Source organism: Pseudomonas sp. PKS (assembly GCF_051913525.1).
GTDB classification, from domain to species: Bacteria; Pseudomonadota; Gammaproteobacteria; order Pseudomonadales; family Pseudomonadaceae; genus Aquipseudomonas; species Aquipseudomonas guariconensis_D.
In genome coordinates, this window is record NZ_JBEGDO010000022.1 from 1 (window position 1) to 57,671 (window position 57,671).

The following is a 57,671-nucleotide window of genomic DNA, read 5'->3' on the forward strand; positions in this document are numbered from 1 at the left end:
CTATGGAGGCAGCGGCGTCGCTGTCGGGGTTGTTGCTGAGGAAGCTGCCGGTGCTGCTGGCCATGGCGGCGAGCTTGCGGGCCTGTTCGTCTTCGGCCTGGGCGGTGACGTCCTGGTCTGGCGAGTTGAGGTCCGGCAGTGCGTGCGCAGGGGCCGAGGGCACGGACAAACGATCGCCCGGCTTGAGGGCGTCGAGGTCGCGGCCTGGGTTGAGGGTGCGCAGGGTGGCGGTGGTGGTGGCGTAGTGGGTAGCAATCGAGGCCAGGCTATCGCCCATGGCGAAGGTGTGGAGGCGGGAAGGCGCGGGTGAATGCTTGGCCGGTTGAGTGTCGGGCACGGCACTGGCCGAAGGGGTGGCCAATGCCAGTGTCAGTGGAAGAACGGCTTGGACGCCGATATTGAGCCAGGCCACGGCCTGCGTCCCGAAGGGCGGCCTGCCGTGCAAAGTGTGCTTTTTCAATGAAGTTACCAGTCCCTGATGGCCTGAAATGTAACTTCGCGATGGCGTTGTTTTTTCGCCAAGCCAATGCCCCTCGCAAGCGATGAGCAGTTTTTTGGCACACTCAATCGGTAGTGAAAAAGAGAAAATGACCAACACCAAGGCGAAGCGATTGAAAGCAACTTCCATCTTTTCGATAGATGTCACGAGGCCGCCAAACGCAATGGATTGGAAGTGCGGTAAGTGCAAGTTCTAACAGCGTCAGGAGGCTTTCAGGGGGCGGAATCTACAAAAATAAAAAGTTTGGTTCTGTAGGGAAAATCCTGTTCTTGACTTGAATGAGCGGGTTGCCGTGTGGCGAACTCCGAAAAAAAGGGCCGCAATAATGCGGCCCTTGGATTTGATATACGCGGTGAATGAACGCAATCAACGTCAGTTATCGGTCAAGGGGTCGTCCTGGGAGAGCAGCGCGTTGGCCAGCTCCTCGTCACTGGCCTGCAGGCCAGGGTTGTCCTTGCGGGCCTGCTCCAGCGCGGACTCCACATAGGCGCCGCGGATGACCCCGCCACTGGCCACGAAGGCCGACAGCTCATCGCGGGCCGGGATGATCCGTTTGTCGTCCTTGAAGGTCGAGTACAGCGAGGCGGAGACCCCTGCCGATGTGGCGACATCGCCCGCATCCACACCGGCCAGGGCAGCCCCTGCCGGGAGCAGGAGCAAGAACGAAGGAACGAGCAGTAGATGGCGCATGGCAAGACCTCCAGGTGAAGCCCAAGGGATTTACTGCATGTTGTTAAGAGCGGTGACGGTACCCAGGAGTTCCATCGACCGCTTGTCGATCACACCCCAGCGCCATGCGCCCCTGGCCACGCAGGTAGAGGCCGTAGCCCAGACCCAGTGCCAGCCACAGGCTCCCGAACGCCAGGGTCGCGGTGCTCATCCCGCCCATTACCGTGAGCACCACGCCAATCCCCACCACGGGCACCAGCCAGTGGGCGAACCAGCGCCGGCTGCGGCCTTGGATGCCCAACTTCACCAGCACTGAAAGGTGCAGCAGCACAAATGCAGACAGCGCGCCGAAGTTGACGAACGACGCCAGACTGTCGATCCGTTCGCGCATCACGATGGCGATCACCAGCGACAGCGCGGTCGACAACAGCAGCGCCACGTGAGGCGTGCCATGGCGCCGGTGCAGACGGGCGAACAGCCCCGGCAACTGGCGATCGCGGCCCATGGCGAACAACACCCGGGACACGCCGACCTGCATCGGCAGCACATTGGTGAACCCACACATCAAGGCGATCAGCCAAGCCACCGCCACGGCGCTGAAGGGGCTGATCTGCACGGCCAGCAGTTGATAGATCGCGCCGGAGGCATCCGCGATGCGCAACCCCGGCATCAGGTTACCCAGCACCCAGGTGCTGATGACGAACAGCACGGCGCAGATCAGCAGCACCGCCAGAATGGCCCGCCCGACCAGGCGCCGGTCGCCGCCCTTGACCTCCTCGGAAAGGGTCGAGATGGCGTCGAAGCCCAGGAAGGACAGCACGCAGATCGAGGTGGCGGCGAACACCTTGCCCAGGTCGAGTTGGCTGGCGTCATACAGCGGCGCCAAGGTCAGCGCACCGGCGCCTTTGCCGTCGGCCAACGCATTTGCCGCGAGCACGATCAGCCCCAGCATGACCGCGAACTGCACGACCACCGAGACCAGGCTGATGCGGGTGGTCACCGATACGCCGAACCAGTTCACCGCCAGCGAGACCACCACCAGGCCCACCAGGCAACTGGCGCGGTCCAGGCCGGGCACCAGCGTTTGCAGGCCGACCGCCATGACCAGGAACACCAGCGCCGGAATCAGCAGGTAATCGAGCAGGATCAGCCAGCCGGCGATGAACCCCGGCAACTCGCCCAGGCTGTGCCGGGCAAAGCCGTAGACCGAGCCTGAGCAGGGCACTTCGGCCGACATGGTGGCGTAGCTCTGGGCGGTGAAGTACATGCACAGGGCGCCAAGCAGGTAGGCCAGGGCGATCAGCCCGCCCGAGGCCTCCCAGACAAAGCCGAAGGTGGTCAGAGGCGCCATCGGCGCAATGTAGGCCAGCCCGTAGGCGAGCAGGTCTTTCATGCCCAGGGTACGCCGCAGTGTCGCGCCGCCCTCAAGGCTCACAGGTTTCTCGGTGGCAAGGCCCATGGTGAGCTCCGGTTCTTGTCGTTGTTGGAGGAGGCGGTGGCGCCGCAGGTGCGGGTCAGCCGGCGAAGCGTGCGTGGCGGTGGACTTCCTGGCCTTCCAGCAGGGTGAGCAGGACCTCGGTGGCGCCGATCTCGTGGGGCGCGATGCTGTACAGGTCGCGGTCGAGCAGGATCAGGTCGGCGTACTTGCCCACGCTCAGGCTGCCGGTGCTGTCATCGCGCCAAGCGGCATGGGCGGCGTTGAGGGTGTAGCCACGGATCGCTTCGTCGATGCTGATCCGGTGCTGCGGTGTGTGCGCCGGGCTGTCGGGGCCGTGGGCAGGGTTCTGGCGGGTGACTGCGCACTGGATGATCTGGAACGGGTCGAACGTGGTCACGCCCCAATCACTGCTGACCATGCAGGTCACGCCCTGGCGGATGAATTCGCCGATCGGGTAGGTCCATTGCGCGCGAGCCTCGCCAAGCATGGCATTGACCAGCGGGTCGGCGTCGGGGTTCGGTTGTGCCCAGAGGGTCTGGTAGTTGGCCAGGATGCCCAGCTCGCGAAACCGTGGGATGTCCGCCGGATGCACCACTTGCAGGTGGGCGATCTGGTGGCGGGCGTCCCACGGGCCATTCTGGCGCCGGGCATGTTCGATACCGTCGATGGCCGCACGGGTGGCGCCATCGCCGATGCTGTGCACGTGCAACTGGAAGCGCTCGCGGTCGAAGGCGGCGAAGCAGTCGTTGATCTGCGCCTGGGTGAACATCAGTTCGGCATTGCCGCCCGTGTCGCAACGCGGTTCGAGCAACACGGCGGTGCCGTTCTCCAGCACGCCATCAAGGAAGAACTTGGCCGAATGCAGCGACACGCGCTCGCCCTGATAGGTGTTGCGCAAGTCGATCAACTCGCGCAGTTGCTCATCCAGCGGCTTGTGGGCGAACACCTTGGCGGTGGCGCGCACGCGCAGGGTGAGGTCACCGCGCTCAAGGCACGCCTGGTAGTTCTTCATGTAGTTGCGGCTGACCATCGCATCGAGCACGCCGGTGATACCGCGGCTGTTGAACACCTTGCTGTAGTGGGCCATGGCCTGGAGGTAGTCCGCCTCGCTGTAGCCTGGGGCAATGCGGCCCATGGCCCAGATGGCGTCCTCGACCAGCCAACCTTTGGGGGTGCCGTCGGCCAGGCGCAGGTAGCTGCCGTTGTCCGGCTCCGGGCTGCCGGGGCGCACGCCGGCCGCTTCGAAGGCGGCGCTGTTGGCCCAGCCGTTGTGATAGTCACTGGCGAACATCAGCGCCGGGCGGCCGTCGGTGACGCTGTCGAGCCGTTCTTTGGTCAGTTGCTCGGGGGTGAAGCGCGCCGAAGAAAAGCCCACACCACGGATCCAGGGTTTGTCCGGGTTGGCCTGGGCGAAGTCGCGGATGATCGCCAGCAGGTCCTCGACGCTGGTGGCCTCGTACAGCGCGGCGTTGTGGTAGAGGTCGGCGCTGCTGAGCTGAAAGTGCACATGGGTGTCCTGCAGCCCCGGCAGCATCAGCTTGCCTTGGGCATGGATGCGGCGGGTGGCGGCATCGGCCAGGCGTTCGATGGTGGCGTTGTCACCCACGGCCAGGATGCGCCCATCGCGCACAGCAATGGCCTCGGCCCTGGGCAGGTGCGGGTCCTGGGTGCGGATATCGGCGTGGGTGATGATCAGTTCGGCGGTCTGCATGGCAGGTCCTCAGTAGAGGTAGGTGAAATACATTTCCAGGGCGCGGAAGGTGTCGTCGCCCAACGCCTGCTTGGCTGCGCCCTGTGGTCTGACCCAGTTGTAGGCCAGCGAGGTGTGCAGGCGGGGCGTGGGGTTCCAGTCGAGAAAGACCACGTTCTCGTCGGCGAAGCGGCGATCGTCCACGGGCATGCCGTTGAAGTGCTTTTCGTCCAGGGAGAACTGGTAGTGGATGCCGCCCAGCGTCACGGTGTCGCTCAGGTGGGTCTTGAGGGTCCACTGGTTGACCCGCTCGTTGCTGTTGAACAGCAGGTAGTTGCCGACCACGTCGCCGATCAGCCAGGTACTCCAGTCGACGAAGCCCTTGCTCAGCGGGTCCCAGCTTTTCTGGGTGCGATCGCCCAGGTCGTCGTCGCCGGAGAAGCGCGCATGGCGGTAGCTGAGGATCGGTGTAAGCGGCAGGTGCGCGAACGAGTAGTCTGCCTGGGCGTACCAGGCATCGGCGTGGTAGTGCATGCCTTCGCCGCTGCCGCGTTGCACGGCGTACTCACCGTGCAGGGTCAGGGCGTCCAGGGCTGGCAGCTGGCCGTTCAGGGCACGCAGGTTGAACACGTGCATGCCATCGCGGGCGGTCAGGTTCTGGCCATGATCGGCCAGGGAGTCGACGCCCATGGCCATGGCGCCGAGGGTGACGCGGTCGGCCAGGCGGTAATCGAGGTTGATGCCGTTCAGGCGAAAGTCGCCTTGGTGATTGTCGCTGCGCAGGCTGAAAACCTGGGCTTGGAGCGCGTCGTGGGCATAGCCAAGCAGCGCCGAGTCGCGAAACGCGGTGCGCGGGGCGAGCCAGTAGGCGCCGTCATCGAACATGTCGAGGTTGCCGTCGGCGACGATGAACCCCGTGCCGACCATGAAGTTCTGCCGGCCGGCGGTCAGGCGCCAGTCGCCTACGCGCAGTCCGCCGTAGGCCTCTTCCAGGGCGAAGTGGCCATCGGCGCTGCGGGTGTAGCCACCGGCATCGCCGTCGCCTTGGGTGGTGGCGCCGATCACCGACGCACCGCCAAGTACTTCCACATCCGGTGCCAAGGCATAGCCGAGGGTAACGCCCGGCTTGATGTAGAGCTCTTGCCAGTCCACACGGGTGCCGCCGTTGCTGGCGTCGCGCAAGTCCATGCGTCCGGCGCCGAAGTTCACGCCGCGGGTCACCAGGTTGGCGGCGCCAGCGCCGACGGTGAGCTCGCCCTGCAAGCCATCGAGGTCGAAACGTTGGCCGGCCCAACCGTGCTGGCTGGCGGCGAGCCCACAGAAAAGCAGCGCCCAAGCGGGCGAGAGGGTGCGATGCATTGAGGGGGTCCTTTGTTCTTGTTGTTGTCGGCGGGGCAGTGTCCGGGCTTTGCGGCCCTGGAGTTCAAAGTGCCGGCGCCAAGGTGGCTTTGCGGGCGCTGTGCGCTGTGGCAGTCTTTCCCGTCACCTGTGGTTTGCGGCACAGGTTAAAGGCCTTCGCTGGGGCGAGTTAGTTGTCGCCTGGCATAACACTTGGGAATTTCTGGACTAGATCATGGACAAGTTCCTCAGCCTGCAACTGTTCGTCGCCAGTGCCGAGTACGGCAGTTTCAGCCGGGCCGCCGAGCAGCGGGACATGACCCCTTCGGCAGTCGCCAAGTCGATCCGCCGCCTCGAGGCAGAGGTCGGGGCGCGGTTGTTCGAGCGCACCACGCGAAGCATGGCGTTGACCGAGGCGGGCCTTTTGTACCTGGAAAACGCCCGCGACATCCTCGAGCGCATGCGCGAAACCGAAGAGGAAATCGCCCAGTTGCAGCACAGCCTCAAGGGCACCCTGCGGGTCACCGGGCCGCTGTCGTTTGGCCGGCCATTTCTCAACGCCGCCTGCGCGCGCTTTTTGCAGGCGCATCCGCAGATGTCCTTGCAGGTGGACCTGAGCGACCAGTACATCGACCTGCTCGACGGCCACTACGACATGGCCTTGCGCCTGGGCCAGAGCGACCTGCCGGGCCTGATCGCCCAGCCCATCGGTGAGAGCCGCGTGGTGCTGTGCGCAAGCCCTGGGTACCTGCGCCGTCACGGCACGCCAACGCACCCGGCGCAGTTGGCGACGCATGAGTGTCTGGTCTATCGGCACCCGGCGCTAGGCGATTCCTGGGTGCTGGAGAAGGATGGCGAGCGCCATGCCATCAAGCGCAAGGGGCGGCTGGGCAGCGACAATCTGGAACTGCTGCTCGAGGCCTGCTTGGCCGGGCAAGGGGTGATTGCCTGCCCGTATTGGAGCGTGCTGCCGTACTTGCAGGCAGGGCGGCTGCAGGCATTTCTCGGCGACTACGCGTTCGATCGCAAAGCCCTGGGGGCGCAGTTGCAGGCGGTGTACCCGAGCACCCGGCGGGCGACGCGCAAGATCGCGGCGTTCATCGAACATCTGCGCACGTACTTGAACGAGGAGGGGATGAGCGCGGTCGCTGGACAAGGGGCAAGGGAGGCAACTTTCCCATAGGTCAACTGGTAGGTGACCTACAGATCTGTGAGTTCAGGCGCCTGGGCAGCAGGAATAGCATCCATCGAAACGCCCGGCAGTGCCGTCAGACGGCGACGCACGGGATGGATCGCTCGTATGCCAAGGGAGCCCTAGATGTCTGACCACAGTGATCACGAACCCAACCTGCTCGACCAAATCCTCGAAACCGAACCCGGCATCAACAGCACCTTAGGTGCCCGTGCATTGGCCCAGGACACACTGCTGGATCTGCAGGGCAAGCCTCCTGTCACCTTGGTCCAGCGCTTTTCCGGCTTGCATGTCAAGCAAGCCCAGCGACTGAAGGATCGCGTGGACGTGGCCACGGCGGCGATGATGCGCGCGTTTCGGGAAAACCGCCTGAGCGCCGCGACCCGCCGGGCGGCGGAGGAGCTCAAAGGCCCGTTGGCGCAGAACAATGGCCCGACGTTCGAGAACCAATTTTCGCCATCCTGGGGCTACCACACCCACCCGCAAGCCGTGGATGCTACGACCTCGCCAGCCGCCTACCTGATCGACATGCTGACCTTCGTGCAGCAGCACCTGGAGCCACAGGGCAACGCGCTCAAGGCCGTGACGTTGAAAACGCGGCGTCCGGATCTGTACGACCTTTCGCTCGATGAGGACACCATGAATCGCACGGTGGCCCAAGTCGAGGTGGTCAACCATGTGATGGAAAGCGCCATCGAGCGCCAGCGAACCGTGGCCGATGACACCACCGCCACCCAGGACAAACTCCTCCAGGTGCGCTACCCGCTCAAGCAGTTCCCCTATGAGCGCTACTGGGAGCAGATCGTTACGGTGCTGGCCCACCATGAGTTGTCGGTGAGCGATGTGTCGCGGCTGTCCGATATCGATGCGCCGTATTTCATTCAGCCCGGTGCCCACTCCCACTGGTCGGACGTCGCCCTGCAACAGGACGCAGGCCTCGGCCCGGCCCTGCGCGCCATCCTGCTCGAGACGCCGTACTTCGGCACGGGCGGTGAGGTGCGCTTCAACCCCCAGACCCGGCGACTGCTGGCCCTGCCGCCCACATCCGCGGTTCGGCGCGCCGAAGACGTGGCGAACAACAGCGTTAGCTTCTTCAAGGACAACTTTGGTGTCCAGGCTTACCCGACGTTGCAGAATGTGGTGAGCTTCTGCCAGGCCCTGCACATGAGCCAGGATGAAATGGAGTCATTGTTCGCCCTGGCCGCCTACGCACCGGTTCGCTCCGACAACGTGGTCGTCGAGGCATCCCGTGCCCCCGCATCACCTGTGCAGTTCGGCGCGCGCTTCATCAACAGCGGCAGCGACACCCCGGTATCAGTGGCCAGTGACAGCACAGAGCCTATGCTGCACCACTTCGAGCACCTGAGCGAAGACCGCTGCGACCGGATCAATCGCTTGGTACGCCTGGCCACGGCGCTGAAGCTTTCCTACGCCGAAACGGACCAGCTCGTCTGCGCGGCCATCGAGGCGGAGCGGCGTGCCGCGGCCAGTCAGGAGACCGCCAGCGAGGCGCCGCTGTGGATGACGGCCAATACGATCCGGGCGCTGGGTGTATTCCAGTTTCTGCGCGAGCGCTTCTCGTGCAGTGCCGAGGACTTTTCCGCCCTGCTGTCGGACATGTCCATATTCGCCAGTGGCGATACCCTCAGCCATTTCGACCGGGTGTTCAACGCAGACACCACCACACCGCTGGTACTCGATGATCAGCCGTTCAGCCTGGGCAGCGAGGATGTCCAGAGCAAGCGCACGGTCGCTCAGCTGTGCCAGGGGCTTGGCATCAACATGGAGACCTTCCGCTACCTGTCGCGCCTGATCATGCAGGGGCAAAGCCAGCCGATGCTCAAACGCACCTTGCCGACGGTCAGTGCGTTCTACCGCATCACCTTGTTGGCTCGGCTGCTATCGATCACCACCATCGAACTGTTGTCGTTGCTCGAGGTGCTGAGCCCCGAAGGCCAATACGCCCTGCAACTGGCCGGTACCCCGCAGAACGCGATGTACAAGAGCTACACCCAGACCGACACGCTCAGCGTCATCCATGCCCTGAGCCGGTGTGTCGCCTGGTGCCAGGCGCAGCAGCTGCCCATCGCCTGGCTGGTGCAGCAGTTGTTGCCGGTCGAGACTGCCGATGTGGTGCCCGAGGAGTACCGCACGCTGCTCGGCGAGCTCAAGAGTCATCTGGTGCCGTTCCAGGATTTCGACCGCCTGCTCGCCGACGCCGGTGTGATGCCTTTGAGAACCCAAGGCTGGAAGCAGAATCTCACGGAGGTCGTCGACGCCCAGGGGCTGATCAAAGAAACCGGTCATTCCGAGGAAGATTTCGATCCTGTCCAGTACGAGTACTTCGCTGCACGGGAAATCGAGGTGGTGATCGAGCGGCTGATGCGCGCGCCAGAACCTGAGGACGGCAAGGGCGAGGGGCAGGCGCACAGCGAGGAAAGCGAGCTGCCGCTGCTTACGGCCGATGAAGCCGAACGCTTGAAGACCCTGATTCTCAGCGTCGTGTTGCGGATTCGCTCGCAGCAGTTGGGGGTGGTCCAGGAGCGCCTGTCGCACTTCTTGTCGCTCAAGGCCGACAGCGTGATCCCGGTGATCTATTGGGCACGCGGTAAAGCGCATACGTTGCTAGAGAGCGCGATGAACTTCGAACCGGACCAGCTTCAGTCCGAAGCGCTCAAAGCCATTATGCCGCTGATGCAACGCATGCAGCGCTGTGCCCGCGTCGTCATCCAGTTCGCCTTGAGCCCGGCGATGTTTTCCAGCCTGCTGGTGCGTGCCCAGCGTCCCCGCTGGAGTATCGAAAGCACGGACCTGACCCTGCAGACCTTGTACTTCCTGGAGCGCTACACGCGCACCTTACGCCAGGCCAAGCAGTCCGAAGAACAACTGCTGGGCTATTTCGACCTGATCGAGTCGTTGGGCGAGCTGACCGACAACGAGCGCCGCCTGATCAAGGACGCCGCGGCCGAGAAGATCGCCGCGTGGCTGGGTTGGGGCATTCGAGAAGTGCTCGATGTAGCGGCTCAGGTGACCCCTGACGGCATCATTCGCACCCTGGCGCAGCTGTGCGCCTTGGTCGACACCCGTCAACTGTGCGAAAAAACCGGCTTGAGCGCAGGCTCCCTGATGAAACTCAGCCGCCTCAGCGGCCACGACGACACCGAGGCCTATCGCAGCGCCGCGCACGAAATGCTGAGCAGCCTGCGCCAGGCGCCCGAACAGCGGCGTGACGAGACAGAGCTGCGCCAGAGTCTGTCCACGCGCTGCCTGCTCAGCAAATCGCGGTTGATCGCCAGGAAAAAGGATGAGGAAACCGAAGGCTACCGTCGCCGTCGGCAAGAGTGGCAGTTGCAGGCCAAGCTCGCGGGCAAGGAGCTCCAGGTTCTGGACAAGCAACTGGACGCGCAGCAGCACGCCACCTTGGCCGCCGAGCAGGCGTTGGCCCACAGCCGCAAGGCCTTGGCCCACACCCAGCAGCTGTATGCCTACTACCAGAACAAGTCCACCAGCGTATCGCTGTGCCCCAGGATAAAGTGCTGGCCCAACCGGGCTATGACCAATCCCCAGCGATCCCCGACGCCGGCCATACCTGGACGCTCACCGGCAAGGAGGTCAGCGGCACGTTTGGTCTGCAGGTGCATGTGGAGGGGTTCAAGACCCCAGCGTCGCTGGCCAGCAATGTGCTGATGTCCACGAAGTTGGCGGACGAAGCGGTGGTGACACTCGATGGCAGCGACAAGCTCTCGCCCGCGCTGTTTCGTCGCAACACTGCTGGCAAGGTCCTGCTCAAGCCACGGTCGACTAGCCCGCTGGGTACGGCGGTGACCCCTCAGGCCTGGATGGCCTTCGTCACCACTGGCGCCACTTTGACCGCAGCGCAAGTGCCTGCCGACCCGAAGTACACGAGTGAACGATCGATCACGGCTGCTGGCCTGGAGTGGCGGGTGACCGGGGTGAACGTCAGCGGGTTGTTTGGTATTGCCCTGCACGTAAAAGGCTTCGAGCCGATAACGGTGGGTAACTGTGGGTTGTTGTCGTCCACGATGAAGGATGAAATGGGCCTTCGTGCCAGCTGGCGCGACGACCTGCCCCCGGGGTTGATGTCACCCGAGCACTCGACGGTTGTCCATGCGCCGAGCAGTCCGCTGGTCAAGCTTGGGGCGCAACTGCGGCTGGACTTTTTACCGGAGGGCGCGAGCTGCATCCTCAAGGAAAGGCCGGCAAGAGGCGAGTGGGTGAAGATGTCCGATACCGGACGTGTGAAGTGGCTCCTGACCGGCTCGGTCATGGACATCGGCTGGGTGCAGGGCCGTATCACCAGTACGCTGTTCCCCGGCGATACCTTGAAGTTGCCGCCTTTTTACGTGGGCTGGAATCCTGAAGAGGCTGGGCCTGCTCCGGAGGACAAGGCGCTGGCGCAACAGGGTGCCAATCAGGAGTGTCCGCTGTAAGCGTGCGGTGGTCGACGTAATCACATTCAGCGCCTGAAACCGCCGCGCAGGTCGAACTGCGCGGCGGTTTTTTCGTCTTCGGATACCGCGCGTGGTGATTGAAGTAAGAGAGGTGTGGACCCCACAGGCACGCCGGTATGTTCGAGAGCTACCCAGAGCATGAAAAGTCTCGAGACGAAGGCAAGGCAAGGCGAAAACAGCCGAGGAACGGTCGGAATCGCGCTGGACTTTAGGGGTTGTAAATGAGCATTCCGAGGCTGTTTTCAACGCGGCATCACCGAGTATCAGGGTTTTTGCTAAGCGCTGAGTTGCCAAAGACTATGTAAACAGTCCTGGGTCATCCACGCCGCTCAGGAAGACAAAGCACAGCACCCACCGTCTCGGCGTGCCGGAAGGCAGCTGAAGCGGTGGGTGCTGATTTATTCATGTGGCAATTGGTTTGAAGGCCAATTGCGTTTCAAGTGTCATGCCATGTTGATTTGATGTCGGGTCAAGGAATTTCTGGGACTGGGAAGGGCAGAGGGCCGATGAGAATATGCTTGGCGATTCGGTTGGGCGAGCCTTCCTTCGTCTTGAGATACACCGTTTCATTAGGTGCAACAGGGCCGTTGCCGTTATATATCTGCGCGGCGGTGAATGCAGCAGGAACTAGTGCCTCGGGTATTTTGAGAAGTAGGCTGCAGTCATCTATGAGCGCACTTACGTACTCACCATTTCCGTAATGTAAGTTGATAATAATTTTCCCAGTGACTGCTATATGAGTTTCATCGCTGTTGGGTGCGTATGAGATTGAAATTTCCTTGACGAAAATATCTCCAAAGTTCATGAGTGGGTGGTAGGGGATGAGTTCTTCTTTCTTTGTGTCGCCGGCGTTTAGTGTGGATTTGTTCACGATAGGTTTCCAAATAGTGATGGGTCCAGTCTGCTGTGTAAGCAATCCGGAGTTGTCATTATTCTAACTATCGATAACTTTGGTAACTAGCAATATGGGCAGGTGTCGTGCGCCCGACAACTGAAAAACTCTATGTGATAAAGATGTGCGGCTGGAGTCAACGCTGAAGCGGAGGGGGCATAGCCTTCAATTCAAGGGTTGCCGGTGCAGCGGTGTAAGGTTCGCGCCATCCTGATATTAAGCAAAGCACAGCGCCCACAAGTTCGATATGCCGTGATGACCTTCGAATCTGTGGGCGCTGATTTATTTATGAGGGAGTAGCTGAATTAAAGGGCTGTCGGAAGCGTAAAGGGGAGCAGGCCGATGTAAATATCTGTGACCTTATCACTTGTTTGTCGAATGTATACTGTTTCATCTGGTGGGATAGGATTTCCATTGCATATTTGCGCAGCATTGAATGCGGCAGGCGCGAGGGCGTTGGGTACAGTTAATAGGTCGATGCATTCTTCGACTAGTGCACTTTCGGTGAGATCGATGATACGGGTGATTTTTTTGCCGGATACTATGATGGCGGTAGCGTCAGTGTCAGGCTTGTATGAGATTGAGATTGTTCTGGCGAATATATCGCCTACTTTCATGGGCGGTATGTAAGGTATGGTCTCTTCCGCTGTTGTGCTAAGATCGGTACGGGGCATGCTGTTATTCATGATATGATTTCCAAATAACTAATGGTGTTCCCAGAGTTTGCTTGGTAAGCTGGTGTGGGAAAGTCATTGTTTGGTTTTCAGGGTGATTTAATAACTAGCAAGATGTACAGGTGTTGTGCTTTAACTTAAGGTGTATAGCTGGTGGGGTTAAAGCTGGAACAGAGACAGCATGGCTCCCAAATCAAAGGGTTGTCAGTGCGATTGAGTGGGCTATGCGCCGTCTTTATAACTAAAACAAGGCGGCTAACTTTTGTGTGCTGTATTCACCTCGCTCACCGTGCTACCGCCTGATTAGGCCTGTAAAACAAAAAATGCGTAGTTTCGGCCGTCTTGCGATAGGCCTTGGCCCACGCCGGCCGCACCGTGCGGTCATGGAAATACAGCGCGCCGCCCGTGGGGTCCTTCAACTGCTGGTTGAGGGCCTTGCGGGCGATTTCTTTGGCCACGGCGTAGCGCTGCTCTTCCTCGACCTGATCAGGTCGCCCATCGCACCACCAGGAAAACTGGCAGGCCTTGGTTTCCACCCCTTGCTTGACCACCCCACAAATCGTGTCGGGGAAGCCTTCGTGGCCCAGGCGGTTGAGCACCACACTGGCCACGGCGCTCATGTCCTGGGCGTTGGCGCCTTTCGATTCCCAATAGATGGTGCGCGCAAGGCAGGTGATGCTGTCGTCCAACGGCGCCTGGCCGGCGGGGTCGACCGCTTTCACTTCACCGGGCGTGAGGGTTTCTTTCTTCTTGGGCGGTGGCGCGTCTTCGACCACTTTCTCTTCCAGCACTTGCGCCTTGTCCTCGGCCACGGCGGCCTTGGGGCTGTCGGCTGCGTGCAGCGGGCCTGCGAGCAGGGCCAGGGTCAGGCCGAACACCAGCGACGAGGTGCGCATGGTCGAGTTTTCCGCGAGGTGAGGTGAATCACAGTCTAGCCAAGCGGATTCAACTCAGCGCCAAGCTCAGCACCAGTGGCAGGGTGACGGCGGCAGCGACAGTCTGCAAGGCGATGATCGTGGCCATCAGCGGTGCGTTGCCGCCCATCTGCCGGGCCATCACATAGGATGACGACGCGGTCGGCAGGGCCTGGAACAGCACGGCCACCACCGCCGCCTGACCGCCCAGGCCCAACAGTCGGCACAGTCCCCAGGTGGTCAGAGGCATCACCAGGAACTTGAACGCCGAGGCCGCCACCAAGGGCCTCACCTGGTGGCCCAGGCGAGCGCCGCCCAGCGCTGCGCCCACGCACAGCAACCCCAGCGGCAGGGCTGCCTGGCCCAAGGCCTTGACCGTGGGCTCGAGCCCTGGCGGCAGGCCCAGCCCCGTCACCCGCAGCAGCAGGCCCCCGGCGCAGCCGACGATCAACGGGTTGGCGAAGATCGCCCGCAGCACCGTGATTGGCGAGCTGTGCCGGGCGCTGAAACGGGCGAACACCAGCACACACAGCAGGTTCACCAACGGCACGATGGCAGCGTTGGCCACCGCCGCCAGGGCGATGCCGGCACTGCCGTAAAGACCTGCGGCGAGGGTGGCGCCGATGTAGTTGTTGAAGCGCACGCCCCCTTGGAACACCGAGGTAAAGTCAGCGCCGTCGTGGTTGACCGCGCCCTGGTAGAGCACCAGCAGCAGCGCGCCGAGCACGGTCGAAAGCATCAGCACGCCGACCATGCCGAACACTGGCACGCCGTCCAGGTTGGCTGTGGCCAGGCCATGCAGAAACAAAGCGGGCAGCAGCACGTAGTAGCTCAGGCGCTCGGCACCGGGCCAGAACGCCTCGCCCAGAAACCCCCGCACACGCAGCACGGTGCCCAAGGCGATCAGCAAGATGATGGGGAGCAGGGTGGTCAGGAGCAGAGGGAGCATGGCGGCAGTCCGTGTCGGGTTCCGGCACAGACTAGCCGCGCCAGTCAGCATAAAAAAACGTTGTTTTCTGCAGTGACCCTTGAGGAAAACTGCACGGTCAGCGGTCACGTCTCGCGCAGTCACAGCCATGGCTACTCGATGGTCTTTGTCACCTGCTGTCTCTCCAACCCATCCAGCAGCGCCTCCACCAACGCCTTGCTGGCCTCCAATGCATGGTCATTGCCCAGCAACAGGTCATGGCAGGTGCCATCGGCCAAGGGCAAGGCTTTGAGATTGCTGGCGCAGGCGCCTTTAAGCAGGGTGCAGAGATGGACCAGGGCGTCTTCGAGTTCGACGCCAGCGCAGACGCTGAACAGGGGAGGATGGCTGTGTTCGCAGCTGCCGAACGCGGCGGGAGCCGTGGTGCTGCGGTGGGGTGGGTCCGGGATGGCTTTCGTCATTGTGTCGCTCCTTGATTCAATGGAGCCGCCACAATTCGCTACCAAACGAATGGTGACGGCTGTACGCAGGTTGGTAGACCGGGAATCAAGGAAACCGGCGCGCACGAGTGCGCCCTACGCACAGCCGCCATGACGCGAGACAGCCAGGCACTAAAAAGCGCCAGCTGAAACGCAGAGCGGGCGCTTGTGCGCCTTGATTGATCGCGGGCTACCAAACCCGGCTGCTGGATTGACAGCAGCGCGCACAGGTTACCGGCCCAGGTCAGGCGATTCAAGGCGCGATTCCGGCAGGGGGCCGCTGCGCGGCCCATCGCAGGCCTCCAACGCAGTCTTGAGCACGGCGCTCAGGTGCCGCCGCTGGCTCTTCTCATGCTCGAGCAACACCACCCGCCGCACCAGCTGCGGCTCGCCGAAGGGGAGGCGGATGGCCGGGGGCAGGCGTTCGAGGTCATCGTCGGCCATGGGGATGATCGCTACCCCAAGCCCCATCGCCGCCATGCGCGCAAGCGCCTCCTGGCTGTCCAGCTCCATCTGTTCGTGCACTTGCAAGTGCTGGCGGCGCAGCTCCTGTTCGATCTGCCGCCCGGCCCAGGCGCGCTTGTCAAAACGCAAGAAGGGCTGGCTGGCGAGCAGCTCGGGCAGGCTTTGGCCAGCAAGCTCGGGGCTGGCGATGGCCCAGAAGCGGTCTTCGAACAGCGGTGTGTGGTTCAGGCTCTGGGGGTAGGGTGGCACTGGCTCGGTGGTGATCGCCGCATCCAGTTCGCCGTCCTCCACGCGCCGGGCCAGCTCGGCTGACATGCCGGAAAAAACGCTGATGTGCAGCTGCGGGTGATGGGCCTTGATCCACACCAGCGCCTTGGGCAGGCGCCGGGCCAGGACTGTGTGGATCGCCCCGAGGCGCAGGCGCCCACGCAGGCTCGGGCCACTGGCCAAGGTATCGGCCAGCTCGTCATAGGCGGCCAGGATGCTTTCGGCGCGGGCCACCGCCAACTGCCCGGCCTCGGTCAGCATCACCTGACGCCGGCTGCGGTCGAACAGCGGGACCTGTAGTTCGTCCTCGAGGGTCTTGATGTGCAGGCTCACCGCCGAAGGCGTCAGGCTGAGCAGGTCGGCGGCGCGGGCGAAGGTGCCGTGGCGGGCGATGGTCACCAAGGTGCGCAGGGCTTTGAGGGACACGCGGGCGGCTCCGGGCTGGAATGAGCGCACGTTACAAGTTCGCAGCCGCGCACGGCAAGGGCCGGCTCAGCCTTGGCGCAACGCGGCCACCACCTGCTCGACACTAGCCTTGAGGCCACCGACGGTGTCGTCCGGGTCGCTGTCGAGCACCAGCAACCGGGCGCCTGCGGCCTTGATCGCCTCGGCCACCGGAGGGGCGGGCTGGCGGTGGTGCAGCACCAGGGCCACGTCCTGGGCCTTGAGGGTGTCGCCCAGGGCCTTGAGGTCGGCCTCGTGCCAGGTGTCCTCGCCCGGCAGCGGCAGGTCCACCACGTCCAGGTTCAGGCCGCTGGCCAGGTAACCCAGGCGGTCGGACAAACTCACCACGCTCAGGTTATCGACCTCGGCCAACTGCGTCTGGGCCTCGGCGGCCAGGGTCAGCAACTGACGCTTGAGGCTGGCGAGGTTGGCCTGGATCTTCGCTTTGTCCGCCGGCGACAGGCGCTCCAGGTCATTGGCCATCACGTCGGCCATGCGCCCGAGGTTGGTCGGGTTGAGCCATGGGTAGGCGGTGAAGGCGTCTTCACCTGTGACCGCGATGCCCGGCAGCGCACCATCGACCGGCCGCGCCGCATCGATCTCGACGATACGGATGTTGCTGCGCCGGGCCATGGGGTAGAGCGGATCGTCGCGCCAGATCGAGCGCACGCCGATCACTGCGTCCGCCTGTTGCGCCGCCTTGTGCAGGCTGGCGCCGCCCCGGCCGCTGAAGTACGACGGCTGGCGCGTGGCTGGCAAGTTGGCCGGTGCTGCGCGCTTGAGCTGCACCGACGTGCCGTCGAGCAGGGCCTGCGCCAGGTTGTGGGTGACGGGCAACGTGGTGAGCACCTCGGTGCCGTAGGAGAGCATAGGCGCGCCCGTCAGGGCGAGGGCCAGCGTCAGGTGCTTGAGGGAGAGGGTCATGCCGGGTTTCCTTGCAGGCGGGGGACGAGGGCGCGGGCCAGGGCGGCGAGGGCAAAGCACGCGCCGGCCACCAGGATGATCGCCGCGCCCGAGGGCACAGGCAGGTCGAAGACGATCGGCAGCAGGATGCCGAGCAGGGTGCTCAAGGTGGCGATGATCACCGACAGGAAGAAAAACCCCTTGAGCGACTGGCTGACCAGGCGGGCCGCCGCCGCCGGAATCACCAGCAGAGCGCCCACCAGGATCGCCCCGATCACCTTCACCGAGGCCACGGTAACCAGTGTCACCAGCACCACGAACAGGTAGTCCAGGGTCTTGACCGCCACCCCGCGCACCGCCGCCAGCTGCGGGTTGAAGCTGGCCAGCATGATGCGGTTGTACAGTGGCAGGGCCAGGGCCAGCACCAGGACCGCGACGATGCCCAGCACCACCAGGTCCTGGGCGCTGACGGTGAGCACCGAGCCGAACAACACGTTCTCCAGAATGTGTACGTTGATCTTGCCGGCCAGCATCAGCAGCAAGCTCGCGCCCAGCGCCAGGGACACCGAGAGGAACACGCCGATCAACGTGTCCGGCGAGAGCCCGGTGCGGTTGCGCAAGAAGTTGAGCAGCAGGCCAAACAGCAGGCAGTAGCCGAACAGGCTGCCGTAGGGCCCGGTGTAGGGCTCGCCAAGCAGGATGCCGATGGCCACGCCGGTGAGCGCCGCGTGGCCGACCGCCTCGGAGAAGAAAGCAAAGCGCTTGACCACCACCAAGGTGCCCAGCCCGCCCAGCACCGGGCCGATCATCAGGCCCGCGAGCAGGGCGTTGATCACGAACCCATAGGCCAGGGCCTCTGGCAGGTAGCCAGCGGTGGCCCAGGCCTGGACCAACTGGCGGAAGGCGTCAAAGCTCATCAGGCAAGGCTCCCGCTGCGAGGGTGAACGCTGAACAGGCCAAGCAGGCGCTGCGGTGTGAGGGCTTGGGCGGGTGGGGCGTCGAACAGCACCTGGCGGCTCAGACCGGTGACCCGGTCGGCCAGGCGCAGCACGGCTTCAAGGTCGTGCTCGATCCACAGCACCGTGGTACCAGCCTGGCGCCAGGCCGTGAGCAATTGCTCGAACACCTGGATACCGGCTTCGTCCAGGGCCGACATGGGTTCGTCGAGTACCAGCAACTGAGGTTCGGGGATCAGCCCTTGGGCCAGCAGCACGCGCTGGCGTTCGCCCCCGGAGAGGGCGCCCATGCGCCGGTTGCGTTTCTCGAGCATGCCGACCCGCGCCAGGGCCGCGTCGATGGCTGGCCGCACGCGACCGGCCAGGCCCAGAAAGGCCGGGCGCTGCTGGCACAGGGCGGCCATGAAATCGTCCACGGTCATCGGCAGGCCCCGGTCGAACTCCAGAGCCTGGGGCACATAGCCGATCACTTCGCGCTCGGTCGGCCAGTGCAGGGTCAGCTGGCCCTGGTGCGGCATCTGCCCAAGCAATGTCTTGATCAACGAACTCTTGCCGCCGCCATTGGGGCCGACGATGGCGTGCACGCTGCCGGCGGCGACGCTGAAGGCCACGTTTTCGAGAATGCGCGTGCGCCCCAGGGTCAGGTCGATGCCGGCGAACTCGATGCGCGGCCCGCAGGCGGCGCCGAGGTGGGCGGCTGCGGTCATGTGCGGGTCTCCTGGATGGCGCGTACCACGGTGTCCAGGTTGCGCTTCATCTCCACCTCGTACTTGTCCTGGGTGTACTCGCCGTAGGAGATGTGGGTCAGCGGGTAGATGCGCACGCCCGCTTCGCGCTGGATGGTGTCGACATAGGCTGATGGGAAGTCCATCTCCGAGAAGATCACCTGCACATCCAGGGCCTTGAGCTGGTCGATGGTTTTCTTGAGCTGCGCCGGGCTCGGCTCGATGCCATGGGCCGGCTCGACCACGGCGGTGACTTCCAGACCGAAGTCGCGCACCAGGTAGTCGTAGGCGGCGTGGATGGTGGCCACGCGCAAGGTGGCGTCCGGTGCCTGGGTGACCTGGGCCAGGGCCTCGGCGCGCAGCGTGCGCAGGCGCTTGGCGTAGGCGCGGGCGTTCTGGGTGTAGGCCTTGGCGTTGTCCGGATCGAGCTTGCCCAGCTCGCGGGCGATGTTGTTGACCTGGGCGATGGTCGCGCTGATCGACAGGAAGGTGTGCGGGTTGACCACCTTGCCCGCGCCCCGGGCGGCGATGCCGGTGGCGGCCAGCAGCGGCACGCTGGCGTTGGACTCGATGGTCTTGATGTCGGGCTTTTCGCTGGCGGCGATCATGCGGTCGGCAAAGTCATCGTGGCCCACACCGTTGAGCACGATCACATCCAGGGTGCCGATGCGCTTGATGTCTTCGGCCCGCGGCTCGTAGGCATGGGGGTTGAAGCCTGCCGGAATCAGCGGCACCACCTCGGCCTTGTCGCCGACGATATTGGTCACATAGCTGTAGTAGGGGTGCAGGGTGATGCCGATGCGTAGGGGCTTGCCGTTGTCGGCCTGGGCCAGGGCCGGCAAGGCACAGGCCAACAGCAGGGTGAGGACGAAGCGGAGCATGGGGGAATCCTTCGGTTCAGTGGCGGTGTTGGCGGGTGACCCCGGCGTCGTAGTGGCTGACCACCTGTTGCCAGCCGGCGGCGATCAACGCGGCCTGGCCCAGGTCGTCCGGGGCCAGGACGCTGCGGTCGCGGCGCAGCCAGACTTCCGGCTGCTGCTCGCCGTAGTCGTTTGCAGGCAGGATCAGCAGCAAGCTGCCCGCCACCTGGGCGTCCTCGCTGCGGCCCAGATAGGCGCCGCTGGGCAGCCGCTGCCAGTGGTGAGCGCCGCGGCGCTGGCTGCTGGCGTCGGTCACGAAGGGCGGCAGGCCTTCCTCGGCCAGGGCCGCCACGTCCGGGGGCTGGCCGCTTTCCTCGCGCAGCAGCGCAATCTCCTCGACCGCTACCCACAGGTCGGTGTACAGGCCTTGCTCGGCGGCGGTGAGGTCGCGGCGGGCATCGATCTGGTGGGCCGCGATGGCCACTTCGTCTTCGCGCTCACCGCGCAGCAGCACCACCGTGGTGGCGAGGGTGATGATCAGCAGGGCGGCGAGCAGCACGTACAAGGTCTCGTGCCCGGCGCCGGCCGGGCGTACCACCTGGGCCCGGCTCATGGCGCGCCTATGTCGGCATGGTCGACTTCCACCACATGGCCGGGACCTGCGTCGAACAGCACGTAGAACTCACCCTCGGGGCGCTTGAAGGTCAGGGTGGAGTCTTCGCCGAGCTTGCTGGCCAGCAGCACCTGTTCGTCATAGCCGATCACGTCCAGGGTCACCCCCGGTGCGCCGCTGCCGTCGGAGAACCCGCCTTTGCAGGTGATCTGGTCGGCGGATTCGGTGCATTCGCACATGGGGTTATGGGCCCGCGCAGGCAGCGCGACGCCCAGCAGCAGGGGCAGGGCGAGGGCGCCCATCCAGTGTTTCATTGCTTGCCTCCTTGTTTCTCAAGCCACGCCACGGTGGCCGGCGATGCCTTGGCCAGGGGGATCGAGGCCTGGTGCATCTGCCCGTCCCAGCCTTCGAAGGTGAGCCACAGCTCGGCGTCGGGCCGGGTCTTTTGCGGGATGTTGACCTCGCCGGTCATGCGGTAGGGCGTGCCGACGAACAGCGCACCGGCTGCCCGCAGGCTGCGCGGTTTGCCCACGCGCAGGTACACCGCCTTGACGTCGCTGCACTGCTCGCACAGGGCGATCTTGAACTGCTTGAAGTAGCCCGCCGGGCCGTCGGAGCGCGGCGCCTCGTCGAAGCGCTCGGCCAGGCGCACGCTCCACGGGCCGGCGTTCAGTTCGCCCAGTTCACGTTCGCCCAGACCGATTTCGCCACGGTCCATCGAGGCTTCATGCAAGTACTTGGGCATCAGTCCGAGGGGGATCAGCACCAGCAGGATGTTCAGGTGGAATCGCCACTTCAGCCAGAAACGTTTGACCGGCGACTGGGGTGGGGTGTGCTTGCTCATAGGCTGACCTGCGAAGGGGTTGCGGCGCGTGCCCGGGGCTGGCGCTTGAGCGCAGCGGCGGTGGCCTGGGCGGTGCGCTTGGTCCAGATCAACAGGCCGCTGAGCACCATCAAGGTCAGGACCAGGCCGAAGAAGGCCCAGATCAGCTTGACCCAGATCCCGCCGAAATCACCGGTGTGCAGCGGGCGCATGGACTCGGTGACGAACTCCAGGGTCGAGCGGTCCGCGACCATGAACGAGGCCTCGACCTTGCTGTTGTAGGGGTTGACGTTGACCGTCTCGAACATCAGTGGGTACCAGCCGCGCCCGCCCATGTAGTAATGGCTGTAGGCATTGCCCGGCAGGGTGATGAAGGTCACCTCGAAGCCTGGGAAGCGCTCGGTGGCGGCGCGCTCGGCCTTGTCCAGGCTGATCGGCGTGGGCGCCTGGCCATCGGCGGTGCGCGGCACGTCTTCGCGGGCGATGGCCGGCACAATCGGCTCGCTGGAAATCGTCACGTGGTTATCGGCCAGTGTCGCCTGGATCAGGAACCAAGTGCCGGTAATGGAAATGGTGGCGATGAACCAGATCGACCAGACCCCGCTCAGCCGGTGCAGGTCGCCCCAGAAGATCCGCGAGCCATGGCCCAGGCGTGGCAGCTTGAAAAAGCCTTTCCAGAAGCGCTTGTACACCACCAGCCCCGTGACCAGCGAGGCGAGCAGCGGCAGCCCCAGCAACGACACCAGGTACCAGCCCCAGCTGTAGCCGTTGGTGAAGGGCACCAGCCACCAGCCGTGCAGGGCCCGGGTGAAGGCCTCGAAATCGAAGGTCGGGCTCTTGCCCTGGATCGCCCCGGTGTAGGGGTTCACGTACAGGATCGGCGACGTGCCGTCGGGGTAGGTGACGCTGGCGGTGAGGGCAAAGTGCGCCTCACCCGGCTTGCTGATGTAGTTCACCGCGATGGCCGGGTCGGCCTGGTGGATCGCGTCGAGCACCTGCTGGTAGCTGAGCGGCTTGGCGTCATCGTGGGGCTTGCTGGCACGCACGTCTGGGTTGGCCAGCCAGACGATCTCCTGGCTGATCACGGCCAGGGTGCCGGTCACGCAGACGATCAACACGAAGAACCAGATGGGCAACGCCAGCCAGCTGTGCACCAGGAACCAGGTTTTGGAGCGGGACTTTTTCGACATGAGTACCGGTCTTGTTGGGCAAATGAGCCACGACATCGCGCAACGGCCCAGAAGGGCTTTTCGCGACTGAATCGCATTCGTTTCTATATGTGACGAATGAGCGCCAAAAACCTGCGGGGCAAAATGCAAAAAAATATTTCAAAGCCTCTGGGCCGCGGCATTGCGCCGAGCCTAAATCCGCCGAATTGAGTTTCGTTCCTAACTGCATGCGAGTGCCCTGGCACTACGAATGAACTTTTAGGAAGACGCCCAGCATGAAACCTGAAGACGCCGAGAAGCTTGCCCGTCGCTTTATCGCCCTGCCGTTGGACAAGCGGCGCCTGTTTCTTCAGGCCTTGGCGCGAGAAGGGGTGGAGTTCTCGCTGTTGCCCATTCCTGCGCAGGTCGAGGGCATCGCCTGCGCGCAGCCGTCCTACGCCCAGCAGCGCATGGGGCTGTTGTGGCTGCTCGACCCAGAGGGCGCAGCCTACAACCTGCCCGGAGCGGTGCGCCTACAGGGCGTGCTGGACCTGGACGCGCTGAGCGCGGCCTTCGAGGCGCTGGTGGCGCGGCATGAGCCGCTGCGCACGCTGTTCCGCCTGGAGGAGGGCATCTGGTATCCCCGCGTGCAGGCGCCTGGGCCGCTGGCGCTGGAGCGCCACGACCTCGCAGGTTGTGCCAAGCGCGAGCAGCGCTTGCAGGACATCGCCCAGCAGCAGGCGGGCCTGCCGTTCGATCTGCAGGAGGGGCCGTTGCTGCGGGTATGCCTGGTGCGCCTGGCCGAGGACGAGCACGTGCTGTTGCTCACCTTGCACCACATCGTCGCCGATGGCTGGTCGATGAATGTGCTGATCGACGAATTCAGCCGCCTGTACGCCCAGTGCGTGGCGGGCCAGGCACCCCAGTTGCCGCCGCTGCCGATCCAGTACGCCGACTACGCCCTGTGGCAGCGAAGCTGGCTGGAGGCGGGCGAGTTGCAGCGCCAGCTCGACTATTGGACGGCCCAGCTGGGCGATGAGCAGCCGGTGCTGGAATTGCCGACCGATTTTCCCCGGCCAGCCGCGCCGAGCTATCGCGGCGTGCGCCTGGAGTTCGCCATCGACCCTGCGTTGGCCATGGGCCTGCGCACACTGGCCCAGCAGCAAGGCGTGACCTTGTTCATGGTGCTGCTCGCCTCGTTCCAGGCCCTGTTGCACCGCTACACCGGCCAGCAGGACATCCGTGTCGGCGTGCCGGTCGCCGGGCGCGGCAAGGCCGAGACCGAAGGGTTGATCGGTTTGTTCGTCAACACCCAGGTGCTGCGCGCCCAGCCGCGGGGGGATCAGCCGTTCAGCGCGCTGCTGGCCGAGGTCCGTACGGCAGTGTTGGGCGCCCAGGCGCACCAGGAGCTGCCGTTCGAGCGCCTGGTCAACGCCCTTGAGCCTTCGCGCGATGCCGCCCATTCGCCTCTGTTCCAGGTGCTCTACAACCATCAGCCGGTGGTCGCCGACCTCGAGCAGTTGCACATCGCCGACGGGCTCAAGGCCTCGCGCCTGGAGCTGGGTGGGCGCACCACCCAGTTCGACCTGGCCCTGGACACGCTGGAAAAGTCTGGCGCCCTGCACGCAGCCTTGACCTACGCCTGCGACCTGTTCGAGCAGGCCAGCATCGAGCGCCTGCGTGAGCACTGGCTGACCCTGCTGCAGGGCATCGTCGAGGCGCCAGATGCGCGCCTGGGCGACCTGCCGCTGCTGGGGCGTGCCGAGCGCGAGCGTCTGCTGCACGGCTGGAACGCCACCGCCGAGCACTACGAAGGCGGCCCCTGTGTGCAGCGCCTGATCGAGGCGCAGGCCCTGCGCACGCCGGATGCCCCGGCCCTGGTGTTCGGCAGCACGCAGTTGAGCTATGCCGAACTGAACGGCTGGGCCAACCGCCTGGCCCATCGCCTGATCGAGGCTGGCGTCGGCCCTGACGTGCTGGTGGGCATCGCCGTGGCGCGTTCGCTGGAGATGGTGGTTGGTCTGCTGGCGATCCTCAAGGCCGGTGGCGCCTACGTGCCGCTGGATCCGGACTACCCGGCCGAACGCCTGGCCTACATGCTCGAAGACAGTGGCGTGAACCTGCTGTTGACCCAGACCGCGCTGCGGACACGCCTGCCGCTGAGCGCCGACCTGCGCATCCTGTGCCTGGACGATGCCGCCGCCGACTGTGCCGGGTATCCGCACAACGATCCCGCCTGCCGAGCCAGTGGCCACAACTTGGCCTATGTGATCTACACCTCCGGCTCCACCGGGCGCCCCAAAGGCGCTGGCAATAGCCATCAGGCGTTGTTCAACCGCCTGGCCTGGATGCAACAGGCCTATGGGCTGGAGGCGTGCGACAGCGTGTTGCAGAAAACGCCATTCAGCTTCGATGTGTCGGTGTGGGAGTTCTTCTGGCCACTGATGGTCGGTGCGCGCCTGGTGGTGGCCCAGCCCGGTGCCCATCGCGACCCGGCGCAACTGATCCAGGTCATCACCGAGCAGGGCATCAGCACCTTGCACTTCGTGCCCTCGATGCTCCAGGCCTTCATCCATGAGCCGGGCGTCCAGGCCTGCACCAGCCTGCGACGCATTGTCTGTAGCGGCGAGGCCCTGCCGGCCGAAGCCCAGGCCCAGGTGTTCGCCCGTTTGCCCGGGGCGGGCCTGTACAACCTCTACGGCCCGACCGAAGCCGCCATCGACGTGACCCACTGGACCTGTGTCGAGGATGGCCGTCACAGCGTGCCGATCGGCAGGCCCATCGCCAACCTGCGCACCCACATCCTCGATGCCGAACTCAACCCGGTGCCGGTTGGCGTTGCCGGTGAGCTGTACCTGGGCGGCGTGGGCCTGGCGCGTGGCTACCACCGTCGCCCGGCGCTGACCGCCGAGCGCTTCGTGGCCGACCCGTTCGGCGCCGGTGAGCGCCTGTACCGCACCGGCGATCTGGCGCGTTACCGCGAGGATGGCGTGATCGACTACCTGGGGCGCCTGGATCATCAGGTGAAGATCCGTGGCCTGCGCATCGAGCTGGGCGAGATCGAGGCCGGCCTGATGGCCCACCCGGCGGTCAAGGAAGCGGTGGTGCTGGCCCAGGACAACAAGCTGTTGGTCGCCTACCTGGTGCCGTCGGCGCCGGTGGCCGACAGCGCCGCGCTCCAGGCGCAGCTGCGGGCCCACCTGCAACTGAGCCTGCCGGTGTTCATGGTGCCGGAGTGCTTCATGCTCCTGGAGCGTCTGCCGGTCACTGCCAACGGCAAGCTCGACCGCAAGGCCTTGCCCCGCGCCGGAGCGGCGCGCCAGCAGCACGAGGCGCCGCACAGCCAACGTCAGCGCGCCCTGGCGCAGATCTGGCAGCCGTTGCTGGGCGTCGAGGCGGTCGGGCTGGACGATAACTTCTTCGCCCTGGGCGGCGATTCGATCATCGCCATCCAGGTGGTCAGCCGCGCCCGCCAGGCCGGCCTGCGCCTGAGCCCCGCCGATGTGTTCAAGCACCAGACCCTGCGCGAGCTGGCCGAAGCCGTGGAGCAGGCGCCGCTGGTGCAGATCGAGCAAGGGCCGCTGCAGGGCGAGGTGGCGTTGACGCCCATCCAGCATTGGTTCTTCGAGCAGACGGTTCCGGCGCGCGAGCATTGGAACCAGGGCCTGCTGCTGACCCCGCGCGAGCCGCTGCAGCCCGAGCGCCTGGAGGCGGCCCTGGTGCGCCTGGTCCAGCAACACGACGCCCTGCGCTTGCGCTATCGCCAGACACCGACCGGCTGGCAGCAAACCCACGCCGAAGCTGCGCCGGTACAGCTGTGGCACCGTCGGGCAGCCTCGGCCCAGGCCTTGCGTGCCCTGTGCGACCAGGCCCAGGCCAGCCTGGACCTCGCCGACGGCCCACTGCTGCGTGTGCTCCTGGCGCAGATGGCCGACGGCAGCCAACGTTTGTTGCTGGTGGCCCATCACCTGGTGGTGGATGGGGTGTCCTGGCGCGTGCTGCTGGAGGACCTGCAACAGGCCTACCGCCAGCAGCCCTTGCCGGCCAAGACCAGCGGCTACCAGCACTGGGCTGCGCGTCTGGGCGACTACCTGCCCCGGGCCCGTCAGCAATTGCCGTTCTGGCTGGCGCAGCGCGCCAGCGCGCCACTGCCGCACGACAACCCGAATGGGCGCAGGGTCAACGCCAGCGCGGCCGTGCTGACCTGGCGCCTGAGCGCCGAGCGCACCCGTCAATTGCTGAAGCACGCAGGCCAGGCCTATCGCACCCAGGTCAACGACCTGCTGTTGACCGCCCTGGCCCAGGCCGTGGCCGACTGGAGCGCTCAGGCGGACTGCCTGGTGCTGCTCGAAGGCCATGGCCGCGAGGCGCTGTTCGACGACATCGATCTGAGCCGCACCGTGGGCTGGTTCACCAGCCTGTTCCCGGTGCGCCTGAAGGCTGCGCCAACACCGGGCGAGGCGATCAAGGCGGTCAAGGAGCAGTTGCGCGCGGTGCCGGACAAGGGCATCGGCTATGGCGTGCTGCGCTACCTGGATGCCGAGGCCGGCGCACAGCTGGCCGCCCAGGCGCAGGCGGGCATCCTGTTCAACTACCTGGGCCAGTTCGATCAGCAGTTCGGTGACGACGCCCTGTTCGCCCCGGCCATCGAAGGCAGCGGTCAGGCCCAGGATCCTCAGGCGCCGCTGGCCAGCGCCTTGAGCCTGGAAGGGCAGGTGTACCAGGGCCAGCTGGTGCTGGAGTGGCGCTACTGTCGCGAAAGTTTCGCCACCGCCACCCTCGAGCGTCTGGCCGAGGGCTTCGGCCAGGCCCTCGAGGCGTTGCTTGACCATTGCCTGGCCCCCGGCACCCTCGGCGTGACGCCCTCGGACTTCCCTTTGGCGCGGCTGAGCCAGACGCAACTCGATGGCCTGGCCCTGGACTGGGCCCACGTCGAGGATGTGCTGCCGCTTTCGCCCTTGCAGCAGGGCATGCTGTTCCACAGCCTCTACGCGCCCGAGGCCGGCGCCTACATCAACCAGTTGCAGGTGTGCATCGACGGCCTGGACGTGGCGCGCTTCGCCGCCAGCTGGCAGGCCGTGCTCGCACGCCACGACGTGCTGCGAAGCCAGTATCACTGGGAGGCCCTGGCACAGCCGGTGCAGTCGATCACCCGCGAGGTGGCACTGCCACTGCAGGTGCTGCCGGGCGAAGGCGCGGATATCCAGCGCATTGCCGATCAGGAGCGCACCCGCGCCTTCGCCCTGGACCGCGCACCCTTGCTGCGCCTGGTGCTGGTGCACCTGGGCGGCGAGCGCTACCAGTTGATCTACACCAGCCACCACATCCTCATGGACGGCTGGAGCAACGCCCAACTGCTGGGCGAGGTGTTGCAACGCTATGCAGGCGGCCAACCGCCGGTGAGTGCGGGCAAGTACGCCGATTACCTGGCCTGGCTGCAACGGCGCGACCCGGGCTTGGACGAGGCCTTCTGGCGCGGCCAGCTTCAGGGGCTCGAAGCACCGACCCTGCTGGGCGAAGCACTGCCCCGCGAGGCGGGCGAGGCGGGTTTCGGCGAGTTGGTCCACGGCCTGAACGAAGCCTTCAGCAAACGCCTGGCGGCGTTCGCCCGGGCCCAACAGGTGACCGTCAGCGTGGTGTTCCAGGCGGCCTGGGCGTTGCTGCTGCAGCGCTACTGCAATCAGCCATCGGTCGCCTTCGGCGCCACCGTGGCCGGGCGCCCGGCGCAGTTGCCGGGCATCGAGCAGCAGGTCGGGCTGTTCATCAACACCTTGCCGGTGATCTGCGCGCCGCGTGCGACCCAGCGCGTGACTGCCTGGCTGGGCGAAGTGCAGGCGCTTAACCTGCAACTTCGCGAGCACGAGCACACTTCGCTGGTGGACATCCAGCGCTGGGCCGGCCAGCAGGGGGCCTTGTTCGACAGCCTGCTGGTGTTCGAGAACTTCCCGGTGGCCGAGGCGCTGCGCCAAGGGGCACCGGGCGGCTTGCGGTTCTCGCAGGTCAGTAACGTCGAGCAGACCAGCTACCCACTGACCCTGGGCATCGAGCAGCACCAGGGCCTGGTACTGACCTTCAGCCACGACCGCAGCCGCATCGGCAGTGCGCAGATAGCGCAGCTGCGCGATGCCCTGGTGCACCTGCTTGCACAGTTCGTGGCCGCGCCTGAACAGCCGCTGGCCAGCCTGGGCCTGCTCGATGCCGCGCGCCAGGGCGAGCGCCTGGCCCAGGGCGGGCAGCCGCGGCTCACGCTGGACAGCCCGTTGTTGGCGCACCAGCGCTTCGAATGCCAGGCAGCGCTCACTCCACAGGCGCTGGCCCTGATCGCCGGCGAGCAGCGCTGGACCTACGCCCAGCTCAATGCCCAGGCCAACCGCCTGGCCCATCGCCTGCGCGCATGCGGCGTGGGCCCTGGCCAGCGCGTGGGGCTGTCGGTGCGACGCGGGCCGATGATGATCGCCAGCCTCTTGGCGGTGCTCAAGGCGGGCGCCGCCTATGTGCCGCTGGACCCCGACTACCCGGCCGAACGCCTGACCTACATGATCGAGGACAGCGCCCTGAGCCTGTTGCTCATGCAACCTGGTTTGCTCAAGGCGCCGGCCGGGCTGCCTTGCCTGCTGCTGGAGGCGGGCGAAGGCTGGCTGGACGACTACAGCCCTGAAAACCCGGTCAACCTGGCCGGCGCCCAGGATCTGGCCTACCTGATCTACACCTCCGGCTCCACCGGCCAGCCCAAGGGGGTGTCGATTGCCCATGCGGCGCTGCGTGAGTTCTGTGTGATCGCCGCCGACTATTCGCAACTGGTCCCCGAAGACCGGGTGCTGCAGTTCGCCACCTTCAGCTTCGACGGCTTCGTCGAGCAGTGCTACCCGCCGCTGTGCGTGGGCGCCTGCCTGGTGCTGCGCGGCGATGAGTTGTGGGACACCACGACCCTGTACGAGCAGATCATCGCCCAGGGCATCACCCTGGCCGACCTGCCGGCGGCGTACTGGTTCCTGCTGGCCCAGGAGTGGGCCGCCAGCGCGCCGCGCGATGCCGGGCGCCTGCGCCAGGTGCATGTGGGGGGCGAGGCGATGTCCGCCGAGGGGCTTAAGCTGTGGCACGCGGCCGGGCTGGGGCATGTGCGGCTGGTCAACACCTACGGCCCCACCGAGGCCACGGTGGTGTCGAGCACGCACCTCTGCACCCTGGCCGACAGCGCGGGCGCCATACCGATCGGCCGCGCGTTGCCGGGGCGGGCGCTGCACATCCTGGACGGCCACGGCAACCTGGCCCCGGCAGGCCTGGCGGGCGAGCTGTGCATCGGCGCAGGCGCGGGCCTTGCCCGTGACTACCATGGCCGTGCGGCGCTGACCGCCGAGCGCTTCGTGCCCGACCCGTTCGCCCGCGCGGCGGGCCAGCGCCTGTACCGCAGCGGCGACCTGGCGCGGGTGCGCGCCGATGGCGTGGTCGAGTACATCGGCCGGGCCGACCATCAGGTGAAGATCCGTGGTTTCCGGGTCGAGCTGGGCGAGTTGGAAGCGCACCTGCAAGCCTTGCCGATGATCCGCGAAGCAGCGGTGCTGGTGCACGAGGGCGTAACCGGCAAGCAACTGATCGGCTACGCCGTGCCCACCGCGCCTGCGCACACCAGCGCCGAACTGACCCGCGCCGTGCGCCAGGCGCTCAAGGCCCGCCTGCCGGACTACCTGTTGCCGGCCCAGGTGGTGGCGCTGGCGGCGCTGCCGCTCAACCGCAACGGCAAGCTCGACCGCAAGGCCTTGCCCGCGCCCGAGGCCCTGGCGCTGGAGGGGGGCGAGCCGCTGCGCGAAGGCCTGGAGCAGCAGCTTGGGCAGATCTGGCAGCAGGTGCTGGGCCTCGATGGCCTGGGCCGCGAGGACAACTTCTTCGACCTGGGCGGCCACTCCCTGCTGGCCACCCAGATCGTCTCCCAGGTGCGCCGGCAACTGGGGCGCGCAGTGAGCCTGCGGGCGCTGTTCGAGCATCCGCGGCTGTGCGATTTTGCCGAGCAGGTGCACGCCAGTGTCGATCAGGCCGTGCTTGCCCGCCCGGCCATGGCGCGTGACGCAGGGCAGGGCGAGCAGCCATTGTCGTTCGCTCAGCAGCGCCTGTGGTTCCTCTGGAGCCTGGAGCCCCACAGCTCGATGTACAACATGCCCGGCGCCCTGCGCCTGCGCGGCCCGCTGGATCCGGACGCCCTGCGCCGTACCTTCGAAGCCTTGCTGGCGCGCCATGAAGTGCTGCGCAGCACCTACCACGAGGCGCGCGGAAGTACCTGGCAACAGGTGCGTGACGACCTGCCGCTGGCGCTGCGTTACCGCGACCTGCGTGGCCTGGCCGATGTCGAGGCCAGTGCCCAGGCGCTGGCCCGCGAGGAAGTCGCGCAGCCGTTCGATCTGACCAACGGCCCACTGCTGCGTGTGCAGGTGCTGCAACTGGCCGATCAGGACCATGTGTTGCTCATGACCTTGCACCACATCGTCGCCGACGACGGCTCGTTCCGTGTGCTGATCGACGAGTTCGTCAGCCTCTACAGCGCGTTCGTGGCAGGCGAGCAGCCGACCCTGCCAGGGCTGAACCTGCAATACGCCGACTTCGCCCGCTGGCAGCGCCAGTGGCTGGAGCAGGGTGGCGAACTGCAACGCCAACTCACCTGGTGGCAGGCCCATCTGGGCGAGCATCACCCGGTGCTGGAGCTGCCGCCGGACCCGACTGCCGAACCCGGCGAAGCCGGGCAGGGCGCGACCTGCCACTTCACCTTCGACCGCGCCCAGAGCGCGGCCTTGCGTCGGTTCGCACGGCAACGCCAGCAGTCGCTGTTCAGCGTGCTGCTGGCCGCGTTCAACGTGGTGCTACAACAGCGCACCGGGCAGGCTCGCCTGCGCATCGGCACCGACATCGCCAACCGCAACCATGCTGAGCTTGAGCGCATGGTCGGCTTTTTCGTCAACCAGCTGGTGCTGCAGGTGGAGCTTGTGCCGGCGATGACTGCCGATCAGCTGCTTGCCCTGTGCAGCCGAACGCTGATCGAGGCATCCGAGCACCAAGACCTGCCGTTCGAGCGCCTGGTCGAGGCCCTGCGCCTGCCCCGGCGCAACGGCCGCTCGCCGCTGTTCTCGATCAAGCTGATCCACCAGGAAGGCGTGGGGCGCCTGCCGTCGATGGGGGCGCTGCAGGTCAGTGACTTCCCGTCCGGGCGCCAGGCGGCCGAGCTGGACCTGGTGGCGGCGTTCTACAACGACGCCGAGCACCTGCACCTGAGCTTCGAGTATCCGGCCGGGCGTTTCGCTCCGGCCACGCTGGAGGCGATGTTCGAGCAGGTCCGGGCGGTGCTCGCGGCGCTGGTCGAGGGCGCTGCCACCCTGGGCGAGCTGTCGGGCCGGGCCGAGCAGGTCTGGCGTGAGCACCAGCAGCGCCAGAGCAGCGAACGCGCCGCCCGCCTCAAAGGGCTGCACCCGATCCGCAGGCGTCGCTCCAGCGCCGTCGAATGACCTGATTGTTCAACGACTTTTGCGGCGGCTCGCGACGAGCCGCCATGGCCCAGTTCCAGGAGGCGTCATGTCCGTCACTTCATTGTCCTCTCGCCCCATGCGGGGTGCGCGCAAGCGTATTTCCAGCGACACGTCCAGCCTGGTCAGCTTCCGCCCGTTGTTCGAGGCGGGCTTTCCGCTACTGTGTACGCCCACCGTGCCAGGGGTTGATCTGGTCGCCTGGGCGGCGCAGAACCGCACGCTGATCCAGCAGCAATTGCACCAGGGGGCGGCGATTCTGTTCCGCGGCTTCGACGTGGCAGGTATCGATCAATTCAACCAGTGTATCGACGCGATTTCCGGCGGCGCCCTGCAGTACCTGTTCCGTGCCTCGCCACGCACCCAGATCACGGGCCAGTTCAACATCTACAGCTCCACCGACTACCCGGCCGGCGAGCGGATCTTCCCGCACAACGAGCACTCCTATTCGCCGGTGTTTCCGCTGCACCTGTACTTCTACTGCGACACCCCCTCCCAGACCGGTGGCCAGACGCCGCTGGGCGATACCCGGCTGATCCTCGATCGCGTCGATCCGCAGGTGCGCGAAGCCTTCGCCCGCAAGGGCATTCTCTATGTGCGCAACTATGGCGATGGCATGGGCCTGCCCTGGCAGACCGTGTTCCAGAGCGAGGTGCGCAGTGAGGTGGAAGCCTACTGCGCGCAGATCGGCGTAGAGGCCGAATGGAAGCCGGGCAACCGCCTGCGCACCCGTCAGCGCGGCCCGGCCATCGTCCGCCACCCGCAGACCGGCGAGCGCATCTGGTTCAACCACGCCACCTTCTTCAATGCCCTGACCCTGCCTGACAGCATCCGCGACAACCTGCTGCGCGAGTTCGGCCCGCTGGACTTGCCGCAGAACACGTTCTTTGGCGATGGCACGCCGATCGGCGATGACGTGGTGCGCCACCTGCAACAGATCTACCGCGACGTGATGGTCGAGTTCGACTGGCAGAAGGGCGACGTGGTGCTGCTGGACAACATCCTCACCGTGCATGCGCGCAACGCCTTCACGGGCCGTCGAAAAATTCTCACCGCCATGGCGATCGCGCAGAAAAGCGCCGATCTGGCCCACGATTAAGGAGCTCCACACATGACCCTCTCCCTCCAGCCAGGCCATGACGACGTAGGCGGTGAACTGTTCCAGGCCTCTGCCCAGCAGGCGCTGGCTTTGGCCAACCAGGGCGAGCACCCAGGGCACGCCTGGGTGGTGCTCAGCGTTGCACGCCTGCCCGATGCCGGCACGCTGTCCGCGCACCTGGCTACCCTGGGTGCGCGCCACGAAATACTGCGCACCCTTTACCGCCGCCTGCCGGGCATGGCCTGGCCGCTGCAGGCCGTGCAGGCGCAAGTGCCTGGCGCCGTACATGCCGAGGCCGACCGCGACCTGGACCAGGCGCTGGCCTGGGCCAGGGCCCAGGTGGGCGCAGCCGGTGCCTGCAGCGTGGCGGTGAGCGCCCTGGCCGGTGCCCAGCCACGGTTGCTGCTGCTGGGCAGTGCGGCCAGCCTCGACCGCGCCAGCCTGCTGATGGTGGCGGGCGAGTTGGCCGCCTTGTGTGAGGGCCGCGTGCTCGCCGACAACGACGAGGCGTTGCAGTACGTCGACTTCGCCGCCTGGCAGCAGGAACTGCGCGAAGATGAGCTGGGCCGCCAGGGCGCGGCGTTCTGGCAGGCGCTGGTGCACAGCCATCAGGTCAACCACCGCCTGGCCTTCGAAACCCCAGGCCACGCCAACGCTCGCCACCAGGCCAGGCGTGCCGATGGTGCCCTTGAGGCGCTGCTGGCGAGCGACGGCGGCCAGGCGCGGGTGCTGGCGCTGTGGGGCGCCTTCCTGGCCCGTATCAGCCAGCAGGACCGTTTGCTGATCGGCCTGCACGTGGAGGGCCGCAACGAGGACCTGGCCGACGCCTGCGGCGTGTTCGCCCGGGCCCTGCCGGTGGCCTTCGACCAACGCCAGGGCGCCAGCCTCGATGGGTTGACCGACGAGATGACGACCCGCCTCGAACAGTCGCGCTCCTGGCTGGATTGCCTGAACGAGTTCGAGTTGGGGCTGTGCCGCTACGGCGTCGTGCATCGCCCGAGTGCTGCGGCGCAAGGCGTGCTGGCGCTGGAAGCCGAAGGGGCGGTCGAGCGCCTGCGCCTGGTGCTGGGCGAAGGCCAGGTGTGCTTGGATGCCGATGCCGGCGCCTTCAGCGTCGAAGCCTTGCAGACGCTGCTGGGGCAGTTCCTGCATTTTGCCGGGCAGGCCCTGGCCGCGCCGGCGCAGGACCTGGCAGCGGCCAGCCTGCTCGATGAGGCCGGTCGCCAGCAGGTGCTGCAGGGCTTCAACCCCCAGGCCGCGTCCCTGCGTCAGGCGCGGTTGCTGCCATCGTTGTTCACTGAGCAGGCCGAACGCCAACCCCAGGCCATCGCCTTGAGCGTGGGCGGTGAGCGGCTGACCTATGGCGAGCTGGAGCGCCTGTCGAACCAGGTGGCCAACACCTTGCGCGCCCAGGGTATTGGCCCGGACCAGGTGGTGGCGGTGTATGGCCAGCGCAGCCGTGAGCTGGTGGTGGCGCTGCTGGGCATCCTCAAGGCCGGTGGCGCCTACTTGCCGCTGGACCCGAACTACCCGACCGAGCGCCTGGCCTTCATGCTCGCCGATGCCGGTGCCCAGCAGGTGTTGGCCTGCCTGCCACTGCTTGAGGCCTGGCAGCAGGACCTGCGCCTGACCGTCACCTCCCTGGCCGCCGAGGCGCCCGTGTGGTCGGCCAGCGAGCAGGCCCCGGCGCCACTGGGCGATGCCGACAACCTGGCCTACGTGATCTACACCTCCGGTTCCACCGGCAAGCCCAAGGGGGTCATGGTCAGCCACGCCAACGCCGTGGCCTCGACCTTGGCCCGTGGGCACTTCTACCGCGAAGCGCTGGGCAATTTCCTGATGTTGTCGTCGTTCTCCTTCGACAGCTCCGTGGCCGGTGTCTTCTGGGCGTTGAGCCAGGGCGCGACACTGACCCTGCCGGACGAGCACCGCTACAAGGATCCGCAACAGTTGGCCACGCTGATCGCCCGGGAGGGCGTGACCCATTACCTGACGCTGCCCTCGTTCCACGGGCAGATCCTCGAATACCTCGATGCACCCAGCCTGCGCTGCGTGATCGTTGCCGGCGAGGCCTGCACCCAGGAGCTTGCGCGGCGCCACGGCGAGCGCCTGGCAGGGGTTTCGCTGGTCAACGAGTACGGACCGAGCGAAGCCACCGTGTGGTCCACCGCCACCTATTTGGACCCGGCCGACGGCCATGGCATCGCCATCGGCAAGCCGGTCCAGGGGCTGCGGGTGCATGTGCTGGATACCCAGTTCGAGCCGGTCGCGCCGGGTGTCGAGGGCGAGCTGCACGTGGCCGGCGATGGCCTGTGCCGTGGCTACCTGGCGCGGCCGTCACTGACCGCCGAGCGCTTTTTGCCGGACCCGTTCGCCCAGCAACCGGGACAACGTCTGTACCGCACAGGCGATGTGGCGCGCTACCGGGTCGACGGCACCCTGGACTGCCTCGGACGCCTGGACCACCAGGTCAAGCTGCGCGGTTTTCGCATCGAGCTGGGCGAAATCGAAAGCGCCCTGCGCGCCGGGCGCGGCGTGGACGATGCCCTGGTGATCGCCCATGACACCGCGGCGGGTAAACAATTGCTGGCCTTCGTCGTTTCTACTCAGGAAGGTCACGAGCAACTGGGCCTGGACCTGCACAGCCACCTCTCCCAGGTGCTGCCCGAGCACATGCTGCCGGCGCGCATCCGGGTGCTGGAACGCTTCCCGCAGACCCCCAATGGCAAGCTCGACCGCAATGCCTTGCTGGCCCTGGACAGCCGACGCAGCCAGTACATCGCCCCGCGCACGAACCTTGAGCGCACCCTGGCCGGTATCTGGGCCGAGGCCCTGCAGGTGGACAAGGTCGGTGTGCAGGACAGCTTCTTCGAGCTCGGCGGCCATTCGCTGCTGGCCACCGCGATCCGTACCCGGATCCAGGAAGCCCTGGGCCTGACGATCCCGCTGCGGGTGTTCTTCGAGGGCGAGACCCTCGAGCGCCTGGCGCAGGAGATCGATGCATTGCGCGAGCAAGCCGGTAATCAGCAAAACACAGTGGACTCCCTGGAGGCGCTGTTCGACGAGGTTGAAGCTCTATGAATGCGGTACCGGACAGAATGCTGGCGCTGGCGCAACGGTTTGCAGGGATGTCGGCCGAAGCTCGGCAGGCCCTGCAAGGCAAGATGCGCGAGCAGGGCCTGACCCTGGAAGCCCTGCCGATCCCGCCGCGTGCGGCGGGCCTGCAGGTGGTGCCGGCGTCCTACGCCCAGCAGCGGCTGTGGTTCATCTGGCAACTGGAGCCACAGGCCAGCGCCTACAACCTGACCGGTGCCTTCCGCCTGCGCGGCCCGCTGGACCGTGCGGCCCTGGAGCAGACCCTGGCCGCGCTGCTAGCGCGCCATGAAGTACTGCGCACCACCTTCCGCCTGGAGGAGGGGGCTGTGCAGCAAGTGATCCACGCTGCGATGGCCTGTCCGCTGGAGCAGGTCGAGGCGCACGAGGCAGACCTTAAGGCTGCCATCGCCAGCGCTGCCCGGGCACCGTTCGACCTGGCCCACGGCCCGCTGATGCGGGCCCGGTTGGTCCGGCTCGGCGCCCAGGACCATGTGCTGGTGCTCACGCTGCACCATATCGTCACCGATGGCGCCTCGTTGCCCATCCTGATCGAGGAATTCACCCGCCACTACGCGGCGTTCGCCAGCGGCCAGGCGCCGCAGGCCGAGGCCCTGCCGATCCAGTACGCCGACTTTGCCCTGTGGCAGCGGCTGTGGCTGGAGGCGGGCGAGGGCGAGCGGCAATTGCAGTATTGGCGCGAGCAGTTGGGCGATGAACACCCGCTTTTGAGCCTGCCGCTGGACCGCAAGCGCCCGAGCGTGCCCAGCCAGCAGGGCGACTGCATCAGTGTCCAGGTGCCTGCCGCGACCCTGGAAGGCCTGCGCCAGTTGGCCCGCGAGCAGGGCTGTACGCTGTTCGTGGTGCTGATGGCGTCGCTGCATGCCTTGCTGCACCGCTACAGCGGCGAGCACGACATCCGCGTCGGCGTGCCGGTGGCCAACCGCACACGCCAGGACGTGCAGACGCTGCTGGGCTTTTTCATCAACACCCAGGTGCTGCGCAGCCAGCCGCAGCCCGAGCAACCCTTCCTGAGCCTGTTGCAGGCCCTCAAGGCTGCGGCCGTGCAAGCCCAGGGCCACCAGGATGTGCCGTTCGAGCAACTGGTGGACGCGCTGCAGCCTGAGCGCAGCCTGAACCAGAGCCCGCTGTTCCAGGTGATGCTCAACCACCAGCAGGCCGCCGCCGAGGGCAGTGCCCGCTGGACGTTGCAAGGGCTGGAGGTCGAAGTGCTGGCAGTCGATGAACGCAGCACCAAGTTCGACCTGATGCTCGACACCGTCGAAGGGCCCGAGGGCCTGAGCGCGGCGTTCACCTATGCCACCGACCTGTTCGATGCCGCCACCCTCGAGCGCATGACGCGCCACTGGCTGAACCTGCTGCAAGCGATCGTGCGAAATCCGGCCACGGCCCTGGGCAAGTTGCCGATGCTCGATGCCGCTGAGCGGGCTGCCACCCTGGCCGAGTGGAATCCCAGGCCGGCCCGGCATGAGGTGCGCGAGTGCCTGCACCAGCGCATCGAGCGCCAGGCGGCCTTGCGCCCAGCGGCCACCGCGGTGGTGTGCGAGGGCGAGCGCCTGAGCTATGGCGAGCTCAACCGCCGGGCCAACCGCCTGGCCTGGCATCTGCGTGCCCAGGGCGTAGGCCCGGACGTGCGCGTGGGCATCGCCTTGCCGCGCTCGCTGGAGATGCTGGTGGGGCTGCTGGCGATCCTCAAGGCCGGCGGCGCCTATGTGCCGCTGGACCCTGAGTACCCCGAGGAGCGCCTGGCCTATCTGCTCGAAGACAGCGGCACGCGCCTGCTGATCAGCCAGGCGCCGCTTGCCGCGCGCCTGCCGAAGGTCGAGGGCCTTCAGACGCTGTTGCTCGATCAGGCCGGTGACTGGCTGAGCGAGGCGCCCGAGCACGACCTGCCCAACCTGACCGACCCCGACAACCTGGCCTACGTCATCTACACCTCAGGTTCGACCGGCAAGCCCAAGGGCACCTTGTTGCCCCATGCCAATGTGTTGCGCCTGTTCGAGGCCACCCAGCAGTGGTTCGGCTTCGACGCACACGATGTGTGGACGCTGTTCCATTCCTACGCGTTCGATTTTTCGGTGTGGGAGATTTTCGGCGCGCTGCTGCATGGCGGCAGGCTGGTGGTGGTGCCCTATGCCACCAGCCGTTCGCCCCAGGACTTCCACCGCCTGTTGCGCGAGGAGGGCGTGACCGTCCTCAACCAGACGCCGTCGGCCTTCCGCCCGCTGATCGAGGTGGCGTGCGCGGCCCGCGACCAGGGGCCGCTGGCCCTGCGCACGGTGATCTTCGGCGGTGAGGCCCTGGAGGTGGCCGACCTGCGGCCTTGGTTCGAAGCCTTCGGCGATCGCCAGCCGCAACTGGTGAACATGTACGGCATCACCGAGACCACGGTGCACGTGAGTTACCGGCCACTGGGCTGGGCCGACCTTGAATCGAGCAACAGCAGCCCGCTGGGCGAGCCGATCGGCGATTTGTCGTGGTACGTGCTCGACAGCCATTTGAACCCGGTGGCCAAGGGCTGCGTGGGAGAGCTGTACGTGGGCGGGGCGGGCCTGGCACGGGGCTACCATCAACGTGCGGATCTCACCGCCACGCGCTTTGTGGCCGACCCCTTCGCCGAGCGCCCTGGTGCGCGCCTGTACCGCACGGGCGATTTGGCCCGTTACAGCGCCGACGGCAGCCTCGAGTACATCGGCCGGATCGACCATCAGGTGAAGATCCGCGGTTTTCGCATCGAGCTGGGCGAGATCCAGCGCTGCCTGCAACAGCATCCGCAGGTCGCCCAGGCCCTGGTGCTGGTGCACGAGGCCGGTGCCAGCAAGCAACTGGTCGGCTACCTGGTGGCCAAGGCTGGTGTCGAGGCCGGCAGCAGCACCTTCGGCCAGGGCCTGCGTGACTACCTGCGCGGCGAGCTGCCCGACTACATGGTGCCCGCACACTTGATGGTGCTGGACGCCTGGCCGCTGACCAGCAACGGCAAGCTCGACCGCAAGGCGCTGCCCGCGCCGGGCCTGGCGCCGTCGCGAGGGGCCTGGCAAGCGCCGCAGGATGCGCTGCAGGCTGACCTGGTCACGCTCTGGGAAGAGGTGCTCAAGCGTGCGCCAGTCAGCATCGATGACAACTTCTTCGAGCTCGGTGGCGACTCGATCATCGCCATCCAGCTGGTCAGCCGTGCCCGTCAGAGCGGCATCCGCTTCAGCCCCAAGGACCTGTTCCAATACCAGACCGTGCAGAGCCTGGCGCGGGTCGCGGTGCGCAGCGAGGCGGCAGTCCACAGCGATGCGCCGGTGGCCGGGGAGGCGCCGCTGACACCGATCCAGCAGTGGTTCTTCGAGCAGCCCGTGGCCCATCGCGCCCACTGGAACCAGTCGGTGTTGCTGGACCTGCGCCAGCCGGTCGATGCGCAGCACCTGCGTAGGGCGCTGGCCTGCGTGATGCGCCAGCACGACGCCCTGCGCCTGCGCTTTGCGCAGCAGGCCGGCCAGTGGCGCCAATGGCATGCCGAGGCGGGCGCCGAGCAGCCGGTACTGCAACACGCCCACGCCTGTGACGAGCAGGCGTTGCTGGCGCTGTGCAACCAGGCTCAGGCTAGCCTGGACCTGGCCGAGGGACCGCTGCTGCGCGCCCTGCTGGTGGACATGGCAGAGGGCGGGCAGCGCTTGCTGTTGGTGGTCCATCACCTGGTGGTGGACGGGGTGTCCTGGCGGGTGCTGTTCGAGGACCTGCAGCAGGCCCTTCAGCAATTGGCCGTCGGCGAGCCGCCGCGCCTGCCGGGCAAGACCAGCGCCTACCAGCAGTGGGCCCGGCGGCTGGTACAGCATGCGCAGAGCCCGGCATTGCTGGCCGAGGCCGCCTACTGGCACGCCCAGTACCAGGACGTGGCGCCAGGCCTGCCGAGCCAGGCTGTGGCCCACCCGGTGGCGCAGGAGATTTGCGCCGTGCAGACCCGCCTGGACCCGAACCTCACCCGCCAATTGCTGCAGCAGGCGCCAGCGGCCTATCGCACCCAGGTCAATGACCTGTTGCTGACCGCCTTGGCCCAGGTGATCTGTGCCTGGACCGGCCAGGCCTCGACCCTGGTGCAGCTCGAAGGCCATGGCCGCGAAGACCTGTTCGAGGACATCGACCTGAGCCGCACGGTGGGGTGGTTCACCTCGATCTTCCCGGTCAAGCTGACCCCGGCGCAGGAGGCTGGCGCCAGCATCAAGGCCGTCAAGGAGCAACTGCGCGCGGTGCCGAACAAGGGCATCGGCTTTGCCATCCTGCGCTACCTGGCCGACGTGGGCCTGGGCGCGCTGCCGGCACCTGCCATCACCTTCAACTACATGGGCCAGTTCGATGCCACCTTCGATGCGCAGGCGGCCTGGCAACCGGCACGTGAGCGCGGCGGTGATGAGCAGGCGCCGGGCAACACGGTGCTCGAAGGCCTGAGCATCAATGGGCAGGTGTATGGCGGCGAGCTGTGCCTGAGCTGGTCGTTCGACCCGCGCCGCTTCGCCCAGGCCCAGGTGCAGGCCCTGGCCGACGCCTATGGCCAGGCCTTGCGTGGGCTGATCGAGCACTGCCTGGCCAGCGACGGCGGGCTGACACCGGCCGATGTGCCGCTGGCGCAACTGCGCCAGGCGCAGCTCGATGCCCTGAACCTTGCGGCGCGCGACATCGAAGACCTCTACCCGCTGTCGCCGATGCAGCAGGGCATGCTGTTCCACAGCCTCTATGACGATGAGCCGGGCGCCTACGTGCACCAGCTGCGCCTGGACGTCGAAGGCCTGGACGTCGAGGCCTTGCGGGCGGCCTGGCAGGGGGCGCTGGACGCCCATGACACCCTGCGTGCGCGCTTTCTGTGGGGCGATGAGCTGCGCCAGCCGTTGCAGGCGATCGGGCGCCAGGTGCGCCTGCCGTTGGAACGGCTGGACTACCGCGGCCAGCCGCGCAGTGCCTTGGAGGCCTTCGCCGAGGCCGACCGTCAGCGCGGTTTCGATCTGGCCCAGGCACCGCTGCTGCGGGTCAGCGTGCTGGACACCGACGAAGGCCGGCAGCACCTGATCGTCACGCACCACCACATCCTGCTCGATGGCTGGAGCACCTCGCAGTTGCTTGGCGAAGTGATGCAGCGTTATGCCGGCCAGACCCCGGCCAGCAGTGCCAGCCGCTACCGTGACTACATGGCCTGGCTCGTCGTCCAGGATGCCCAGTCCGCCCAGGACTTCTGGAGCGCCCAGCTGGCGCCGCTCGAAGAGCCGACCTTGCTGGCCAATGGTGCTCAGGCCGAGCCTGGCGCAACGGGCTTCGGTGAATACTTCCAGGTGCTCGACCCGGCGGCCAGCGCGCGCCTGGGCGCGTTTGCCCGGCAGCACAAGGTCACCCTAAACAGCCTGGTGCAGGCGGCCTGGCTGCTGCTGTTGCAGCGCTACAGCGGGCAAGCCTGCGTGGCCTTCGGCGCCACCGTGGCCGGCCGTCCGGTGGACCTGCCGGGCATCGAGCAGCAGTTGGGCCTGTTCATCAACACCTTGCCGGTGATCGCCCGCCCTGAACCCGGGCAATCGGTGGCGCAGTGGGTACAGGCGATCCAGGCGCTGAACCTGGACCTGCGCGAGTACGAGCACAGTCCGCTGGCCGAGGTGCAGCGCCTGGCAGGGCTGGGCAATCTGTTCGACACCTTGCTGGTGTTCGAGAACTACCCGCTGGCCGAGGCGCTGCAGCAGGGACCGGGCACGGGCTTGCGCATCCTCGACGTGCAAGGTCGCGAACAGACCCATTTCCCGCTGACGGTTTCGGCCGACTTCGGCGCGCGCCTGTCGCTGCGCTACAACTATGCCCGCAGCGCCTTTGGCGACGCCTTCATCGCCAGCCTGCACGAACACCTGTGCAACCTGTTGCAGGCCATGGCCGCAGCGCCTGAGCAGGCCTTGGGCCGATTGACGCTGCTGGGGGATTCGGAGCGCGATTTGCAACTGCTGGCCTGGAACGACACCCAGGTGGCTTTCGCGCCGATGCAGCCGGTGCATCGGCTGTTCGAGTCGCAGGCCGAGCGTGCGGGGCAGGCGCCGGCACTGGTGTTTGGCGATCAGCAACTGGACTACGCCGAGCTCAACCGCCAGGCCAACCGCCTGGCGCACCGCTTGCGCGCACACGGGGTGGGCCCGGAGGTGCTGGTCGGCATCGCCGCCGAGCGCTCCCTGGAACTGGTGATTGGCCTGTTGGCCGTCCTCAAGGCCGGTGGCGCCTACGTGCCGATGGACCCGGACTACCCGACCGAGCGCCTGCAGTACATGCTCGAGGACAGCGGCGTGGGCTTGCTGCTCAGCCACAGCACCCTGCTAGCGCGCCTGCCGCTGGCCGATGGCGTGCAGGTGCTGTGCCTGGATCAGCTGGACCTCACCCAAGGCCCGGACCACAACCTGGACCTGGCCCTGGACGGCGCTTCGCTGGCGTACATGATCTACACCTCGGGTTCCACCGGCCGGCCCAAGGGCGCGGGCAACCGTCACGACGCCTTGTACAACCGCCTGGCCTGGATGCAGGCGGCCTACCCGCTGGGCGCGGGGGACACGGTGTTGCAGAAGACGCCGTTCAGCTTCGACGTGTCGGTGTGGGAGTTCTTCTGGCCGCTGATGGTCGGCGCCCGCCTGGCCATCGCCGAGCCCGGGGCGCATCGTGACCCGGCGCAACTGGTGGCGCTGATCAACCGTCACCAGGTCGATACGCTGCATTTCGTGCCGTCGATGTTGCAGGCGTTCGTGCGCGACGAGGGCGCGGCCTCCTGCCACAGCCTGCGCCAGGTGATCTGCAGTGGCGAGGCGTTGCCCGCCGAGTTGCAACGCCAGGTGCTGCGCGTGCTGCCCAAGGCCGGGTTGTACAACCTGTACGGCCCCACCGAGGCGGCCATCGACGTGACTCACTGGACCTGCCGCGATGACGGTGGGCACAGCGTGCCGATCGGCCGTCCCATCGCCAACCTGCGTACCTATATCCTCGACGACAGCCTGCAACCCCAGGCCGTCGGCCGTGTCGGTGAGCTGTACTTGGGCGGCGTGGGCCTGGCGCGCGGTTACCACCAGCGCCCTGGGCTGACCGCCGAGCGCTTCGTCGCCTCGCCATTCGAGGTCGGCCAGCGGCTGTACCGCACCGGTGACCTGGCCCGCTACCGCGCCGACGGAGTGATCGAATACATCGGCCGGATCGACCATCAGGTGAAGATCCGCGGCCTGCGCATCGAACTGGGCGAAATCGAGGCCGCCCTGGTCGAACAGCCCGGCGTCGCCGAAGCCGTGGTGCTGGCGCTGGAGCTGGGCAAGAGCACGCAACTGGTGGCGTATCTGGTACCCAGTGCCGGCGCGCTCGACCCGGCGGCGCTCAAGGCTGCCCTGGCCGCGCGGCTGCCCGAGCACATGCAACCGACTCAATTGATCGAACTCGAACGCATGCCGGTGACGGCCAACGGCAAACTCGACCGGCGCCGTCTGCCGGCACCCGAGGCCCGCACGCGCCAGGGGCGCGCACCGGCCACACTTGCGGAGGCGAGCTTGCTGGCGGTCTGGCAGGCGCTGTTCGAGCGGGACGACATCAGCGTCGAAGATGACTTCTTCGCGCTCGGCGGCGACTCGATCGTGTCGATCCAGGCCGTGGCCCTGGCGCGCAAGGCGGGGCTGTCGATCACGCCCAAGGATGTGTTCAGCCACCCGACCCTGGAGGCTTTGGCCCAGGTCGCCACCGCCTTGGCACCGCCGCTCGAGACGCCGGAGGCGCGGGTGTCGGTGGGGCTTTCGGCGGCACAACTGGCGAGCCTTGGACTCACGGCAGCGCAGGTCGAGGACGCCTACCCGCTGTCGCCCATGCAGCAGGGCATGTTGTTCCATACGGTGCAGGACGGCGACGATGGCCTGTACGTCAACCAGATCGAAGTGGGCGTGGTGGGCGTCGATCCGCAGCGCATGCTCGCGGCGTGGGAGGCGGTAGCCCGCCGCCACGCGATCCTGCGCACCGCGTTCCTCTGGGAGGGCGAGCAGGAACCGCTGCAGGTGGTGCTGCGCGAAGTGCCGCCGCTGCTGACCGTGCTCGACTGGCGCAACCGCGCCGACGCCCGGCAGACCGTGCGCGTGCTGGCCGATGCCGAGCGCGAGCAGGGCTTTGCCCTGGGTAGCGCGCCGTTGCTGCGGGTGCTGTTGGTACGCATCGATGAGCAGCGGTACCGGCTGATCTGGACCTACCACCACATCCTCATGGATGGCTGGAGCGTCTCGCGGCTGATCGGTGACGTGCTGCGCCACTACAGTGGCCAGGCGCTGTCTCCGGTGGCCGAGTACCGTCATTACATCGGCTGGCTGCAGCGCCAGGATCCGCTCACCAGCGAAGCATTCTGGAAGACTGCGCTGGCAGCGCTGGAAGGGCCGACGCATCTTGCCCGTGCCGTACCGGTCAAGCAGCCGCAGGCGGGCTATCACGCGCTCTACACCCAGCTGGATGCAACGCAGACCACGCGCCTGCAGCAGTTCGTCCAAGGGCAAAGGGTGACCCTCAACACCTTGGTCCAGGCGGCCTGGCTGCTGCTGTTGCAGCGTTACAGCGGCCAACGCACGGTGACCTTCGGCGCCACCGTGTCGGGGCGTCCGGAAACCCTGGAAGGCGCCGAGCAGATGCTTGGGCTGTTCATCAACACCTTGCCGGTAGTCAGCAGCGTGCCGACCACACAGGCCGTGGGCGACTGGCTGCGTGAGCTGCAGGCCTACAACCTGCGCATCCGCGACCACCAGCACACGCCTCTGGGCGACATCCAGCGCTGGGCCGGGCAGGGCGGCCAGGCGCTGTTCGACAGCATCATCGTGTTCGAGAACCAGCCGGTCGACCGCACGCTGCGCGAGTGGGATGGTGAGTCGTTGCGCTTTGAGGAGGTATCGGACTTCGGCCTGACCAGCTTCGCCATGGACCTGATGGTCAGCGTGGAGGATGGCGGCCTGCGCATCGAGTACATGCACCAGCGTTCGCACTTTGATCTTGCGACGGTCGAGCAGATACGCGCGCACATGGAAAGCCTGCTGCGCAGGCTGTGCGACGATGCCCTCCAGCCGGTCGGCTGTCTGGGCCTGGTCGAGGGCACGCCGCGCCAGTTGCAGGCGACCGCGCCATCTATGGTCAACACCCCGGTGCATGAGCTGATTGCCCGTCGTGCCCGGGAGTTGCCGCGCCATCCGGCGTTGGTGCTGGGCGAGCAAGTGCTCGACTACGCCACCCTCGAGCGCCGCGCCACGGCCTTGGCCGTGCGTCTGCAAGCGTCGGGTGTGGGGCCGGAAACCGTGGTGGGCGTGTTCATGGAGCGTTCGCTGGAGCTGGTGGTGTCGCTGCTGGCGGTGCTCAAGAGCGGCGGCGCCTATGTGCCACTGGACCCGGAGTATCCAGCCGAGCGCCTGCGCTACATGATGGCCGACGCTGGCATGGCGGTGCTGCTGACCCAGCAGCGCCTGCAGGATCGGGTGACGCTGGCGCCATCGGTGACCTGCCTTGCGGTCGATACGCTGGCACTCGATGAAACGGTCGATGCCTCGTGCTTGCCGGCGGTTCAGGACCTGGGACTGGCCTACCTGATCTACACCTCGGGCTCTACCGGCAAGCCCAAGAGCGTCGCCGTGGCCCATGGGGCGATCAGCATGCATGTGCAGGCCATCGCCCAGCTCTACGAGATGGACCGCGACAGCCGCGAGCTGCACTTCATGTCGTTTGCCTTCGATGGTGCCCATGAGCGTTGGATCACCACGCTGATCAGCGGCGGCACCCTGGTGATCCGTGACAACAACCTGTGGACCGCCGAGCAGACCTTGCAGGTGCTCAAGGCGCAACGCATCAGCATCGCCTGCTTCCCGCCGGCCTACCTGCTGGAGCTGGCCGAGCAGGCCGAACGCCAAGGCGAGGCGCCGGCCGTGCGCATCTACTGCTTTGGCGGTGACGCAGTGCCGGACGCCAGCTTCGAGCGGGTCAAGCGCAGCCTGGCGCCACAGTACCTGGTCAACGGCTATGGCCCGACCGAGACCGTGGTCACGCCGCTGCTGTGGAAGACCCCGGCGAGCGGGCATTGCCAGGCGATGTATGCGCCGATTGGCCTGGCGGTGGGGGCGCGGACCCTGTACGTGCTCGATGGCGACCTCAATCCCTTGCCGCCGGGCCTGGTCGGTGAGCTGTTCATCGGTGGCGAGGGTGTTGCCCGCGGCTACCACCACCACCGCGGCCAGACTGCCGAGCGCTTCGTCGCCGACCCGTTTGGCGCGCCGGGTGCGCGGCTGTACCGCACGGGCGATTTGGTGCGCATGCGCGCCGATGGCGTGGTGGATTACGTGGGGCGCGTCGACCATCAGGTCAAGGTACGGGGTTTCCGGATCGAGCTGGGCGAGATCGAGGCGCGGCTGCGCGAACAGGCCGGGGTCAAGGATGCCTTGGTGGTGGTGCGCGACACCCCGCAAGGCCGCCAGCTGATCGGTTATGTGGTCGCCGCTGCCGAACAGGGGCTGAGCCAGCGCCTGCTGGCGGCCCTGCGCGAGCGCCTGCCGGACTACATGGTGCCGGCCCAGGTGGTGGTGCTGGCGCAGTTCCCGCTCACGCCAAACGGCAAGCTCGACCGCAAGGCGCTGCCGGACCCTGATTTCGGGGCCCGCGAATTCGTTGCACCGCGCACGCCCCTGCAGGCGGCGCTGGCGCAGGTCTGGCAACAGGTGCTGGGTGTCGATCAGGTGGGCATCACCGACAACTTCTTCGAGCTGGGCGGCGATTCGCTGCGCACCTTGAAGGTGATCTCCCGGGTACGGGCGATGCCGGTGCTGGGCTTCGAACTCAAGCTGCGCGACATGATGGCCAACCCGACCATCGCCGGCCTGACCGCTGGCCAGGGCCAGGCGCCGGAACCGTTGCTGCTGCTCAACCAACCGGTGACGGATGCTGCGCCGCTGTTTTGCCTGCACGCAGGGTTCGGCACGGTGTTCGACTACGAGCCCCTGGCCCGGCGCCTGGACGGGCAGCGCACGGTGTACGGCGTGCAGTGCCGGATGCTGCTGGACCGCCAGTGGCAGGACTTGTCGCTGGCGCAGATGGCCAGTGACTACGCCGCTGCCATTCGCGCTCGCCAGCCCCAGGGGCCGTATCACCTGCTTGGCTGGTCGCTCGGCGGCAGCCTGGCACTGCTGGTGGCCCAGGTCCTGGAGGGCCAAGGGCAGAGCGTGCGCTGGCTGGGCCTGGTGGACAGCTACGTGCCGCTGGACACCGGTGAGCAGGTCGAAGCGGTGTGCGAAGACCTGCAGGCCTTCCTCTGCGCCACCCTGGGGATGGACCCGGACGCGGTACAACCGGTGCTCGACGGGCGCCGAGAGATCGGGGCCCAGGAGGTGGGTGGGTTGATTGCCGAGGTGATCCAGCGTCAGCCACAACAAGGTGCGGGTTATGCCTTGCTCGGGGCCGATGAGCTGGCGCATACCTTCATGGTCAGCCAGCGGCTCAAGCAGCTGTCGCGCGAGCTGCCGGCGTTGCCGGTGGTCAAGGCCGGGCTGCGTTGCTGGTGGGCCAGTGCCAACCCGACCGGTGAGCGAGCGGCGCTCGAAGCGCAGCAACCGCGTGTTGCCCACACTGAGGTGGTGCGCGCCAGCCACTACGACATCCTGCATAGCCCCGGCTGCCTTGATGGGGTGTTGGCGACCCTCGAGCAGGTGCGGCTGACTCAAGCCTGACCGGCCAGTCTCGCGGTTTGCAGTAAATAGCCACGCCCGGCTTACGTTAGTGAGTCGAGCGTGGTTTTTTTTTGGAGACCGATCGATGCCGCTGCACCCTGATATTGAAGGCTTTCTCGAACTGGTGGAGCTTGGTCGCCTGACCGGCAAGAGCCAGCCCATGCATGAACTGTCGCCGCAACAGGCACGCGAGCAGTTCGCCCAGGCTTCACGGCTGCTGGACAGCGCCCCGGCCGGCAACCTGGAAATCACCCAGCTGGCGATCCCCAACCGCGACGGCCAGCCCCTGGCGGCGCGGGCCTATCAGCGTGCCCAGGGTGCGGAGCGACTGCGTCCGGTATTGGTGTATTTCCATGGGGGGGGCTATGTGGTGGGAAGCCTGGATTCCCACGACACCCTGTGCCGTCGCCTGGCCTTGGCGGGGGACTTCGTGGTGCTGTCGGCGGACTACCGGCTGGCGCCGGAGCACAAGTTTCCCACCGCATTCAACGATGCCGAGGACGTGGCACTGTGGCTGCTCAACGAAGGCGCCCGGCATGGCCTGGATGCCGGGCGGGTGGCGTTGGCAGGCGACAGCGTCGGCGGCAGCCTGGTGGCCGCGCTGGCGATCCGCGCCGCTTCGGCCCCGGAGCAACTGGCGTTGCGGCCGAAGGTCCAGGTGCTGCTGTACCCGGTACTGGATGCGGCGGTGGAGCGGCCCTCGTTGGAACGCTTTGCCGAGGGCTACCTGCTGGAGAAACAGTCGCTGCGCTGGTTCTACCGGCAGTACGAACGCGACACCGCAGACCGGCTGGACTGGCGCTTCTCGCCGATCCATGCCCAGCTGCCAGCGCAAATGGCGCCGACGATCCTGTGGCTGGCCGAGTTCGACCCACTGCTCGATGAAGGCCTGGCTTATGCCGAGCGGCTGTGTGGGGCTGGGCTTGAGATCGACTGCCAGGTCAAGGCAGGCCTGACCCACGACTTCGCACGCATGGGCGAGGTGGTAGGCGAAGTGCCCGGGATGCTGACGACGCTGGCGCAGGAAATCCAGCGGCGTCTCTGAGCGCCTTGGGGCCGCTGCGTGGCCCATCAGGGGCGCAGCGGTTTTGCTTGCTTTTTCCAAGAAAAAAGTAAGCCGCCGTAAGGGCGCAAGGGTGAATCAGCGTCACCCAGCTCAATGGATAAGCCCACAAACCGCAGAACCGACACAGCCCCAACGAAAAAGCCGGAGCCCACACACGTGGCTCCGGCCTCCTGGTCCTGCCTGGCGCCGATCAGTAGCGGGCGCGCAAGGTCAAGGTCAGGTTCCGCGGCTCTCCATAGAAGTTCGACCCCCAGGCACTGTCGACCCGGTCGTAGTACTTACGATCGAACAGGTTGTTGGCGGTCAGGGTTGAGCTTAGGTGCTCGCTGAACTTGTAGCCCACCTGCGCGGTGGTGACCGCGTAGCCACCCTGAACGAAGTCGACATCACCGCGTCTGTAGGAGGTTTCGCTGACCACACGGGTACCCCCGGCCACGTGGAAGCCTTTGAGCGCGCCGTCGAGGAACTCGTATTTGGTCCACAGATTGAAGTTGTGCTTGGGCGTGATGGTGCTGAACTGGCTGCCTTTGCTCACGCCGTTGGTGGTGTCGTCCTCCAGCAGCTTGGTCATGGTGAAGGCATAGCCGGTGGCGATGCTCCAGTTGTCGGTCAGGTTGCCGGTCAGCTCGGTTTCCCAGCCTTGGCTGCGCACCTTGCCGCTGGCTTCGTAGCCGTTGACGCCGTTCCACTGGGCGCGGTTCTCGTCGAAGATCTGGAACATCGCCAGGGACGCGTTCAGGCGGCCATCGAGCAGTTCCTGCTTCAGGCCCACTTCATACTGCTTGCCCTTGTGCGGGCCGACCATCTGTTTGCCGGTGGCGTCGGTTTCGCTCTGCGGCTTGAACACGCTGGTGTAGCTGGCGTAGGCCGAAAGCTCGGGGGTCAGCTTGTAGACGATGGCGCCGTAGGGAATGGCCTTGGCGTTGGTCTCGGTGGACGGGTTGCCAAAGTTGTTGAAGAAGGTGTTGGCGTTCTTCGCATCAGCCTCGAACCAGGTCACGCGGCTGCCCAGGATCACGTCCAGCTCGTCGGTGACACTGAGCTTGGTGCGGCCATAGATCCCGTACTGCTCGCTCTTGGAGTAGTTGAAGTTGGTGTGCGGCATGTCCAGGTGCGGCAGGTCGTTGGCGCCGCCGATGCCGATCGGAAAGCCGTCCGCCCAGCCATCGCCGTCCCTGTCGACGGTGCCGTAGGTGAAAGCTTTGTCCAGGTGCTGGTACTCGCCGCCGAGGGTGAACTCGTGGGTGCGCCCGGCGAAGGTGAACGGCGAGGTGACGAAGCTGTCCAGGCCCAGGGTCTTGATGCGGGTGTAGTAGGAGTACATCGACGCGATGGCGGTGTTGGTCGCCGGGTCCACGCCGTCAGTGGTCCAGCTGAACTCACGGGTAGGGGTGCGGGCGTCGCGGTAGGTCAGCGAGGTCTTCCATTGGCCGCCGTTGTCCAGGGCGTGGTCGAGCTCGGTGAAGGCTTCCCAGGTCTCTTCCTTGAGCGTGTTCCACTTGGCGTCGATGTAGGTGTGACGGCCCACATCCAGCAGCTTGCCGTTGGCATAGGCCGGCAGGCCGAAGGCCGGGGTGGAGTCGTTCTTCTGGTAGGCGCCACCGAACGACAGGGTGGTGCTCGGGTCCAGGTCCATTTCCAGGCGGCCATAGAACATCGGGCGCTCGTTCTCGACGTAGTCGACGAACGACTTGTTGTTTTCGTAGGCGGTGACCGCACGACCGCGGATCGTGCCTTCGGCATTCAGCGGGCCGGTGACGTCGACCATGGTGCGGTAGCGGTCCCAGGAACCTGCGGCCACCTCGCCGTTCAGGGCGAAGGTGTCCAGGGCGCGCTTGCGCACCACGTTGATGGTACCGGCCGGCTCGCCGGACCCTGCGTACAGGCCGCTCGGACCGCGCAGCACTTCGACGCGGTCATACATGGCCAGGTCGAAGCTGGTGGCCATGTCGCCTTGGCCGGTGATCTGCGAGACGCCATCGACCTGCACCTGGTCCACCAAAAAGCCGCGCATGTACACGTCGTTCAGGCTTGAGCCGGTGTTGTAGGTCTTGATGGTGGCGCCGGTGACCTGGCGCATCGCGTCCTGCAGGTTGTTCATGTTCTGGTCATCCATGCGCTGGCGGGTGACCACGGTCACCGACTGCGGGATGTCCTTCAGGCGCTCGGTGCCTTTGCCGATGGTGACCGCCTGGGCCGCGTAGGCGTGCGTGCCTTCGGAGGTGGCGCTCAGGGCCTGGCCGTCGATCTGGATGTTCCCCAACTCCAGAGCGTCGCCAGCCGAGGGCCCCTGCAAGGTGACCTGGGAACCGTCGATGCTGTAGCGCACGCCGGTGCCTTGCAGCATCTGGCGCAGCGCCTGTTGCGGTTCAAGGCGACCGTTCACCGCAGTGGAGCGCTTGCCGCCGACGGTGTCAGGGCTGAACAGGATCTGCAGGTTGGTCTGCTGGCCGAGGGCTTGCAGCGCCGAACCCAGCGGTTGCGACGGGATGTTCAACTGGATTTCCTGGGCCTGGACGATGGCTGCGCAGGGCAGCATGAGGGCCAGGGCCAGCGGTGACAGTGCGTGTTTGACAGACATCATGCTTCCTTTGAAGGAACTTGTAATTTTTCGGGTGAATGAGAGTTGTTCGTATTCAGGAAGAAGACGCATAGCCTTCTGGAAACCGGAAAAATTTCTTGCAGGTCGTAGAGGAAAAGTGACGCGCCCGGGGTCAGGCGCGCTCGGTCAAGGGGTGAAGCTGGCCGCCACGCACTTCGATGAGCTGGTCGGCCAGGTCGAAGTAGCGGTCGTCGTGGGAGATCACGATCACGGTCTTGCCCTGGCGTTTGAGGTCCGGCAGCAGCTCGGTGTAGAAGACCTTGCGAAACGCCGGGTCCTGGTCGGCGGCCCACTCGTCGAACACCAGCACCGGGCGCTCGTCGAGCCAGGCGTGCAGCAGGGCCAGGCGTTTGCGCTGACCGGTGGACAGATCGGTGGTCGAGAACGCACCGTCGCGGATGGTCACCTTGTGCGCCAGTTCCAGGCGTTCAAGGTAGGCCTGGGTGTGCTCGGGGAGCACGCCCTTGCGTTCGAGCAGTTCCTGGAAGAGGAAGAAGTCGGCGAACACGGTGGTGAACAGCTGGCGATAGTCGTCACGCTGGGCAGGGCCGACGGCCTGGCCGTTGAGCAGTACCTGGCCACCGTGGGGCTCATACAGGCCCAGCAACAGCTTGATCAGGGTGGTCTTGCCGCTGCCGTTCTGGCCGACGATGAACAGCAGCTCGCCAGGCGTGACCGTCAGATCGAATGGCCCCATGCGAAACGGCGGCATGCCGTCGACGCTGGGGAAGGCATAGGTCAGTCCACGCAGCTCCAGGCTTTTGAGCACAGGGCGTGCGCCGGTCTCGTTGGCGGGTAGCAGGAACGGCTCGGGCGTGGAGAACGCGGCGTTCATGTCGGCGATGCGCTTGAGGGCGACGGCGTTGCGGCTGATCAGCGGCAACAGGCTGAGCACCGATTCCATCGGGCCTTTCATGAACAGCAAGGTCATGATGAAGCCGCTGAGCACGCTGTTTTCGACCGGCACCCCCCAGGTCTGCTGGGCCAGGCACAAGCCGATGACCATGAAGAACAGCAGCGAGCCGAAGGTGCTGGCACTCAGGAAGATGTTCACCGAGCGGATCTGCAGTGCGGCGATGCGCTGCACGGTGGGAATCACCTGCTCGCGGTACAGCGTGTGCCGGCGCTGGCGGTGCATGCGCAGTTCCTTGGCGCCCTCGGCCATGCTGCGGTAGTACTGCTGCAACTGGTCTTCTTCTTCGCGGGCGGCTTCAAAGCCGCCCATGCCATGGCTGCGCGCCACGTACTGGGCGATGCAGCCAAGCACCACGGCGCTGGCGGTGATCAGGAACAGCGTCCCATCGAGCATGGCCAGGTAGCCCAGGCAACCCAAGGTCACGGTCAGCGAGACGATCAGCTGCGGCAGGCCGAAGGTGAAGTCGCTCACGGTGTCGATGTCGTGGGTCAGCACCGGGATCAGGCGATGGCTGCGGTAGCGCTCCAACTGCTCGATCGGGGCGCAGAGCACCTTGCCGCCCAACGAGATGCGCAGGCGTGCGATCACCTGCTGGCCAACGTAATTGGTGCCGATGTTCGCAGCGATGGCGCAGCCCAGGGCCAGCGCACACAGCCCGGCGAAGCCGAGCATGACCGCGCTGGCGATAGCCTGCTCGCTGTGCATCAGGGCGTTGATCCGCGCCAGCAGTGCGGTCACGCTCAGGCCGCCGACGATCCCCAGCACGATGGAGATGGCCAGGGTGGGCAGCAGCGGGCGCAGGATCGACAGCAGTTCGCGGGATGTAGCCTTTGTCGAGCTCATGAAGCGTCCTCGGAAAACGGCCGCGCGTTACGCGCGGCTCAGGGCGACGGCTTCACGCAGCCCGGCACGCTGGCCGGCCAGGGTCTGGTACAGCGACTGACCGATTTCGCTGGCGCGCATCGGCAGCACCGAGAGCAAGGTGTCGGACAGGCCGTGCGAGCTTTCGCAGAACCCTTGCAGGTACACCGCCGCCTGCAGGTCGTCGCTGGCCAGGGCCCGGTAGTCGCGATCGACCACGAAGTCCTTCAGGTGCTGCTGCAGGGGTGCCAGAAGCTCGCGGTGCGAGCGGCGTTCGTAGCCGGTGGCGAGGATCACCGCGTCGTAGCGATGGGTCTGCTGCTGGTGGGTGGCCAGGTCCTGCAGGGTCAGCTCGATGCCCTCGGCAGTGGCGGTGGCCGCTTCGACCTGACGGCGGCAGAGCACGGCGTGACGGAACTGGTGGGCGACTTTCTGTCGGTAGAGGATGCCGTAGATGCGCTCGAGCAGGTCGATGTCCACTACCGAGTAGTTGGTGTTGTGGTACTCATCGATCAGTTTCTTGCGCTCGGGCTGGCTCTGGTTGAACACCAGGTCGGTGTACTGCGGCGCGAAGATTTCGTTGACGAAGGGGCTGTCGTCGGCGGGTTTGAGCGCCGAGGCGCGTACGATCATGTCGACCCTCACCGATGGGTAGCTGTCGTTCAGGTCGATGAACGCCTCGGCCGCGCTCTGGCCGGAGCCGATGATGGCGATGCGCATTGGCTTGCCGTCGCTGCAGGGCAGGGCCGCCAGGCTCTTGAGGTAGGTGGAGTGGTGGAAGACCCGCGGATCACCCTTGAACGCGGCGAAGGTCGCCGGCACTTTCGGCGTGCCGCCGGTGCCGACCACCACCGAGCGGGCCAGGCGGCGGCGCTCCTGGCCGTCCGCCTCGCGGGAGATCACTTGCAGGTGCTGGATGCGCCCGGCTTCCAGGACCGGCTCGATGCGCACCACTTCTTCGCCATAGGCCGCCTGGGTGGTGAAGTGTTCGGCAGCCCAGCGCAGGTAGTCGTTGTACTCCAGGCGGCAGGGGTAGAAGGTGCCCAGGTTGACGAAGTCCACCAAGCGCTGCTTCTGGTGCAGGTAGTTGACGAAGCTGTAGGGGCTGGTGGGGTTGCGCAGGGACACCAAGTCCTTGAGGAAGGAGATCTGCAGTTCGCTCTGGGTGGCCAAGGTGTCGCCGTGCCAGCGGTAGTTGCGCTGCTTGTCGATGAACAGGGCATCGAGGGCGTAGCCGTGGGTGTCGGCGAGTTCTTCCAGGGCGATGGCCAAGGCCAGGTTGGAAGGGCCGAAGCCTACGCCAATCAGGTCGTGAAGGGGCTCGGAGGTTGGGTGCTGGCTCATGGTGACGATTCCTCGGGGTCTGTCGGAGGTGGGTGCCTTGAAGGCACCCGGGTCCTGCGCATGTACACCGATAGAACGAGCCGTCAGCCGTGCAATTTAGAACTCTTCTCGTTCTCGAGTTCCCGGACGACGCGAAAGCCGATCCAGTCGCCGCGATCGTCCGGATAGGTCTGGTTGCGGTTGCCCGAGCGGGAGAAGATCGGTGCTTCGCCCCAGTCGTTGCCGCGCAGTTGCACCAGCTCGCAGTTGGGCTCCTTCCAGGCGCTGCCATCACTCGGCGCGCCGACGTAGCTGTCGTGATAGCAGTCGGCAGTCCATTCGTAGACGTTGCCGTGCATGTCGTACACGCCGAAGGCGTTGGGCGGGTAGCTGCCCACGGGGGCGGTATAGCTGAAGCCATCCTTGGGGCCGTAGACGTTGGCGTGGCGGGTGATTTCGTAGTCGGCATCCGGGTCCAGAGGGAAGGGGAACGGACCGGTGCTGCCGGCACGGGCCGCGTATTCGCGTTCTGCCTCGCTGATCATGCGGTAGGTATGGCCGGTCTTTTTCGACAGCCAGGCGACATAGGCCTCGACGTCCTTGTAGCTCATGCACACGGCAGGGTGGCGGTCGGCGGTTTTGGGGTCGAGCTTGTAGCTGGGGACGCTGTTGGTGCAGCGCCGGCCTGGGCGATCGTCACCGTCGGCGATCACCGTACCGGTCTGTTTGAGGTAGGCCTGCCACTCGCCTGCGGTAACGTGGAAGCGGCTGATGGCGAAGGGTTTGTCGAAGGTCACCAGGTGCAACGGGCCCTCGTCAGGCTGATGGCCGACCTCATCGTCCGGGGTGCCCATCTGGAAGCTGCCGGCGGGCAGTACCACCATCTGCGGGCAGTCCTTGCAGTCCTGGAACACTTCGCCGGGCTTGTGGTCGTGCGCGCCTTGGGCCGGGCCTGCGAGCAGGCAGCCGAGCAGGCCGAGTAGGGATAGCGGGCGTAGCAGGTTCGTGGGCATCGTGGGTTCCTTGCTGTGGCGGTCATAGCGTGCGCTTGAGCAGCGCGAGGGTACGGTCGATTTCCTGTTCGTCGTTGAGCAGGCCCGGCGCGGTGCGGATCACCGGGCCTGCGTCGCGGTACACGGCGTCGACCATCACCCGGTGTTCGATCAGGTAGTTGGCGAACCGGTCCTGGTCTTCCTCGGCCTTGACGCGGAAGAAGGTGAACCCGGCCGAATGGGTGCTGCCTTGGGGGGTGACCAGTTGGAGTTGGTCGATTTCCACCAGGCGCTGTTTGAAGTAGTCGTTGAGCTGGTGGATACGCGCCTGCACATCGGCCTTGCCCAATTGCAGGTGCAGTTCGAAGGCTTTGCCCACTGACCAGCGGTGCTCGAAGCTGTGATAACCCCCGGGGGTCATGATGGTGGCGAAGTCCTCGTCCTCGGAGAACGTGGCGAAGGTGGGTACCAGGTGGTCTTGCAGTTTTTCGCTGGCGGCGCAGATCAGGCCGGTGCCCCGAGGGCCGAACATCCACTTGTGGGTACCGGCGATGAAGTAGTCGCAGCTGAGGTCGCAGAAATGCGCATCTTCGACGCCGAACCCATGCACGCCATCGACCACGTAGACGATGCGGTCCTGCTCGTCGCGGTCGCGATTGTGCCGACGCACCAGCTCGCCGATCTGGCCGATGGGCAGCTTCACGCCACTGCCCGAATGCACCCAGGTCATGCCCAGGACGCGGGTATTGGGCCTGATGGCGCGGTCGATGGTCTCCAGGATGCGCTCGGTGCTGACCTTCCAGGCCTCGTCGAACAGGCGAAGCTTGCGCACCTGGGTGCCCTGCCGGCGCTGGCGCAGGTCGAAGCTGGTGTTGGCCGAGTAGTGTTCGTGCTCGGTGGTGAGGATCTCTTGGTGCGGTGCCACCTTCAGGCCCGCGTAGATCATCCCCAGGCCTTCAGTGGTGCTGCCGGTCAGGGCGATCTGGCGGGGTTTGACGCCCAGATAGCGTGCGGCCCACTCGCGGACCTCGGCCTCGCGCTTCCACACCGCCTGGCTGTGCCAGTCCATCCATTGCGCTGGGTTGCGGTCGAGCTCGGCGCGGTAGTAGTCGATGCGCTCTTGCACTGGGCGAGGGTGGGTGGTCACCAGGAAGTTGGACAGGTGAATCACGTCCGGCGCCTGGGGGAACAATGTGCGCAGCTGGCGCCATTTGTCCTGGCCGGTCAGCGACGTCGCAGGCGCGGCGGCGGCCAGGGCGTGGGGCATCATGGGAAGGCTTGCGGCCAGCAGGCCGGCTTGCTTTAGGAAGGTACGACGATTGCTCATGAGCGGTCAGGCCTTGATCAGCGGTGGGCGACAGGATGGGCGGAGGTTTGTACCTGCTCCCACACGCGCAGGAAGTTGCCGGCCCACAGCTTGGCGATGTCGGTTTCGCTGTAGCCGCGGGTGAGCAGTTCGGCGGTGACATTGCGGATTTCGCTGACGTCCTTCCAGCCCTCCAGGCCGCCGCCGTCATTGAAGTCCGAGCTGATGCCGACATGGTCGATGCCGACCTTCTTGACCGTGTAGTCGATGGCATCGACGTACTGCTTGAGGGTGGCCTTGGGTTCTTCTTCGAGGATGCCGTAGAGCGAACTTGCGTATTCGCCAAAGCGCGCCTCGGGCCAGATGGCGATCACCGCATCGCCTGGCATCAGGGCGTTGGCCAGGCCCTGCAAGGGCGGCAGATCGAACCGCGTGCGCAGGGTTTCGAGCTTGTCGAGCACCGGCTTGCCCAGCGGTTTGAGGTACTGGCCGAAGCCGACCACCTGGATCACGCCGCCGCTGTCCTTGATCAGTTGCATCTCTTTGTCTGAGAGGTTGCGTGGGATGTCCACCAGCGCCCGGGGCGCGGAGTGGGAGGCGACGATCGGCGCGCGGGAAAGACGGGCGACGTCTTCCAGGGCCTGCGTGGACATCTGCGACACATCGATGATCACGCCCAGGTCGTTCAGGCGCTTGACCGCCTGCTCACCCAGCGGCGAGAGGCCGCCCAGGGCATCGGCGGTGTCGTTGAAGAACGGCAGCGGGCGCGAGGAGTCGGCCCAGTCGTTGTTG

33 protein-coding genes (1 of these 33 running past the window's edge) are annotated in these 57,671 nt (G+C 66.1%); 8 read left to right on the forward strand and 25 right to left on the reverse strand.

What is annotated here, in order from left to right:
* From ABOA88_RS19235 to ABOA88_RS19255, 5 genes are all read right to left on the reverse strand, one after another.
* A partial coding sequence (locus ABOA88_RS19235) for a LysM peptidoglycan-binding domain-containing protein (protein ID WP_440127984.1) occupies window positions 1–412 on the reverse strand: 412 nt, incomplete at its 3' end.
* Between the two features lie 459 nt (window positions 413–871).
* A complete protein-coding gene (locus ABOA88_RS19240) occupies window positions 872–1,189 on the reverse strand; it encodes a DUF2388 domain-containing protein (protein ID WP_196171259.1) in 318 nt (105 codons plus the stop codon).
* A gap of 43 nt (window positions 1,190–1,232) precedes the next feature.
* Window positions 1,233–2,627: an APC family permease gene (locus ABOA88_RS19245; RefSeq protein ID WP_367851980.1), complete on the reverse strand. Its 1,395-nt coding sequence runs from the start codon at window positions 2,625–2,627 to the stop codon at window positions 1,233–1,235.
* Window positions 2,628–2,682: 55 nt separating this feature from the next.
* Entirely contained in the window at window positions 2,683–4,317 is a 1,635-nt protein-coding gene (locus ABOA88_RS19250; RefSeq protein WP_367851981.1) for an amidohydrolase, read from the reverse strand.
* 9 nt (window positions 4,318–4,326) lie between these two features.
* The gene (locus ABOA88_RS19255; RefSeq protein ID WP_196171262.1) at window positions 4,327–5,655 is read right to left on the reverse strand and encodes a hypothetical protein; all 1,329 of its coding nucleotides are present in this window, start codon (window positions 5,653–5,655) and stop codon (window positions 4,327–4,329) included.
* A gap of 214 nt (window positions 5,656–5,869) precedes the next feature.
* Between ABOA88_RS19255 and ABOA88_RS19260 the strand changes: the two genes are divergently transcribed.
* The 3 genes from ABOA88_RS19260 to ABOA88_RS19270 all read left to right on the forward strand — a co-directional run bounded on the left by ABOA88_RS19260 (window position 5,870) and on the right by ABOA88_RS19270 (window position 11,277).
* Window positions 5,870–6,817, forward strand: a complete 948-nt coding sequence (locus tag ABOA88_RS19260; RefSeq protein WP_367851982.1) for a LysR family transcriptional regulator — start codon at window positions 5,870–5,872, stop codon at window positions 6,815–6,817.
* A 135-nt stretch (window positions 6,818–6,952) separates the two neighbouring features.
* Window positions 6,953–10,513, forward strand: a complete 3,561-nt coding sequence (locus ABOA88_RS19265) for a Tc toxin subunit A (RefSeq protein WP_367851983.1) — start codon at window positions 6,953–6,955, stop codon at window positions 10,511–10,513.
* Entirely contained in the window at window positions 10,513–11,277 is a 765-nt protein-coding gene (locus ABOA88_RS19270) for a hypothetical protein (RefSeq protein WP_367851984.1), read from the forward strand. Before ABOA88_RS19265 ends, ABOA88_RS19270 begins: the two co-directional genes overlap by 1 nt.
* Before the next feature lie 490 nt (window positions 11,278–11,767).
* Here the strand turns inward: ABOA88_RS19270 and ABOA88_RS19275 are convergent, their stop codons facing one another.
* From ABOA88_RS19275 to ABOA88_RS19340, 14 genes are all read right to left on the reverse strand, one after another.
* The gene (locus ABOA88_RS19275; protein ID WP_367851985.1) at window positions 11,768–12,169 is read right to left on the reverse strand and encodes a hypothetical protein; all 402 of its coding nucleotides are present in this window, start codon (window positions 12,167–12,169) and stop codon (window positions 11,768–11,770) included.
* A gap of 326 nt (window positions 12,170–12,495) precedes the next feature.
* Window positions 12,496–12,876 carry a hypothetical protein gene (locus tag ABOA88_RS19280; RefSeq protein WP_367851986.1) on the reverse strand — a complete coding sequence of 127 codons (381 nt, stop codon included), beginning with the start codon at window positions 12,874–12,876 and terminating at the stop codon, window positions 12,496–12,498.
* Window positions 12,877–13,148: 272 nt separating this feature from the next.
* The gene (locus ABOA88_RS19285; RefSeq protein WP_196171170.1) at window positions 13,149–13,760 is read right to left on the reverse strand and encodes a cell wall hydrolase; all 612 of its coding nucleotides are present in this window, start codon (window positions 13,758–13,760) and stop codon (window positions 13,149–13,151) included.
* A gap of 49 nt (window positions 13,761–13,809) precedes the next feature.
* Window positions 13,810–14,727 carry an AEC family transporter gene (locus tag ABOA88_RS19290; RefSeq protein WP_196171169.1) on the reverse strand — a complete coding sequence of 306 codons (918 nt, stop codon included), beginning with the start codon at window positions 14,725–14,727 and terminating at the stop codon, window positions 13,810–13,812.
* A 131-nt stretch (window positions 14,728–14,858) separates the two neighbouring features.
* Complete coding sequence (locus ABOA88_RS19295; RefSeq protein WP_367851987.1) at window positions 14,859–15,167, reverse strand: hypothetical protein; 309 nt, start codon at window positions 15,165–15,167, stop codon at window positions 14,859–14,861.
* 249 nt (window positions 15,168–15,416) lie between these two features.
* Window positions 15,417–16,343 (reverse strand): LysR family transcriptional regulator, encoded by a 927-nt coding sequence (locus ABOA88_RS19300; RefSeq protein WP_367851988.1) that lies wholly within the window; start codon window positions 16,341–16,343, stop codon window positions 15,417–15,419.
* Window positions 16,344–16,409: 66 nt separating this feature from the next.
* Window positions 16,410–17,285, reverse strand: coding sequence for a metal ABC transporter substrate-binding protein (locus tag ABOA88_RS19305; RefSeq protein ID WP_196171168.1), 876 nt, complete (start codon window positions 17,283–17,285; stop codon window positions 16,410–16,412).
* Entirely contained in the window at window positions 17,282–18,181 is a 900-nt protein-coding gene (locus ABOA88_RS19310; RefSeq protein WP_196171167.1) for a metal ABC transporter permease, read from the reverse strand. Before ABOA88_RS19310 ends, ABOA88_RS19305 begins: the two co-directional genes overlap by 4 nt.
* Window positions 18,181–18,927, reverse strand: a complete 747-nt coding sequence (locus ABOA88_RS19315) for a metal ABC transporter ATP-binding protein (RefSeq protein WP_367851989.1) — start codon at window positions 18,925–18,927, stop codon at window positions 18,181–18,183. The genes ABOA88_RS19310 and ABOA88_RS19315 overlap by 1 nt, the downstream gene beginning before the upstream one ends.
* Window positions 18,924–19,826, reverse strand: coding sequence for a metal ABC transporter substrate-binding protein (locus ABOA88_RS19320; protein WP_367851990.1), 903 nt, complete (start codon window positions 19,824–19,826; stop codon window positions 18,924–18,926). Before ABOA88_RS19320 ends, ABOA88_RS19315 begins: the two co-directional genes overlap by 4 nt.
* Window positions 19,827–19,842: 16 nt before the next feature.
* Entirely contained in the window at window positions 19,843–20,418 is a 576-nt protein-coding gene (locus ABOA88_RS19325; RefSeq protein WP_196171165.1) for a DUF6162 family protein, read from the reverse strand.
* Complete coding sequence (locus tag ABOA88_RS19330; protein ID WP_196171164.1) at window positions 20,415–20,732, reverse strand: hypothetical protein; 318 nt, start codon at window positions 20,730–20,732, stop codon at window positions 20,415–20,417. Before ABOA88_RS19330 ends, ABOA88_RS19325 begins: the two co-directional genes overlap by 4 nt.
* The gene (locus ABOA88_RS19335) at window positions 20,729–21,262 is read right to left on the reverse strand and encodes a thiamine pyrophosphate-binding protein (protein WP_367851991.1); all 534 of its coding nucleotides are present in this window, start codon (window positions 21,260–21,262) and stop codon (window positions 20,729–20,731) included. The genes ABOA88_RS19330 and ABOA88_RS19335 overlap by 4 nt, the downstream gene beginning before the upstream one ends.
* On the reverse strand, window positions 21,259–22,431 hold the full coding sequence (locus ABOA88_RS19340; protein ID WP_367851992.1) for a PepSY-associated TM helix domain-containing protein: 1,173 nt from the start codon (window positions 22,429–22,431) through the stop codon (window positions 21,259–21,261). Before ABOA88_RS19340 ends, ABOA88_RS19335 begins: the two co-directional genes overlap by 4 nt.
* Window positions 22,432–22,685: 254 nt before the next feature.
* Here ABOA88_RS19340 and ABOA88_RS19345 point away from each other — a divergent pair, with 254 nt between their 5' ends.
* The 5 genes from ABOA88_RS19345 (at window position 22,686) to ABOA88_RS19365 (ending at window position 48,858) form a co-directional block, all read left to right on the forward strand.
* Window positions 22,686–31,877 carry an amino acid adenylation domain-containing protein gene (locus ABOA88_RS19345; RefSeq protein ID WP_367851993.1) on the forward strand — a complete coding sequence of 3,064 codons (9,192 nt, stop codon included), beginning with the start codon at window positions 22,686–22,688 and terminating at the stop codon, window positions 31,875–31,877.
* A 67-nt stretch (window positions 31,878–31,944) separates the two neighbouring features.
* Entirely contained in the window at window positions 31,945–32,994 is a 1,050-nt protein-coding gene (locus ABOA88_RS19350; RefSeq protein ID WP_196171161.1) for a TauD/TfdA family dioxygenase, read from the forward strand.
* Between the two features lie 12 nt (window positions 32,995–33,006).
* Window positions 33,007–36,075 (forward strand): non-ribosomal peptide synthetase, encoded by a 3,069-nt coding sequence (locus ABOA88_RS19355; protein ID WP_367851994.1) that lies wholly within the window; start codon window positions 33,007–33,009, stop codon window positions 36,073–36,075.
* Window positions 36,072–47,813, forward strand: a complete 11,742-nt coding sequence (locus ABOA88_RS19360) for an amino acid adenylation domain-containing protein (protein ID WP_437437105.1) — start codon at window positions 36,072–36,074, stop codon at window positions 47,811–47,813. The genes ABOA88_RS19355 and ABOA88_RS19360 overlap by 4 nt, the downstream gene beginning before the upstream one ends.
* 85 nt (window positions 47,814–47,898) lie before the next feature.
* Window positions 47,899–48,858 carry an alpha/beta hydrolase gene (locus ABOA88_RS19365; RefSeq protein WP_367851996.1) on the forward strand — a complete coding sequence of 320 codons (960 nt, stop codon included), beginning with the start codon at window positions 47,899–47,901 and terminating at the stop codon, window positions 48,856–48,858.
* Between the two features lie 211 nt (window positions 48,859–49,069).
* Here the strand turns inward: ABOA88_RS19365 and ABOA88_RS19370 are convergent, their stop codons facing one another.
* The 6 genes from ABOA88_RS19370 to pvdM form a co-directional block, all read right to left on the reverse strand.
* The gene (locus ABOA88_RS19370; protein WP_419183399.1) at window positions 49,070–51,460 is read right to left on the reverse strand and encodes a TonB-dependent siderophore receptor; all 2,391 of its coding nucleotides are present in this window, start codon (window positions 51,458–51,460) and stop codon (window positions 49,070–49,072) included.
* 133 nt (window positions 51,461–51,593) lie between these two features.
* Window positions 51,594–53,240 (reverse strand): cyclic peptide export ABC transporter, encoded by a 1,647-nt coding sequence (locus ABOA88_RS19375; protein WP_367851997.1) that lies wholly within the window; start codon window positions 53,238–53,240, stop codon window positions 51,594–51,596.
* A gap of 27 nt (window positions 53,241–53,267) precedes the next feature.
* A complete protein-coding gene (locus ABOA88_RS19380; protein WP_367851998.1) occupies window positions 53,268–54,602 on the reverse strand; it encodes a lysine N(6)-hydroxylase/L-ornithine N(5)-oxygenase family protein in 1,335 nt (444 codons plus the stop codon).
* 83 nt (window positions 54,603–54,685) lie between these two features.
* Window positions 54,686–55,594, reverse strand: coding sequence for a dihydropyoverdine dehydrogenase (gene pvdO / locus ABOA88_RS19385; RefSeq protein ID WP_367851999.1), 909 nt, complete (start codon window positions 55,592–55,594; stop codon window positions 54,686–54,688).
* A gap of 22 nt (window positions 55,595–55,616) precedes the next feature.
* Window positions 55,617–56,900 (reverse strand): pyoverdine-tailoring periplasmic protein PvdN, encoded by a 1,284-nt coding sequence (pvdN, locus tag ABOA88_RS19390; protein WP_367852000.1) that lies wholly within the window; start codon window positions 56,898–56,900, stop codon window positions 55,617–55,619.
* A gap of 17 nt (window positions 56,901–56,917) precedes the next feature.
* Window positions 56,918–57,671 carry the 3' portion of a pyoverdine-tailoring dipeptidase-like protein PvdM gene (pvdM, locus tag ABOA88_RS19395; RefSeq protein WP_367852001.1) on the reverse strand. Its footprint extends 590 nt past the window's final position, so 754 of the gene's 1,344 nt are visible here — the last part of the coding sequence; its start codon lies beyond the right edge, outside the window — the gene reads right to left on this strand; its stop codon occupies window positions 56,918–56,920.

Coding starts and splice junctions, on each gene's coding strand:
- ABOA88_RS19255 (WP_196171262.1), bottom strand. CDS start 5,655: ATGCATCGCACCCTCTCGCCCGCTTGGGCGCTGCTTTTCTGTGGGCTC.
- ABOA88_RS19315 (WP_367851989.1), bottom strand. CDS start 18,927: ATGACCGCAGCCGCCCACCTCGGCGCCGCCTGCGGGCCGCGCATCGAG.
- ABOA88_RS19270 (WP_367851984.1), top strand. CDS start 10,513: ATGTCCACGAAGTTGGCGGACGAAGCGGTGGTGACACTCGATGGCAGC.
- ABOA88_RS19240 (WP_196171259.1), bottom strand. CDS start 1,189: ATGCGCCATCTACTGCTCGTTCCTTCGTTCTTGCTCCTGCTCCCGGCA.
- ABOA88_RS19330 (WP_196171164.1), bottom strand. CDS start 20,732: ATGAAACACTGGATGGGCGCCCTCGCCCTGCCCCTGCTGCTGGGCGTC.
- ABOA88_RS19295 (WP_367851987.1), bottom strand. CDS start 15,167: ATGACGAAAGCCATCCCGGACCCACCCCACCGCAGCACCACGGCTCCC.
- pvdO (WP_367851999.1), bottom strand. CDS start 55,594: ATGCCCACGAACCTGCTACGCCCGCTATCCCTACTCGGCCTGCTCGGC.
- ABOA88_RS19375 (WP_367851997.1), bottom strand. CDS start 53,240: ATGAGCTCGACAAAGGCTACATCCCGCGAACTGCTGTCGATCCTGCGC.
- ABOA88_RS19345 (WP_367851993.1), top strand. CDS start 22,686: ATGAAACCTGAAGACGCCGAGAAGCTTGCCCGTCGCTTTATCGCCCTG.
- ABOA88_RS19320 (WP_367851990.1), bottom strand. CDS start 19,826: ATGCTCCGCTTCGTCCTCACCCTGCTGTTGGCCTGTGCCTTGCCGGCC.
- ABOA88_RS19260 (WP_367851982.1), top strand. CDS start 5,870: ATGGACAAGTTCCTCAGCCTGCAACTGTTCGTCGCCAGTGCCGAGTAC.
- ABOA88_RS19285 (WP_196171170.1), bottom strand. CDS start 13,760: ATGCGCACCTCGTCGCTGGTGTTCGGCCTGACCCTGGCCCTGCTCGCA.
- ABOA88_RS19310 (WP_196171167.1), bottom strand. CDS start 18,181: ATGAGCTTTGACGCCTTCCGCCAGTTGGTCCAGGCCTGGGCCACCGCT.
- ABOA88_RS19265 (WP_367851983.1), top strand. CDS start 6,953: ATGTCTGACCACAGTGATCACGAACCCAACCTGCTCGACCAAATCCTC.
- ABOA88_RS19350 (WP_196171161.1), top strand. CDS start 31,945: ATGTCCGTCACTTCATTGTCCTCTCGCCCCATGCGGGGTGCGCGCAAG.
- ABOA88_RS19360 (WP_437437105.1), top strand. CDS start 36,072: ATGAATGCGGTACCGGACAGAATGCTGGCGCTGGCGCAACGGTTTGCA.
- ABOA88_RS19380 (WP_367851998.1), bottom strand. CDS start 54,602: ATGAGCCAGCACCCAACCTCCGAGCCCCTTCACGACCTGATTGGCGTA.
- ABOA88_RS19340 (WP_367851992.1), bottom strand. CDS start 22,431: ATGTCGAAAAAGTCCCGCTCCAAAACCTGGTTCCTGGTGCACAGCTGG.
- ABOA88_RS19370 (WP_419183399.1), bottom strand. CDS start 51,460: ATGTCTGTCAAACACGCACTGTCACCGCTGGCCCTGGCCCTCATGCTG.
- ABOA88_RS19250 (WP_367851981.1), bottom strand. CDS start 4,317: ATGCAGACCGCCGAACTGATCATCACCCACGCCGATATCCGCACCCAG.
- ABOA88_RS19280 (WP_367851986.1), bottom strand. CDS start 12,876: ATGAATAACAGCATGCCCCGTACCGATCTTAGCACAACAGCGGAAGAG.
- ABOA88_RS19355 (WP_367851994.1), top strand. CDS start 33,007: ATGACCCTCTCCCTCCAGCCAGGCCATGACGACGTAGGCGGTGAACTG.
- ABOA88_RS19305 (WP_196171168.1), bottom strand. CDS start 17,285: ATGACCCTCTCCCTCAAGCACCTGACGCTGGCCCTCGCCCTGACGGGC.
- ABOA88_RS19365 (WP_367851996.1), top strand. CDS start 47,899: ATGCCGCTGCACCCTGATATTGAAGGCTTTCTCGAACTGGTGGAGCTT.
- pvdN (WP_367852000.1), bottom strand. CDS start 56,900: ATGAGCAATCGTCGTACCTTCCTAAAGCAAGCCGGCCTGCTGGCCGCA.
- ABOA88_RS19245 (WP_367851980.1), bottom strand. CDS start 2,627: ATGGGCCTTGCCACCGAGAAACCTGTGAGCCTTGAGGGCGGCGCGACA.
- ABOA88_RS19335 (WP_367851991.1), bottom strand. CDS start 21,262: ATGAGCAAGCACACCCCACCCCAGTCGCCGGTCAAACGTTTCTGGCTG.
- ABOA88_RS19325 (WP_196171165.1), bottom strand. CDS start 20,418: ATGAGCCGGGCCCAGGTGGTACGCCCGGCCGGCGCCGGGCACGAGACC.
- ABOA88_RS19290 (WP_196171169.1), bottom strand. CDS start 14,727: ATGCTCCCTCTGCTCCTGACCACCCTGCTCCCCATCATCTTGCTGATC.